Source organism: Parabacteroides chongii, assembly GCF_029581355.1.
GTDB lineage: Bacteria > Bacteroidota > Bacteroidia > Bacteroidales > Tannerellaceae > Parabacteroides > Parabacteroides chongii.
The window spans coordinates 491,193-548,863 of the sequence record NZ_CP120849.1 but is presented as its reverse complement, the minus strand read 5'-3'; the positions used below and the strand labels follow the sequence as shown (position 1 = coordinate 548,863).

40 protein-coding genes, 2 tRNA genes and 3 rRNA genes (2 of these 45 cut by a window edge) are annotated in these 57,671 nt (G+C 43.9%); 32 read left to right on the top strand and 13 right to left on the bottom strand.

Annotation, left to right across the window (positions count from 1 at the left end; genetic code table 11):
• Nucleotides 1-1,020, top strand: the 3' portion of a protein-coding gene (locus P3L47_RS02480; protein WP_122363773.1) for a peptide chain release factor 3. 561 nt of this gene lie to the left of the window's left edge; the window shows 1,020 of its 1,581 coding nt (coding positions 562-1,581); its start codon lies off the left edge, out of view; the stop codon is at nucleotides 1,018-1,020.
• A gap of 172 nt (nucleotides 1,021-1,192) precedes the next feature.
• On the opposite strand, the gene P3L47_RS02475 is transcribed toward P3L47_RS02480, so the two are convergent.
• The 5 genes from P3L47_RS02475 to P3L47_RS02455 form a co-directional block, all read right to left on the bottom strand.
• Complete coding sequence (locus P3L47_RS02475; protein WP_277782565.1) at nucleotides 1,193-1,885, bottom strand: YjjG family noncanonical pyrimidine nucleotidase; 693 nt, start codon at nucleotides 1,883-1,885, stop codon at nucleotides 1,193-1,195.
• Nucleotides 1,885-2,757: a Cbp1 family collagen-binding glycoprotein adhesin gene (locus P3L47_RS02470; protein ID WP_277782564.1), complete on the bottom strand. Its 873-nt coding sequence runs from the start codon at nucleotides 2,755-2,757 to the stop codon at nucleotides 1,885-1,887. The genes P3L47_RS02475 and P3L47_RS02470 overlap by 1 nt, the downstream gene beginning before the upstream one ends.
• Before the next feature lie 18 nt (nucleotides 2,758-2,775).
• Complete coding sequence (gene rsmI, locus P3L47_RS02465) at nucleotides 2,776-3,480, bottom strand: 16S rRNA (cytidine(1402)-2'-O)-methyltransferase (protein ID WP_122363776.1); 705 nt, start codon at nucleotides 3,478-3,480, stop codon at nucleotides 2,776-2,778.
• A 92-nt stretch (nucleotides 3,481-3,572) separates the two neighbouring features.
• On the bottom strand, nucleotides 3,573-4,244 hold the full coding sequence (locus P3L47_RS02460; RefSeq protein ID WP_277782563.1) for a hypothetical protein: 672 nt from the start codon (nucleotides 4,242-4,244) through the stop codon (nucleotides 3,573-3,575).
• A gap of 111 nt (nucleotides 4,245-4,355) precedes the next feature.
• The gene (locus P3L47_RS02455; RefSeq protein ID WP_277782562.1) at nucleotides 4,356-5,771 is read right to left on the bottom strand and encodes an ATP-dependent DNA helicase; all 1,416 of its coding nucleotides are present in this window, start codon (nucleotides 5,769-5,771) and stop codon (nucleotides 4,356-4,358) included.
• A gap of 94 nt (nucleotides 5,772-5,865) precedes the next feature.
• Between P3L47_RS02455 and P3L47_RS02450 the strand changes: the two genes are divergently transcribed.
• From P3L47_RS02450 to rsmD, 3 genes are read left to right on the top strand one after another with little or no spacing between them, the layout of a single operon-like run.
• Nucleotides 5,866-6,492, top strand: coding sequence for a hypothetical protein (locus P3L47_RS02450; protein ID WP_122363779.1), 627 nt, complete (start codon nucleotides 5,866-5,868; stop codon nucleotides 6,490-6,492).
• 10 nt (nucleotides 6,493-6,502) lie between these two features.
• Nucleotides 6,503-7,330 carry a DUF3822 family protein gene (locus tag P3L47_RS02445; protein ID WP_277782561.1) on the top strand — a complete coding sequence of 276 codons (828 nt, stop codon included), beginning with the start codon at nucleotides 6,503-6,505 and terminating at the stop codon, nucleotides 7,328-7,330.
• Entirely contained in the window at nucleotides 7,318-7,866 is a 549-nt protein-coding gene (gene rsmD, locus P3L47_RS02440) for a 16S rRNA (guanine(966)-N(2))-methyltransferase RsmD (RefSeq protein WP_122363781.1), read from the top strand. Before P3L47_RS02445 ends, rsmD begins: the two co-directional genes overlap by 13 nt.
• Here the strand turns inward: rsmD and cls are convergent.
• Nucleotides 7,863-9,302 carry a cardiolipin synthase gene (cls, locus tag P3L47_RS02435; RefSeq protein WP_277782560.1) on the bottom strand — a complete coding sequence of 480 codons (1,440 nt, stop codon included), beginning with the start codon at nucleotides 9,300-9,302 and terminating at the stop codon, nucleotides 7,863-7,865. The two genes, rsmD and cls, sit on opposite strands and share 4 nt — an antisense overlap.
• Before the next feature lie 95 nt (nucleotides 9,303-9,397).
• Between cls and P3L47_RS02430 the strand changes: the two genes are divergently transcribed.
• The gene (locus P3L47_RS02430) at nucleotides 9,398-9,991 is read left to right on the top strand and encodes a rhomboid family intramembrane serine protease (protein WP_122363783.1); all 594 of its coding nucleotides are present in this window, start codon (nucleotides 9,398-9,400) and stop codon (nucleotides 9,989-9,991) included.
• 107 nt (nucleotides 9,992-10,098) lie between these two features.
• Entirely contained in the window at nucleotides 10,099-11,385 is a 1,287-nt protein-coding gene (locus P3L47_RS02425) for a Gfo/Idh/MocA family protein (RefSeq protein WP_122363784.1), read from the top strand.
• Between the two features lie 128 nt (nucleotides 11,386-11,513).
• Here P3L47_RS02425 and P3L47_RS02420 read toward each other — a convergent pair whose 3' ends face one another.
• Nucleotides 11,514-14,321 carry a TonB-dependent receptor gene (locus P3L47_RS02420; protein ID WP_277782559.1) on the bottom strand — a complete coding sequence of 936 codons (2,808 nt, stop codon included), beginning with the start codon at nucleotides 14,319-14,321 and terminating at the stop codon, nucleotides 11,514-11,516.
• A gap of 329 nt (nucleotides 14,322-14,650) precedes the next feature.
• Nucleotides 14,651-15,205, bottom strand: coding sequence for an RNA polymerase sigma-70 factor (locus P3L47_RS02415; RefSeq protein WP_277782558.1), 555 nt, complete (start codon nucleotides 15,203-15,205; stop codon nucleotides 14,651-14,653).
• A 148-nt stretch (nucleotides 15,206-15,353) separates the two neighbouring features.
• On the opposite strand from P3L47_RS02415, the gene P3L47_RS02410 reads away from it, so the two are divergent.
• The 9 genes from P3L47_RS02410 (at nucleotide 15,354) to P3L47_RS02370 (ending at nucleotide 30,200) form a co-directional block, all read left to right on the top strand.
• Nucleotides 15,354-16,409: a FecR family protein gene (locus P3L47_RS02410; RefSeq protein ID WP_122363787.1), complete on the top strand. Its 1,056-nt coding sequence runs from the start codon at nucleotides 15,354-15,356 to the stop codon at nucleotides 16,407-16,409.
• Between the two features lie 263 nt (nucleotides 16,410-16,672).
• Entirely contained in the window at nucleotides 16,673-20,065 is a 3,393-nt protein-coding gene (locus P3L47_RS02405) for a TonB-dependent receptor (protein WP_158585927.1), read from the top strand.
• Between the two features lie 11 nt (nucleotides 20,066-20,076).
• Nucleotides 20,077-21,810 (top strand): RagB/SusD family nutrient uptake outer membrane protein, encoded by a 1,734-nt coding sequence (locus tag P3L47_RS02400; protein ID WP_277782557.1) that lies wholly within the window; start codon nucleotides 20,077-20,079, stop codon nucleotides 21,808-21,810.
• 89 nt (nucleotides 21,811-21,899) lie between these two features.
• Nucleotides 21,900-24,035 carry a hypothetical protein gene (locus P3L47_RS02395; protein ID WP_277782556.1) on the top strand — a complete coding sequence of 712 codons (2,136 nt, stop codon included), beginning with the start codon at nucleotides 21,900-21,902 and terminating at the stop codon, nucleotides 24,033-24,035.
• Nucleotides 24,036-24,045: 10 nt separating this feature from the next.
• A complete protein-coding gene (locus P3L47_RS02390; protein ID WP_277782555.1) occupies nucleotides 24,046-25,443 on the top strand; it encodes a sugar porter family MFS transporter in 1,398 nt (465 codons plus the stop codon).
• A 108-nt stretch (nucleotides 25,444-25,551) separates the two neighbouring features.
• Complete coding sequence (locus P3L47_RS02385; protein WP_122363800.1) at nucleotides 25,552-27,066, top strand: Gfo/Idh/MocA family oxidoreductase; 1,515 nt, start codon at nucleotides 25,552-25,554, stop codon at nucleotides 27,064-27,066.
• Between the two features lie 21 nt (nucleotides 27,067-27,087).
• A complete protein-coding gene (locus tag P3L47_RS02380) occupies nucleotides 27,088-27,942 on the top strand; it encodes a sugar phosphate isomerase/epimerase family protein (protein WP_122363790.1) in 855 nt (284 codons plus the stop codon).
• A gap of 184 nt (nucleotides 27,943-28,126) precedes the next feature.
• The gene (locus P3L47_RS02375; RefSeq protein WP_277782554.1) at nucleotides 28,127-29,722 is read left to right on the top strand and encodes a beta-N-acetylhexosaminidase; all 1,596 of its coding nucleotides are present in this window, start codon (nucleotides 28,127-28,129) and stop codon (nucleotides 29,720-29,722) included.
• Nucleotides 29,723-29,828: 106 nt separating this feature from the next.
• Nucleotides 29,829-30,200: a Spy/CpxP family protein refolding chaperone gene (locus P3L47_RS02370; protein ID WP_122363791.1), complete on the top strand. Its 372-nt coding sequence runs from the start codon at nucleotides 29,829-29,831 to the stop codon at nucleotides 30,198-30,200.
• Nucleotides 30,201-30,261: 61 nt separating this feature from the next.
• Here P3L47_RS02370 and P3L47_RS02365 read toward each other — a convergent pair whose 3' ends face one another.
• Nucleotides 30,262-31,551 carry a 3-keto-disaccharide hydrolase gene (locus P3L47_RS02365; RefSeq protein ID WP_122363792.1) on the bottom strand — a complete coding sequence of 430 codons (1,290 nt, stop codon included), beginning with the start codon at nucleotides 31,549-31,551 and terminating at the stop codon, nucleotides 30,262-30,264.
• 754 nt (nucleotides 31,552-32,305) lie between these two features.
• Here P3L47_RS02365 and P3L47_RS02360 point away from each other — a divergent pair.
• From P3L47_RS02360 to P3L47_RS02305, 12 genes are all read left to right on the top strand, one after another.
• Nucleotides 32,306-33,831 (top strand): 16S ribosomal RNA (locus P3L47_RS02360).
• 146 nt (nucleotides 33,832-33,977) lie between these two features.
• Nucleotides 33,978-34,051, top strand: a tRNA-Ile gene (locus tag P3L47_RS02355).
• Nucleotides 34,052-34,144: 93 nt separating this feature from the next.
• Nucleotides 34,145-34,218, top strand: a tRNA-Ala gene (locus P3L47_RS02350).
• A gap of 132 nt (nucleotides 34,219-34,350) precedes the next feature.
• Nucleotides 34,351-37,230: ribosomal RNA gene (locus P3L47_RS02345) — 23S ribosomal RNA — on the top strand.
• A gap of 123 nt (nucleotides 37,231-37,353) precedes the next feature.
• Nucleotides 37,354-37,464: ribosomal RNA gene (rrf, locus tag P3L47_RS02340) — 5S ribosomal RNA — on the top strand.
• Together the 16S, 23S and 5S rRNA genes with 2 tRNA genes alongside form the textbook arrangement of a ribosomal RNA operon.
• Nucleotides 37,465-37,595: 131 nt before the next feature.
• Complete coding sequence (locus tag P3L47_RS02335; protein WP_277782553.1) at nucleotides 37,596-38,753, top strand: sensor histidine kinase; 1,158 nt, start codon at nucleotides 37,596-37,598, stop codon at nucleotides 38,751-38,753.
• A gap of 88 nt (nucleotides 38,754-38,841) precedes the next feature.
• Nucleotides 38,842-39,423 (top strand): YceD family protein, encoded by a 582-nt coding sequence (locus tag P3L47_RS02330; RefSeq protein WP_122363870.1) that lies wholly within the window; start codon nucleotides 38,842-38,844, stop codon nucleotides 39,421-39,423.
• 12 nt (nucleotides 39,424-39,435) lie between these two features.
• The gene (rpmF, locus tag P3L47_RS02325; protein ID WP_081693462.1) at nucleotides 39,436-39,621 is read left to right on the top strand and encodes a 50S ribosomal protein L32; all 186 of its coding nucleotides are present in this window, start codon (nucleotides 39,436-39,438) and stop codon (nucleotides 39,619-39,621) included.
• A 104-nt stretch (nucleotides 39,622-39,725) separates the two neighbouring features.
• Nucleotides 39,726-40,730, top strand: coding sequence for a beta-ketoacyl-ACP synthase III (locus tag P3L47_RS02320; RefSeq protein WP_277782552.1), 1,005 nt, complete (start codon nucleotides 39,726-39,728; stop codon nucleotides 40,728-40,730).
• Nucleotides 40,714-41,604: a GTPase Era gene (era, locus tag P3L47_RS02315; RefSeq protein WP_122363872.1), complete on the top strand. Its 891-nt coding sequence runs from the start codon at nucleotides 40,714-40,716 to the stop codon at nucleotides 41,602-41,604. Before P3L47_RS02320 ends, era begins: the two co-directional genes overlap by 17 nt.
• 24 nt (nucleotides 41,605-41,628) lie before the next feature.
• Complete coding sequence (gene der, locus P3L47_RS02310) at nucleotides 41,629-42,942, top strand: ribosome biogenesis GTPase Der (protein ID WP_277782551.1); 1,314 nt, start codon at nucleotides 41,629-41,631, stop codon at nucleotides 42,940-42,942.
• A gap of 118 nt (nucleotides 42,943-43,060) precedes the next feature.
• Nucleotides 43,061-43,291 carry a hypothetical protein gene (locus P3L47_RS02305; RefSeq protein ID WP_075558921.1) on the top strand — a complete coding sequence of 77 codons (231 nt, stop codon included), beginning with the start codon at nucleotides 43,061-43,063 and terminating at the stop codon, nucleotides 43,289-43,291.
• A gap of 408 nt (nucleotides 43,292-43,699) precedes the next feature.
• On the opposite strand, the gene P3L47_RS02300 is transcribed toward P3L47_RS02305, so the two are convergent.
• The 3 genes from P3L47_RS02300 to P3L47_RS02290 form a co-directional block, all read right to left on the bottom strand.
• Nucleotides 43,700-45,463: a DUF4091 domain-containing protein gene (locus tag P3L47_RS02300; protein ID WP_277782550.1), complete on the bottom strand. Its 1,764-nt coding sequence runs from the start codon at nucleotides 45,461-45,463 to the stop codon at nucleotides 43,700-43,702.
• Nucleotides 45,464-45,524: 61 nt separating this feature from the next.
• Complete coding sequence (locus tag P3L47_RS02295) at nucleotides 45,525-46,595, bottom strand: TIGR04133 family radical SAM/SPASM protein (RefSeq protein ID WP_277782549.1); 1,071 nt, start codon at nucleotides 46,593-46,595, stop codon at nucleotides 45,525-45,527.
• An 18-nt stretch (nucleotides 46,596-46,613) separates the two neighbouring features.
• A complete protein-coding gene (locus P3L47_RS02290) occupies nucleotides 46,614-47,438 on the bottom strand; it encodes a radical SAM-associated putative lipoprotein (RefSeq protein ID WP_277782548.1) in 825 nt (274 codons plus the stop codon).
• A 120-nt stretch (nucleotides 47,439-47,558) separates the two neighbouring features.
• Here P3L47_RS02290 and P3L47_RS02285 point away from each other — a divergent pair, with 120 nt between their 5' ends.
• Nucleotides 47,559-49,388: an ABC transporter ATP-binding protein gene (locus P3L47_RS02285; protein WP_277782547.1), complete on the top strand. Its 1,830-nt coding sequence runs from the start codon at nucleotides 47,559-47,561 to the stop codon at nucleotides 49,386-49,388.
• A 117-nt stretch (nucleotides 49,389-49,505) separates the two neighbouring features.
• The gene (locus P3L47_RS02280; protein ID WP_427910563.1) at nucleotides 49,506-51,890 is read left to right on the top strand and encodes a glycoside hydrolase family 95 protein; all 2,385 of its coding nucleotides are present in this window, start codon (nucleotides 49,506-49,508) and stop codon (nucleotides 51,888-51,890) included.
• Nucleotides 51,891-51,939: 49 nt separating this feature from the next.
• On the opposite strand, the gene P3L47_RS02275 is transcribed toward P3L47_RS02280, so the two are convergent.
• Nucleotides 51,940-53,037 (bottom strand): porin, encoded by a 1,098-nt coding sequence (locus P3L47_RS02275; protein ID WP_277782545.1) that lies wholly within the window; start codon nucleotides 53,035-53,037, stop codon nucleotides 51,940-51,942.
• 220 nt (nucleotides 53,038-53,257) lie between these two features.
• Between P3L47_RS02275 and P3L47_RS02270 the strand changes: the two genes are divergently transcribed.
• The 3 genes in view from P3L47_RS02270 to P3L47_RS02260 are tightly spaced (at most 38 nt apart) and all read left to right on the top strand, a layout consistent with a single transcriptional unit that may run on beyond the window.
• Entirely contained in the window at nucleotides 53,258-54,355 is a 1,098-nt protein-coding gene (locus P3L47_RS02270) for a glycoside hydrolase family 88/105 protein (RefSeq protein WP_122363880.1), read from the top strand.
• A gap of 38 nt (nucleotides 54,356-54,393) precedes the next feature.
• Nucleotides 54,394-55,083 (top strand): DUF5018 domain-containing protein, encoded by a 690-nt coding sequence (locus tag P3L47_RS02265; RefSeq protein WP_233577297.1) that lies wholly within the window; start codon nucleotides 54,394-54,396, stop codon nucleotides 55,081-55,083.
• A 21-nt stretch (nucleotides 55,084-55,104) separates the two neighbouring features.
• Nucleotides 55,105-57,671, top strand: the 5' portion of a protein-coding gene (locus P3L47_RS02260) for a SusC/RagA family TonB-linked outer membrane protein (RefSeq protein ID WP_122363882.1). 511 nt of this gene lie beyond the right edge of the window; the window shows 2,567 of its 3,078 coding nt (coding positions 1-2,567); it begins with the start codon at nucleotides 55,105-55,107; its stop codon lies beyond the right edge, outside the window.

Genomic DNA, 57,671 nt, shown 5'->3' with positions numbered 1-57,671 from the left:
CTTGACCTTTACACACCGAGCAAACAGTATGTGACGGAGAAGATCGAGTTTAACGATATCAACAGTCCCGAACTGGAAAACCATATCGGCGATACGCTGGCTGAAAAGCTTCGTTCGGATATCGAACTGATCGAGGGTGTTTATCCGGAGTTCGATGTGGATACGTATCTGAGAGGGGATATTGCTCCTGTCTTTTTCGGTTCTGCCTTGAACAACTTCGGTGTAAAGGAATTGCTGGATTGCTTTGTCAAGATCGCGCCGTCTCCCCGTCCTATCCAGGCTGTGGAGCGTGTCGTTGAACCGGAAGAGGATAACTTTACCGGCTTTGTTTTTAAGATACATGCGAATATGGACCCGAACCACCGCAGTTGTATCGCTTTCGTAAAAATCTGTTCCGGTCGTTTCGAGCGGAATGCTCCTTATAAACATGTCCGTTTCGGTAAGCAACTGCGTTTCAGCAGTCCGACGGCATTCATGGCTCAGAAGAAAGAGACGGTGGATGAGGCTTTTGCCGGTGACATCATCGGTCTGCCGGATACCGGTAACTTCAAGATCGGTGATACGTTGACAGCTGGTGAAGAGCTTCACTTCAAGGGATTGCCGAGCTTCTCGCCGGAAATGTTCAAATACATTGAAAATGCGGATCCGATGAAGGCCAAGCAGTTGAACAAGGGTATCGAACAGTTGATGGACGAAGGGGTTGCACAGCTCTTTACCAACCAGTTCAATGGTCGCAAGATCATCGGTACGGTAGGACAATTGCAGTTTGAAGTAATTCAGTACCGTCTGCTACATGAATATGGTGCTCAATGTAAATGGGAACCGATCAGTCTTTATAAAGCCTGTTGGATCGAAAGTGACAATCAGGCTGCCCTGGATAATTTCAAAAAACGTAAATCGCAGTATATGGCGCTCGACAAAGAGGGGCGCGATGTCTACCTGGCTGATTCCGGCTACGTCTTGACAATGGCACAACAGGATTTCCCGGATATCAAGTTCCATTTTACGTCGGAATTTTGATACCCCCAGTTGCACGATACAGAAATAGCATTTCTGTATCGTGCAACTGGGTATGGGGAAATGAATTGTTCCCTTATAGGGTATCAGAGGATAGGTTATAGGGTATCCGATGATGGGGGGGAGGGCGTTTATATATACCCTATACCGTGTGAGATTCTTCTGAGAACGAGGTTTATAATATTCCTTTTATCTCTTCCAGGCTTTTAACCGTATAGGTTGGAGTAAACTCCTGGGGAGGTAATCCCTGTGGATTGAACCAAAGTTGGTCTATTTTGGATTGGTGGGCACCGAAAATATCGGCTTCGAAACAGTCGCCGATCATCAGTGTTTCACTACGGCGTGAATTGGTATTGATCAAAGCGAAGTCGAAAATACCCTTATGAGGTTTTTGTATGCCGGCATCTTCTGAAAGGATCATCCGGGTAAAGTAAGGTGCCAGTCCGGAATTGCGGAGTTTTTTGTCCTGTACTTCGCGGAAACCATTCGATAAAATATACATGCGGTAGGATGGGCGCAGGTATTCCAGCAACTCGATCGCTCCGGGAACCAGTCCGGTCTTGGTTGTCGTACGTTGCAGGAAATCGTTGTTGACGGCAAGCACCGATTTGGTATCTTCAATACCCAGTGGACGGAGCACGTAACGGAAACGGTCGACAATAAGCGTCTGACGGTCGATCTCGCCTGCCCGATATTGCTTCCAGAGCAACTCGTTGTGCGGCCAGTAGATATCGAAGAAAGCCTCGAAAGAGGCGTAATACCGATCCAAGTGGTGATCGGTATAAATCTCTTCGAGGCATTCTTTATTATTGTGGTACGTATCCCAAAGGGTATCGTCTAGATCTATAAAGAGGTTTTTGTATTTCATCATCCTACTTCAATAACCAGATATTTGCCCAGGCTCCAAAATGTTTTCGGGTCTGTGATGTTCAATGTCAGATTACCGTCTTCGTCTTTTACGAATTCGTAAGAACCTTCCGGGTGATTGGATTTCAGTTTGGCTTTACCGGCGAACAAAGGTATTTCCTTCACTTCGCGGATGTCGACGGAGATAAAGTAATCTTTGTTGAAGCCACTCTGTAATACTTTTGATTTAGAGAAAAGACCGCCGCCGGAAAGGATTTTCTGGTCCTTCAGTTCTTTGGCAGTACCGAAGCAATAGTAAGCCGTGTTGAGTGCCTTGTCCTGTTCACCTAACTTTTCCGATTGGGCGGCTGCGGTTGTTGCCAGGTTTTCCACATCTTCATTCAGGGAAGAAACCATTTCATCCAGTTCCTGGATACGGACATTTTTCTTTGCCAGGTCTTCCTGCAAAGCGACGATCATGGTTGCTTTCTGATCCAGTTCGGAAGAAAGACGGTTGATCGTTTTCTTTAAAGCAGCAGATTGTATACCGCTCTTTTTCAGTTTTTCTTCGAGCTGGCTGATCGTTTCTTTATTCTTTTTCAGTGTTTCGCTGATCAGCTGCATGTTCTGCTTGATCTGTTCGCGGTTACTTTTACTGAACTCTCCGCCGCTTTGCTGCTGGATATTCAGGTAGTTTTCTGCATCGCGGATAGACTGTATGTCTGCCTCTACATCATTTAATGTTGTGAGGATCTCGTTCATCTCGCTGGTCGCTTTCGTATTCTCGATTTTCAGAGAGTCGTTTTCGGCTTTCAGCTTTTTGTATTCGGCCGAATTTTGTCCGCAGGATACCAGTAATGTTGCGCAGGTACAAACTAATAATAACTTTTTCATTTTCTTCTTGTTTTTGAATTAAACATCTTTTTCTGTCTCTTTTTCCTTTTTATCTTTTAAGCCTGCTAATACTATAACAATCTCACCTCTCGGTTCGTTCACGGTAAAGTGTGCTATAACCTCTTCCAGGGTTCCGCGGACAGTCTCTTCGTGTAGCTTGGATATTTCGCGTGACACGGATACTTGTCGGTCGGTCCCGAAGAATTCGGCTAGTTGGGTTAGCGTCTTTACCAACCGGAAAGGGGATTCATAAAAAATGATGGTCCTGTATTCGACGGACAACTCCTTCAGGCGGGTCTGGCGACCTTTCTTCTGGGGTAAGAATCCTTCGAAACAGAATTTTTCGTTCGGTAACCCGGAGGCTACCAGTGCCGGAACAAATGCGGTTGCTCCCGGCAGACATTCCACGTCGACACCCTGGCGTACACATTCCCTTACAAGCATGAAGCCGGGATCGGAGATGGCCGGTGTCCCGGCATCCGACACAAGAGCGATGTTTTCACCGCCTTTAATACGGGAGGCGATCTGCTCTACGGTCTTGTGTTCGTTGAACTTGTGGTGTGATTGCATTTTGTTTTGTATCTCAAAATGTTTCAGCAGAATACCGGTCGTACGTGTGTCTTCGGCCAGGATGAGATCGGCTTCTTTCAACACACGGATGGCCCGGAAGGTCATATCTTCCAGGTTGCCTACGGGAGTCGGTACAACTGTTAACTTTGCCATAATTTTTTTTGGTTGACAGTTGACGGTTGACAAGTGACAGTTAAAATGCAGTCCTTAAAACTGTCAACTATCACTTGTCAACTGTCAACTAATTAAAGGAATCGTTTCTCCAACAGCTTGAGGAAGTCGGCTACAGCTTCATCCTCAATATTCCATTTCAGTTCGTTATTCAGATAGGTTACCGATTCTTCATACGAGTGGATATCGTTGAGGTCGGTAATCGCTTCGTTCATTTTATCTTCATTGCCTCCGAACAGCTCACGGCGGAAACGGAAACGATCGTTCAGGCTGAACGCCTTGCGGAAGTCGGACAGGTTCTTCTTTTCCAGTATATCGCTCAGGAAAACCCCTTGTTTATCTGCCACCACCGTTTTATGAGGTGTTTCCGGAATAATCTCCTGCTTTTCAACGATGATTTCCCTGGCCGGTTCTGCTTCGGGTTCTGCTTCCGATTCTGTTTTCGGTTCCGGAGTGCTCACGTTTTTTTCAGCCGGCTCTTCCTTCACTTCCGGTTCCGGCATCACTGTGGCGACCGGGTTGGGGAGCGACTGGATCAAAGCTTGATGGGCTTCCATTTGTTTACGTAACATCTCGATCTGCGCCGTTTCCAATGAATGAAGGTCATTCAGTATTTTATGTGTCAGATTGAATGTCTGGCTAAAGAAGGATACCGGATATACTTCTGCATCGCGCATACCGGCAATCAACGTTTCGAGTTCCTTGATGTCAAGTAACAGATAATCTATTTTTTCTTTATTTGCCATTTCTGAATTTATGCTTAATGGGAGGCGTAATAACAACGTCCCGATTTATATTGCAACAAAAATAACTATTTCTATCAATGTAACGTACTTAATATGTAAAAAAGTGTACTGTCACTCAACAAATTCATCCGGTAAATTAACTAAATACAGCCGGTGGGTGGCGCGGGTAAAGGCGGTATACAGCCACCGGTAAAAATCTTCTCCCAGCATTTCCTCCGTCATATAGCCGATATCGAGGAAGACGTTCATCCATTGTCCGCCCTGCGCTTTGTGGCAGGTAATGGCATAAGCATATTTTACTTGCACGACATTATAGTGAGGATTGGCTTTCATCTTTTTCATTTTGCCTGCCTTGGTGGGAATATCGTCGTAATCTTCCAAAATGGTATAGAAGAGCTTGTCGTTGAGCTCTTTGGGAAGAGCGGGTGAATCGGTCTGCAAGGTGTCGAGTAGGATCTTTATATCCAGTTCGAGGTCATAGTCCTGAAAACGGACGGTCACATCGGCAAAGCGAAAACCATAGAGTTCGCTTGTACGTTTCACGCGTAATATCTGGACAATCTCGCCGTTCGCTATAAAATCCATTTCCTTACAATCGTTGGTCCAGTAATAGTTGTTTTTGGCAACCATCAGCCGGTCACCCGATGACAACTCTTCTTCTCTGTATAGTATCCGGTTGCGTATTCCGTTATTGTAAATTGTTGCCCGTTTATTAGAACGTGTGATAATCATTGTTTCTTCGATTCCGTCACGGCTGTATGCCGATGATATTTCCTCGATCAGTTCGTCTCCGTTGACCTTCCTGAAGTCTGTAAAACCTTTCAGGTGGAGCTTGGGGTATATCTCGACCTCGTTGTTTCGCAGTGCATCCCGTAAGCGGGTGGCATTGAGTAATATCCCTGAATCTCCGCTTTGCCGGACAACCTGCGTCAGGGTGATTTCTTCTACCTGCAGATTATAGCCTCTGAGTATTTCCGGGTTCAGCGCCGGACTTTCCGTTTGCATGACCGGCGGTAGCTGTGCCACGTCGCCCATCAGGATCAGCCGACAGTTTTCACCCGAATAGACATATTGTATCAGATCATCCAGTAACCGTCCGGTCCCGAAAGAGATCGAATCGATCCCGTCATTCGAGATCATGGATGCTTCATCAACAATAAATAACGTATCTTTGTGTAAATTATCAGCAGGCATGAATCCAGTCGGTTCGTTGGAGAATGCTTTTTGACGATATATCTTTTTATGGATCGTAAAAGCTTTTTGGCCGGAATAGTTCGAAAAGACCTTAGCTGCCCTTCCGGTAGGAGCGAGCAAAACTGTTTTTTGTTTTAGCTCGTTCAGGGTTTTGACCAGGGCACCGACCAGCGACGTTTTTCCAGTTCCTGCGTATCCTTTCAGCAATAAAAGGGTGTCTGATTCGGTTGAAAGCAGAAAATTCGTGAGTGTTTTTAGGGCAGAAAATTGGTCTTCCGTCGGATTATGTGGAAAATTTTGTGTAATTTGGCGGCTTAAATAACTATTTATCATTTTGATTGCAATAATTTTGGTGATAAAGGTAGTGTATTAAATATTCTTTTTTAAATTTGCCGAACGAAATAAATTCAAAAAAACAATACAAACCATGAAAGTTACATTAAAGATTTTATTAGCTGCTGCAGTTATCCTGCTAGTTTACATGTGCTACAGAAGCATTATGACGCCGATCGAATTTAATAAGGAAAAAGATGTGCGTGAAAGTGCTATTAAGACTCGTTTGATCGACATCCGTAAAGCTCAGATCGAGTATAAGAATGTGTACAAAACGCATGCAGGTAGTTTTACCGACCTGGTTAAGTTCCTGAAGGAAGATAAACTTCCGTTCCTGATCAAGGAAGGTGTCTTGACTGACGAGCAGCTGGAAAAAGGTATGACTGAGAAAGAAGCTGTAAAGAAAGGTTTGATCAGACGTGATACTATCTGGGTGGTTGCAAAAGATACATTGTTCGGTGCAAACTACAATGTAGACGATTTGGCAAATGTTCCCGGAACAAGCGTTAAGTTCTCTATGGACACAGCTACACTGACTTCTGGTTCCGGTTATACTGTAAAAGTATTTGAAGCAGGCGTTAAGTATGACGATTATTTGGGTGACCTGGACAAACAGTTGGTTACAAACCTGAAGGACAAAGCTGATAAGCTGGAAAAATTCCCGGGTTTACGTGTTGGTTCACTGACTGAAATTAATAACAACGCAGGTAACTGGGAATAATCGATTGCTTATGGCTATCAGTATTCCTGATACGTTGACTGCAGATAATTCTGGAAAATACATAATGTCCATCCGGCTTAGGTCGGATGGACTTTCTTTTTCAGGATACAGTCCTTCGGAGAGCGAAAGTTTCTTTTATAGAAATATAGAGTTCGACCGGACGAAGCCTTATATCTCTTCACTGAAAGAGTTTTTCTTCGAGCACGAGTTTCTTACATATTCGTATAAACGGACGAACCTGGTCTATGTGTCGCCTCAATATACGGTAGTTCCTGAGGAAGTCTTTACGGAAAAGCAGAAAACGGATCTGTTATCGTTTACCTTTTCCGCTCCTGAGAATAAATGCCTGCATAATCCGCTGGCGCACGAAGCTGCGGAAGTCGTGTTCGGTATGGAAGAAGAGGTGTATGAGTTCTGTTCCCGTTCACTGATCAACCCCGCTTTTGTCCATCATATCACACCTCAGCTGGTTTTGTGGAAACAGCAGAGCCGTGCGTTGATCCCCCGCCAGATGTATGTGGTGATTCACCGGAAGATGATGGATGTGGTTTGTTTTGCCCAGGGAAAGCTGCTTTTTGTAAATACTTTCGGGTATGATAAGCCTGACGATATCCTCTACTATATATTATATGTATGGAAACAGGTCGGTATGGATCAGGAGAAGGACCAGCTTCATATCTATGGAGGTGTTTCTCTGCGTAACAGTATGACGACTACGTTACGAAATTATATACAATATATCAGTCCGGCTGAGATACCGTCGGATGCTTACTTGTTGGGAGCCGAAGTCGTTCAGGCTCCGTTGGATTTAATAGCTTTATCTGTATGCGAATTATAAGCGGAATATATGGGCGTAGACGTTTTGATGTGCCGTCTTCTTTCAGTGCACGACCAACGACCGATTTTGCCAAGGAGAATCTTTTTAATGTGATCAACAACCTGACCGATCTGGAAGGGGCTGATGCGCTGGACCTGTTTGCCGGAACGGGAAGTATCTCGTTCGAATTGCTTTCAAGGGAATGCAGAAGTGTTACAGCCGTGGAAAAAAATAATGCCCATGCTTCTTTCATCGCCAAGGTTGCAAAAGAGCTGAAGACGGAATCTCTTCACCTGATTCGTGGTGATGTGTTCCGTTATCTGCATTCGGCTCCGAAACAGGGGTTCGACTTTATTTTTGCTGATCCGCCTTATGCGCTGAAGGAACTGCCGGAAGTACCAGAGCTGGTTTTTGAACGTGACCTGTTGCGAGACGGAGGTATATTCGTGATGGAGCATCCGAAAACGAATGATTTCTCTCATCTTCCCTATTTTGACCAGCAACGTGTTTACGGCTCCGTCAACTTCAGTATCTTTATTAAAGAAGAAAAGGCTTAAAGGAGCGGGGAAAACAGACGCATGAATGACTCGGCAAGCCGTTGTTTGACGGGCCGTTTCAGCCAGCGTGACGGGATCAGCCGCTCGCAACTGTGCATGTCGTGCAGGAATACCCGCTTCATCTGCATGGCAAAAGAGGGTTCGTATACGAATGCGTTTATTTCGAAATTGTGCTCGAAGCTGCGGAAGTCCATGTTGGCTGAGCCGATGCAGGCAAGCGCATCATCAGTGATCATCAGCTTGGAATGCAGGAAGCCCGGCTCGTAAAAATAAACTTTCACTCCAGCCTTTACCATCTCGTCGATAAAAGAATGTGTAGCCATATTGGCGGTGCGGGTATCCGAACGTTTAGGCAGCATGAGCCGTACGTCGATACCTCCCAATGCCGCGATCAGCAGTGTCTGGTTCAACCCTTCGGTCGGAAGGAAATAAGGAGTTTGTATGTAAATGTATTTTTTGGCATTCGCGATGGCAAAGATATATGCCTGGAGCAATGTGCGCCATTGCCCGACCGGCCCGCTTGTCACTATCTGCATGATGTTGTCTTCATTATATATCTTTGCAGGCGGATAAAATATCTTGTCGTTCAACAGTTTCTTGCTGACAACATACCAGTCGATCAGGAAAGCGGACTGTAGTCCGTGTACTCCTTTTCCGATTATCCTGAAATGAGTGTCGCGCCAGATACCCCATTCCGTTCCTTTCTCATACCGGTCGGCAATGTTCATTCCTCCCATATAGCCGACCTGTCCGTCGATAACAACGATTTTCCGGTGATTTCGGTAATTGACTTTGCTGGTGAAGACCGGAAAAGCTACCTTCAGGAAGGCATGCACTTCGATACCTGCATCCTGCATCTCGTCGAAGAAACTGTTTTTTACGTTCCAGCAGCCGACATCGTCGTACAATAACCGCACCTTGACACCTTCTTTTGCTTTTGTGATCAGGGCATTTTTGAATTGTGTCCCTATTTCATCATCGCAAAAAATGTAATATTGGATATGGATATGGTGAGTCGCCTCCTGGATATCCTTCAGCAGGTCTTTGAATTTATCCGCTCCGTTCGTATAGATTTTGATCTCGCTTCCGTAAAGGAGGGAGGATTGATTGTTGTTATTCAATAGCGTGACCAAAGGTTGGTATGGACCGGGAACGGTACAGGCATCCTGCGGAAGTTTTCCCTCCTGCGGACGTTTCATAATACGTTTGTAAGTCCTGCGTGAGATGATACGCTGCTTCCTGTTGTCCTGCCCGAAGAAGAAATAAAAAAGCAGTCCGATACCGGGAGCCAGTAATAACACGATGACCCAGGGGATGGTTTTTAAAGGATTCCTGTTCTCTGCGATGATAACCAGAACCAACCCCAGTATGGTGATGGAGTACAATATGATGAATATTACTCCTGCAACCCATTGTATGTGTATGGCAGCCAGCATGAATTTTAACTTTGTTATAAGTTGATAAAGGTAGTAAGGTAATTTGTAAATAACAAATCTTTACTACATTTGCCGGATATATCAAAAGAAAGAAGATGATCACATATATTATTATCGGTATAACCGTTTTAGTTTCCTGGCTCTGTTTCAATAATGTGGAATTATTCCGTAAACTGGCGCTGATCCCTTACCGGACAGTAAAGAATAATGAGTGGTACCGGTTGATCACTCACGGATTCGTTCATGCCGATATGACACATCTGCTGGTCAATATGTTTACGTTCTGGTCGTTCGGAACTTATATAGAAAAGGTATTCGGTTATCTCGGGTTCGGAGCATGGGGATTCCTCGGACTGTATTTTGGTGGAATGATTTTTGCATCCTTGTATGACCTGATCAAACATCATAATGATCCTTATTATGTGTCCATAGGTGCGTCGGGTGCGGTATCGGCAGTACTGTTTTCTTATATATTGTTCGATCCCTGGAGTAAGATACTGTTATTTGCGATCATTCCTGTACCGGGAATTATTTTTGGAGTAGTTTATCTGGCTTATTGTCAATATATGGCTAAACGTGCAGGGGACAATATCAACCACAATGCCCATTTTTACGGGGCAGTCTATGGTTTTCTGTATCCGGCTTTACTTAATCCTTCCTTGTTAAAAGCCTTTCTGTCGCATTTCTAAATAGTCGTTTTTCTGTACATAATTGTATTCAAGTGTTTGTTTTGTAAGGTATTATTTATAGATTTGTAGAAATATCTCAATTTCTCTAATACCATAAGACAGACACAATGAAAAGAAGAAACTTCATCAGAAGCGGAGCTTTGGCAATTGCCGGCTTCACCATTTTGCCCCGTCACATTTTAGGTGGAACTAATTTTGTTGCTCCCAGCGACCAGATCAATCTCGGTATTATCGGTTGCGGAGCACAAGGACGTTGGACCCTTGGGCCGGAATTTGCCCGTAGGGCCAACCTGATCGCAGCATCCGATTGCGAATCCCGCCAACTGAATGCCATGCAGGCAATTGTTGAAAAAGAAACCGAAAAGGCTAAAGGGCAGGCATATAAAGGATTTAAACTGTATGCCGATTACCATGAATTGCTGAACCGCAGCGATATCGACGGGGTGATCATTGCCACGCCGGACCATTGGCACGCTGTCCAGACCATCGAAGCCTGCCGTGCCGGTAAAGATGTATATGTAGAAAAGCCTATGTCGCACAGTATCGAGGAAGGACGTGCCATGGCAGATGCCGTTGCGAAATATAACCGCGTATTGCAGGTCGGTAACATGCAGCGTTCCTGGCGTAACTTCCGCCATGCCTGCGAGTTGGTCCGTAATGGTTATATCGGTGAGATAAAAGAGGTGAAAGTCTCTATCGGACCTCCTCCTGTAAAATATGACTTGCCGGCACAACCGGTACCTAAGACGCTAAACTGGGATATGTGGATCGGTCCGGCTCCGATGAATGTCTATAATGAGGAACTGGCACCGCCTATGGAGCGGAATATGTTCCCGAACTGGCGTAATTACCGGGAATATGGCGGCGGTATGATCTGCGACTGGGGTGCTCATATGTTTGATATTGCACAATGGGCTTTGGGTATGGACGATTCCGGACCAATCGAATTTACTCCTCCCGATGAAGGCGAACTGAGACCGCTTAGTATGCGTTATGCCAATGGAACCATTATGACACACGAGCCTTTCCGTAAAGCAGACGGAAATGCAGTCCGTTTTATCGGCTCGGACGGTGTGATCGATATCAGCCGTAGCTTCCTGGATACGATTCCGGCAAAACTGCAGGATGAAGTTATTGGTGACGATAAGATCAAACTATATAAGAGCGACGATCATTATAATGATTTCCTGACGGCGATGAAGACCCGTAAGCAGCCGCTCAGTACAGTGGAAATAGGACATCGCACCGCTTCCCTATGCCATATCGTCAACCTCTGTTATGAATTTGACCGTAAACTGGTCTGGAATCCGGAAAAAGAGGAGTTCTTTTTTGACAACGAGGCTAATAAGCGGAGGGGAAATCCGATACGTGAACCGTATAGCCTGAAAGTATAGTATATATAATAATGTATAGGAAGAAGGCTAAAGACTGGTTCCAATATTTGTATTAAGGGACGCAGACTGCGTTTTCTGCGTCATCTGCGTCCCCTAATAGTTTGTGAGCATATCTGTTTTTACGAGTATTAGAATCGTGGAGGAGGTCCGCCCGGTCCGCCATGTCCTCTGCCTCCGGGTCCGCGCATATCGCTGGCAGAAGCTCCGCCTTTAAAGATGCTGAACCTGTAAATAAAGTGAACCATAAAGTAACTGCTCAGTGTGTTGTATTCCGAGTATTGGGTATAATTGGCGGTTACACTTTGGGAAATATTACTACGCTGTTGCAGGATGTCATATATCTTGAAACGCAATGTCGCCTGATTTCCTTTCAGGAAAGATTTGGATGCTGATGCGTTCCACAGCACTTCTTTCTGTTGGTATCCGGTAGCATAACCGGAGTTGGATGACCAGGTGATATCGCTTTCAATCTTGAAATCAAGCGGAAGGTAAATGGTCGTTGTCCCGCCGACTCCGTAGTTGAAAGTATTTTGATCATTCTGGTTTTGCAGGGAGTTATTCGTACTTCTGTAGCGTATGTTCCCATTTACTCCCAGGTCGATATAGTCGGAACGGAAATCGATGCCGGCACGCTCCATGGCTGTGAAATCCTTGTTTACATTCTTCTCATCGTTGATGAAACCGTTTGAATTGGCGAACGAAGCCATTGTCATGGAGTTGACCGAGAATTTCTTATTCTTCAACGGCGTATTGAACATGACACGTACATTGCCATTGTAGTTTCCGTTCACATTCTCATAAGTCGTCATCTTTTTACCTGTTTCACCGACATAGATGGATTTGGTAACGATATCGTTCACCACATAATTGGCATTCAACATCACCATGAAAGCTGTCTGTTTATCCGGTATAAACTTTTGGTAACGGGCAAACAAGTTATTGGAATAGGTCGGCTTCAGGTCCGGATTACCGGTAACTGTATTCAACGGGTCGGAAATGTCGGCTACCGGCTGCAATTGCGTCATGCTCGGCTGGCTGGTACGACCACGGTAATTGATACGCAGATTGGTTCGTTTATCAAACCGGTAGTTGAAACGGACCATCGGGGAAACATTGACCACATTACGGGTCAGCTTGGAAAGGGTAGAATCACCAACAAAGTTCTCACTTACGCTGTGCGAGGGCTCCAGGTTCATACCGATCGTATAGTCATAATTCTCACGTACAGCCTTGAACGCCAGGCTGGCTTGCTGGTTTATAAAGTTATTACGGTAGCTTTTGCTGTATGCCGTATCCAATACATTATACTCTTCGCTTCCCTCTTCTCTGGTATATGAGTTTTTCAGAGATTCCTGCTTGTTCTGACTGAAGCTGTAAGTCGCTTGAATGAAATTATTGCGACCGATCGGTTCGACCCAGGACAAGTAAACGCGGTAATTGAAGCCTTTGTTGTCATATCTGAATTGTTGGTCGATCAACTCGTTTTGTTCGTTTCCGAGGAAATATTCCGTATTAGAGTAGTTCAGTCCTTTGTTGTAAGAGTCGCTTAATCTTCCGTTTAATGAACCGCTGAAAACACGTCCTTCATCGTTCAGCTTCCGGCTAAATTCCAGGCGGGCGTTGATATTGTATCCTTCCCCGTCGGACAGGTAATCGGATTCCCCGAGATTGACGGTATCTCCCCGGTTGGTCAGCGTGTTGAATGAACCGGACTCCCGGTTGTGGCTATTGCTATAGCTGAAGCTGGGTTGGAAAATGATTTGGGTGGCTGTATCCGGTTTCCACTCCATGCGAAAGTCGGCACCCACATTGTCACTTTTCGTATTGTTATTGTTGATCTCATTATAAACAGTTGAGCTGTCGTTCGGCAGGATATTTGTACGGGTGGTTTTACTGTCTGCTTCATTGTCGGAATGAGAATAGCGTACGTTACCTCCCAAAGTCAGTTTCTTGCTGAACTCTTTGCTGAAGTTCATACCTACATTTCCGGAAGTCGTGATACCGTTTCCGGCTCCTCCGCTTCCCATACGTCCGCCCCGTCGTCCGCCCATACCGGAGAACATGTTGGAAGCAATATCGGAGAATCCCATATTATTCGTATTGTTCAGACCCCCCATCAATGTGAACTGATCATTGTTAATAAAGCGGTTGACCATGAAGTTTCCTTCATATCTGTCTTCACTGCCGTATCCGGCAAAGGCATTCCCGAACCACCCTTGTTTCATCCCGGGCTTTACGGTCAGATTGATCACGGTTTCTTCTTCCCCGTCATCAAATCCGGTCATCCGTGCCATATCACTCAGGCGGTCGAGCACCTGTACCTTCTCAACCATTTTGGATGGCAGGTTTTTAGAGGCCACTTTCGGGTCGTCGGAGAAGAACTCTTTCCCGTCGATCAGGACTTTCTTGATCTCTTTTCCGTTGACGGTGATTTTTCCTTCACTGTCCACTTCCACGCCGGGCATCTTTTTCAACAGGTCTTCCAGTACGGCACCTTCGGTCGTTTTATAAGAGTCGGCATTGTATTCGACGGTATCGTTTCGCATCACGACTTCGGGTGCCTTACCGATGACAACGGCTTCTCCCAGCTGAATCGCTCCGTCACTCAGTGCCAGCTTGCCCAATTTGACCGGATCTGTCTTTCCCGTGATACGTATGGGCTGGTATAAAGGATCGAAACCTACAAAGCTGACATGCAGTAAATAACTGCCGGCCTTGATCCCTTTTAATGTGAAGTTCCCGTTGCGCGAACTGGCCACACCTCCGATCATTGTACTGTCTTTAACATTCAATAAGCGGACTGTGGCCTGTTCGATCGGCTCGTTGTTCCCCTCTTCTATCACTGTACCAGTGACATCAACTCCTCCCCGCTGTGCAACTGCCGGCAACGAAAAAAGAATAAGAAATAAACATAGTAAGTATCTTCCCGATTTCATAACTAATATATTATCTGTCTATAACAAATGCTGCTCCGGACTGGTTTCCGGTACGAGAAGATAGACATCAGGAAAGTGATTAAGTTTAAAAAAATAAGTTGTGATTTCGATTTATTAACTAACCGTGTCTTTCCGAAATATTGTATACCTTTTTGTAAATTTCCTTAGCTGACTTGAATTTGTTGCCGGGATAATCTGTTGCCGACGCCCTCGACAGCTTTGCCGACGCTGTCGACAATTTTGCTGACGTCGTCGACAATATTGCCGACAGTGTCGGCAACAACTTTCCTGCAAAAGAAGATACAATTTTCCTGCTCGTATTAATGATATTATAGAGATAGGAACGAAAGAAGAGGTAGATAATCTTTCAGTTTGACACGAAGAATTTTCAGCGCCTGGCTGATCCTGTATTCAACGGTCTTGATAGAAACGCCAAGTTTATTGGCTATTTGACTATTAGTAAGTTCTCCGAAGCGGCTTAAGGCGAAAGTGTCGCGGTAGGTGTCAGGAAGTTCTTTAATTGCTTTGTTAATGCGTTCTGTCAGTTCATTTATAAAATAGTAATCAGGATCTTCAAACTGATTTTTAAGTTTGTCATAAAGTATTGAATGTATTTTCTCATGATACAAATTCTTTTGAATCGCATTCAGGCACCTGTTTTTAGCAGCAATGAACAAATATGATTTTAGGGATTGGGTAATAATGATATTCTTTCGATTCTCCCATATAAAAAGCATCAGGTCCTGTACGAGCTCTTCGGCATCTTCATCTGATACATATTGGGAAATGTATTCGCATAAAGGAGAATAATACTTGATAAATATTTGTTTATAAGTATCTGTGTTACCTTCTTGTAACTGTCTAACTAATAGGAAATCATTCATTTACTAATATTTATTATGAAGGTTCCGGACAAAGATAATTGATAATTCTAATTTTATTTAGAAAAAAAAGGAATATGTATAAAATTTTTTATGATATTGTTTAGGGTAGAAGAGGGGAGCTTTTGTCGTATATATAGAAAGAGATAAAATGGAAGAACAGAGAAAACATATAGAAGAACCGGATGCTTCATTATTGTTGGCATATATTCGGGAAAAAGCTTCGTCTGAAGAACAAGCTATTGTTGAAGCCTGGTTACAGGATAGAGAAGAGAATGAGCAAACGTTGTTGCAGATAGCTCGTATTTATCATGTGCAATATACACACAGGCGCATTGGGCAACGTGATTCTCTTAAAGCTTTTGAGTTGATGCAAGAGCGAATTAGACGGCGTGTATGGCAGAAAAATATTTATCGTTTTTCTACTGTTGCTGCTTGTATTGCTGTTGGATTCTTTTTGTCTACTCTTCTTTCATGGTGGAATATAACAAATGATGGGACGGGGGTACAAATGGTTACTGTCCGTTCAAATCCGGGTATGCGTACCAGTTGTAACTTGCCGGATGGGACAGTGGCTTATTTGAATTCCGGATCTACGCTAGTTTATCCGGTTCCGTATGATAAAGATAAAAGAGCAGTAACATTGGATGGAGAAGGTTATTTTAAAGTAACACATGATTCAGAAAAACCCTTTATCGTGAGTGTTGCCGATGGTAAAATGAAAGTGATAGTACTGGGTACTGAGTTTAACTTACAGGCATATCGGGAAGAAGGAGTAATAGAGACAACCTTGGTTTCTGGAAAAGTGAATATTGAAGCAAAAAAAGAAAATGGAACTGTGGTGAGACAAGAATTGTCTCCTTCAATAAAAGCTACATATAGTCTTTCTACCTGTAAGATGAATATGGAGTCTGTTAATACCGCATATGAAACAGCCTGGATAGAAGGAAAATTAATGTTTTATAATTCTCCTTTACCTGAGGTATTACGCGATTTATCTTATTTCTATAATGTGAAATTCGAAGTGAAGGATCCTATGATTAAATCTTATTATTTTACCGGGACATTCATCGATAAACAATTGTCACAAATATTGGATTACCTGAAAATCTCATCGGGAATAGATTATAAGATCAGGCAGATCACCGGAGATGACAGCCAAGGTGTTAATCATACAGTGGTGGAATTAACCAATAAGCGGAAGTAGAAGTGTAATATAATAATGTATAATCATAAAAAACAGAAAGCCTATGGAATAGAACGATTATTGCAGACCTTCTTATTGAAAAACATACGGAAACATGTTACCAGCATCTTCCCGTATGAAATATTCGATAGCCGGTCTATAAACAGACTAAGGAATTTATTTTTTAATCTTAAATCATTTACAAAAGTATGGTAAAGAATTATTATATCCAACAGGATAGGGAAATTTGTATCCTGAATTTAGTACCTAAAATAACAAGAACCATGAAGTTAACCTGTTTATTGTTATGCTTGTCTATTGGTATGGCACTTGCCTCACAGTCCTATGCGCAAACGACTAAAATATCCGTTCTGGGGACAGAAAGGACTGTTGCAGAGGTTTTGGAAGAGATTGAACAGCAAACCGATTTTCAATTTTTTTATAATAACAAAATCGTAGATGTCAACCGAAAAGTTTCTATCGATGTACGGAATGAAGATGTGTTTGTTATATTGAGCCGTTTGTTCAAAGAATCGAATGTTCGGTATAAAGTGATAGATAAGGATGTAATCCTTACAACTATCGATGTGGTCGGGGCTGACCAGGTAGGTAAAAAAGTTAGCGGTAAAGTGACCGATCATTTGGGAGATCCCGTTATAGGTGTGAATGTTGTTGAAAAAGGAACGACGAACGGGACAACTACTGATGTGAATGGCGCTTATTCTTTGATGCTGACCAGTGATAATGCAGTTCTTCAGTTTTCTTATATCGGATATACGACAAGGGAAATTGCGGTGGAAGGAAAATCGGATGTTTCTGTTTCGTTGCAGGAAGATAGCCAAGCATTGGAAGAGGTGGTAGTGGTTGGTTATGGAACCACCAAGAAGGTGAACCTGACCGGGGCTGTTGCTCAAATTGATAATAAAACAATGGAAAACCGCTCTGTAACGAACATAGGCAAAGCTTTGCAAGGAGTAGTCGGAAACTTGAATATGACAGTTTCCGGGAATGGTGGAGCTCCCGGCTCGACGATGGATTATAATGTTCGTGGTACAACGAGTCTTTCCGGAGGATCTCCTTTGTTTATCGTAGACGGAGTTCCGGCGGATAATATCAACAACATCAATCCTGCAGATGTGGAAACACTGACAGTTTTGAAAGATGCGGCTTCTGCAGCTATTTACGGTGCGCGCGCAGCTTATGGTGTTATTTTGGTAACAACTAAAAAGGGGGCTAAAAATGAAAAAGTGACAGTCTCCTATAATAATGTAATAGGCTATAATCATGCAACATGTATCCCCAATCAGGTCAACTCGCTCGATTTTGCCAATGCGTATAACATAGCATCACTAAATTCAGGTCAGTCTCCGATGTTCAGTGAAGAACATATTGGGCGCATTAAAGCTTATATGGCAGATCCGGAACATTATCCGTCAAACATACCGAATCCGAATAATACGGATTACTGGTCGTATGCTACGTTGGATAATGATAATGTAGATTGGTTTAGGGCATTCTTTAAACCGGGATCATGGAATCATAAACATGATTTGAGTGTAAGAGGTGGTACGGAGAAATCCAATTATTATGTAGGTGCTGGCTATTATAAGGAGAATGGATTGCTACGATATGGAAAGGATCGTTTCGAACGCTTTAACCTGACGAGTAATTTACATTTTGAACCCTATAAATGGTTGCGTGGAGATATCAGAGTTAAATTCAGCCGAGATAAAAACAATACAGTTTCAGAGGCTTATAACGGAGATATAGGTAACTGGGTACATTTGGCAACAACCAGATATCCGAACTGGTCTTTGAAAGATCCGAACGGGCATTGGGCTTCCACATCCCATATTTACAAACAAATAGATGGGGGGCGTACGTTAGACAATACCAATGTCTTTAGTGCAACAGGTGCTTTGGAAGCAGAACCAATTAAAGGGTGGAAGATAAATGTAGATTATACTTACCGGAATACAGCAAGGAAAGAGTCTACTCATGATAAAGCGGTAATTTGGGAATATACGGTTTCCGAACTTCCGGTAATGGCCCCAAACCATGATGCTTTTTCTACTTTGCAAGCTCAAACTGATTATAGTTCATTTAATGCTTATACTTCTTATGAACATTTGTTTGGCGATCATTTTATGTCGGTTATGGTTGGTCAACAATTGGAGTTAAGCAAATATGATTATTTGACTGCTATGCGTCGTAATTTGATAAATCAGGATATTCCTTCTTTATCGACAGCGATCGGTGAACAGACAAATTCCCAGACAATGACGCATTGGGCTAATATGGGTACTTTTATCCGGGCCAATTATAACTATAAGGAAAAATACCTGATCGAGTTTAATGCCCGTTATGATGGTTCCTCTAAATTCCAACGTGGCGACCGTTTTGGATTTTTTCCGTCGGTTTCCGTCGGTTATAATATAGCCAGGGAAAACTTTTGGACAATCGAACATATTGTGAACTCGTTGAAATTGCGAGCTTCTTATGGATCGTTAGGTAATCAGAATGTAGGTGATTATTTGTATCTGAGTACTGTGAATGTAGGTAATAATTATGGTTATCTGATAGACGGTGTACGTCCGAACTATCTGGATGCGCCGGGCTTGGTCAGCCGTAATCTGACTTGGGAAACAGTTTCTACCATTGATGTCGGCGTTGATGCATCCTTCTTATCGAATCAGCTAAATTTATCGTTTGACTGGTATCGTCGTACGACAACAGATATGTTTGGTCCTGCCAATGCTTTACCTGCAGTATTGGGTGCCAGTGTACCACAAGAAAATAATGCAGATTTACGTACTTCTGGTTTTGAATTGAATTTGGGCTGGAGAGATCAGATAGGAAGTGATTTTTCTTATAATGTGAATTTAGTTTTATCAGACTATATCTCCAAAGTTACAACTTACAATAATCCTACAAAGATTCTGTCAACCTATTATGAAGGGCAGACGATCGGAGAAATCTGGGGATATAAGACCGCTGGTATCATACAGACGGAAGAACAGTTGAAAAAGATACCCGATCAGTCGTATATCTATGGGAACTGGACGATTGGAGATGTGGAATACAAGGATTTGAATAATGATGGAAAAATAGATAAAGGTAAAAATACAAAGGATGACCATGGAGATCTGGCTGTTATAGGAAATACAACTCCTCGTTTTAGTTATGGTATTTCTTTAGGAGCGCAGTGGAAAGGTTTTGATTTGAACATTTTCCTGCAAGGGGTAGGAAAACGTGATTTTTGTCCTCCAACAGGTGGTAATAGTGGAGTTTTCTTTTGGGGATTCACAGGTGGATTTGGTTCAAATATGTATGAAGAAACATCTGATTTTTGGACTCCTGAAAATACAGGCGCTTATTATCCGAAGCCCTACAATTCTTCAGAAGTATATAAAAACCAACAGCCGCAAACTCGTTATTTGCAGAATGCAGCTTATTTACGCTTGAAGAACTTCCAGCTGGGTTATACAATTCCGCAAACGATTATGTCGAAGATCGGTTTGCAGCGTATCCGTATGTTTGTCAGTGGAGAGAATTTGTTTACGATCACTTCTTTACAGAAAAACTTTGATCCCGAACTTTTGAACGGAAGTTGGGGAGCCGGAAAGGTTTACCCTTTGACGAAAACATTCTCTTTTGGTTTTAATGTTGATTTTTAAATTGAATTGTTATGAAAAAATATAGCTTATTTATTGTACTGTTAGGACTGCTCATTACATCTTGTGAAGATTTTCTTGACCGGGACCCGCTGGACAAGATAACAGATCAGCAGATGACATTTTCGGCAAAGGAAATGGAACTTTATGCCAATAAGTATTATGGAAACTTTCCGGTATTAGGGGGCGCGGATTACGGACCCTATGAGAGAGATAATGCCTCAGATAACTTGGTTTCCGGGTCGTATATTTTTGATGCACAAATATCCGGAACGATTACAGTTCCTTCTTCCGGAGGCGGATGGGACTGGACAATGCTCAGAGGACTGAATTTCTTTATTGATAACTACCATAAATCGCAGGATCCTATTTCTGAAACGGCTCCTTATATTGGTGAGATTTATTTTTGGCGTGCCTGGTTTTATTATGATAAATTGAAACAGTTTGGTGATCTTCCCTGGATTGGAAAAGCTCTGTATGCAGATTCGGAAGAATTGTTCGATGCTAGAGTTTCGCGAACGGTAATAGCAGATTCTATTATTGCAGATCTGGATAAGGCAATCAGTCTTTTGCCGGAAAAGAGTGTGGCTACTTCCGGGCGAATTCATAAAGATGTGGCTTTGTTGTTTCAGAGTCGTGTAGCTTTATATGAAGGTACATGGGAAAAATATCATAACGGAACGGCTTTTGGCGTTGCAAATGCGGATCCGGATCGTTTTTTCCGGGTTGCGGCTAATGCTGCACGGGCTGTGATAGATAAGGATGTTTATGCAATAGAACCGGTAGGAGGAGATAAAAGTAAAGGTTATTGGAGCTTGTTTAACCAGACAGACTTATCTACTAATAAAGAGGTTTTACTTTGGAAAAAATATGATATGGGATTAGGAGTCTATAATAACAGTCAAAGTATTTGGGGCGTAAGTGATAATAATACTGGAGTTTCCAAGTACATGGTGGAAGCTTATCTCTGTTCAGATGGTAAGCCTATCAGTATCAGTCCTCTTTACCAAGGAGACGATCTGGTGGAGAAAGAGGTACAGGATAGAGATCCCCGTTTAAGACAAACGATTTATCAGAAGGGGGATCCTCGCGTGATAGTGAACGGACAGGTGAGTGGTTCTTTTACTGTACCGGATATGACCTATGATTCCCGTTTGAGAAATACCACCGGCTATCAGTTATATAAGGGATGTGATCCAGCAGCTGTACATGAAGGCGGGTATATTACCGCAAGTATTATTTTCCGATATGCGGAGGTTTTGTGTAATTATGCAGAAGCCAAGGCTGAGTTAGGTGAATGTAGTCAGAATGATTTGGATATTTCGGTGAACCAGTTGCGTGACCGGGTAGACATGCCTCATATGACAGTTAATGTCGGTTTTGTTGATCCGAAGTGGGATTTCCCGGAACTAAGCCCGCTATTGAATGAAATACGTCGTGAGAGGCGGGTTGAATTTGCTTGCGAAGGATATCGCTTCGATGATTTAATGAGATGGGCGGCTGCTGATTTGATTAAACGTCCTATGTTAGGAGCGAAGATGAAACAATTTGCAGATATTAAAGATCAGTTTAAACCGGTTCTCGATCCAAGTGCAATACCTGTGAATGATGCAGGTTACATTGCTCCTCATTGGAATAGTCCGGCAAAGAATGGCTGGCAGTTTGATGAAAAGAAAAATTGGTTGAAGCCGTTACCTTCAAATGAATTAGTTCTAAACTCAAATTTGGAACAAAATCCGGGATATTGATATTCAATAAAATATATAAAGGGGGATTTTTATATATATCCTCCTTTATATTCGTGACATTTTTTCTCAAATAGTAATATATGAAAAATATGAATTTAAAATTATTATGGTTTTGGGGGCTTTTTCTTTTGTTATGTGGCTGTGTAGAAAAGAAAACGGTATATTTTTGTGGTAGTGAGCAGAGTGAAGTATTTCAGTTGCTTAAAGACGAGGGATTCAAACTGGAAACGTTTGACTCTCCGGAGGCAATGATAGAAAAAGCGACCAATGGTTCAGCTGCTGTTATCATTTGTGATACTTATCCGGTGTCTCCTCTTAAAATAACACAAGAAACATACAAATTGGCACAACAGAAGAAGATCAGGGTTTATCTGGAATATCCGGATCTGTTGCCGGATATGCATATTGAAAAAGAAACTTTTCATGCATCTTTGGAACGTGGAGTGATTACCTGTGATAAACTGGAGAACCTGAAACCAATGGATATTATAGGGATTAATGATTGTTATACCCGTGTGGCAAAGGTGGATGATCCCTTGATTGTGCTGGCCCGTGTCGCAGGTTTTGATCAGGCTGAATATGGAATAGAAGATGTAGAGAGCTATCCATTATTATGTGAGAGAGAGAATATGTTGATCGCATTTACGAAACTCAGTAATTTTCGGACAGGTCGTTACGAACCTCTTGCCTCCTGGCAATCTATATGGAAATATATCATTTCATTTGTAACGGATGATTCAGATTTTACCTTTTTAACAGAGTGGCCTTCTGATGTAAAACCGACTTATAGTAAAGGGCTATCTCTTCCGACCGATGCAGGAAAGAATATGATAAGCAGAGGTCTGGAATGGTTTTTCAATGGTCGTTTCTTCATTGATTCGTCATGGAAAGAACTACAATTGGAACGGCAGGGAGATGGATTAATGCCTGTAGCCCGTGCACTTCCGACTGATAGTAAAGTCGGAAATGGTACAATGGGGATTCTTGAAGGTCATGCCTCCAATATCTATTATGATGGGGAACAAGATTTTCGGTATTGGCTCAGGGCTGATGTGCAGGGAGAAGTAGCGTTTGCTCTTGCTTCCGGTGGAAAGTTGTTGAATAATCCAACTTATGAAGAGGTTTCAAAAAATTTGATGGAGTATGTTTTGAAAAATTCAGCATTTAGAGCTGGGAAAAGGATAGACCCTTTTAGTCCGGTTTATGGATTGATTGGTTGGTCCGATACTCATCCTTATGTTTTTTATGCAGATGACAATGCCCGTTTGGTACTTGGATTGATCGGTGCTTCAGCTTTTATGGATTACGATCGGTGGAATAAGGAAATTGTAGAGAATATACTGGCTAATTTCCGCTTAAGTAATGTAAATGGTTTTTTCGGTAATGGTGGTCGCTTGGAGGAATCTCAGGTTATGGAAAAGGGATGGCGATATTATGCAAAACGTCCTGAACTCGTGAATCCTCATCCTCATTTTGAGTCTTGGATGTGGGCCTGTTATTTATGGCTTTATGACAAAACAGGCTATCAGCCGCTGTTAGAAAAAGCAGAAAAAGCTATCAGGCTTACAATGGAAAACTATCCGGATGGTTGGAAGTGGACAAATGGAATCCAGCAGGAACGAGCACGAATGATACTGCCGTTGGCCTGGTTAGTACGGGTAAAGGATACTCCGGAGCATAGGGAGTGGCTGGATCGGGTAGTAAGTCGTTTGCTGGAGAATCAACAGGCATCAGGTGCGATCAGGGAAGAGTTAGGAAATAGTAGTACAGGTACCTTTGGAAAAGCTAAATCTAATAAGGAGTATGGTGTAACAGAAGCTCCGCTTATATCACATAATGGTGATCCGGTGGCGGATATGTTATATACTTCAAATTTTGCTTTTTTTTCGTTGAATGAAGCTGCAAGAGCGACAGGTAATTCTCAATATAAAAAAGCTGTAGAAAAATTGTCGGATTTTTTGATCCGTATTCAGGTAAAGAGTGACAGGTATGCTCATTTAGATGGAGCCTGGTATCGTGCTTTCGATTATGACCGGTGGGATTATTGGGCCTCAAATGCTGATCATGGTTGGGGGGCATGGTCTACTTTGACCGGTTGGATTCAGAGTTGGATTATTGGTACGCAGGTATTGATTGAGGATGATACCAGTTTTTGGGATAAAACAAAAGATGTTGCAGTGAAATCTTATATGGATGAAGTGCTACAAACAATGTTCGAAAACTAATAAAGTGAGTATGAAAACGAAAATAAATTTTGGTTATCTTATTTTTCTTTCTGTGGTAGCAGCTTTGGGTGGTTTCCTGTTTGGATATGACACAGCTGTTATTTCCGGGACGATTGCTCAAGTCACCCACTTGTTTCAGTTGGACTCGCTGCAACAAGGATGGTATGTCGGATGCGCACTTGTTGGTTCGATTGTCGGAGTTCTTATGGCTGGTATATTGAGTGATATGACGGGAAGGAAACGAACAATGATTTTTTCTGCCATTTTGTTTTCAGCCTCTGCTATTGGTTGTGCGTTCAGCACAGATTTTAATCAACTGGTCGTTTATCGCATCATTGGCGGTGTTGGCATTGGCATAGTATCTGTTGTCTCTCCTCTTTATATTTCGGAAGTATCTGTCGCAGCATATCGTGGGCGGTTGGTATCACTTTATCAAGTTGCAATTACAGTCGGTTTTTTAGGTGCATATCTTACTAATTACATTTTATTACAGTTTGGGAAAGGTGATATTTCTTTAATGGCATCATGGTTAAACCGTCTGTTTATAACGGAAGTTTGGCGGGGAATGTTGGGTATGGAAACTTTTCCGGCTTTGTTTTTTCTTGTGATTATTTTCTTTATACCTGAAAGCCCTCGTTGGCTACTTTTGAAAAGGAGGGAAGCGGAAGCTTTTTCAGTTTTTTCTGAAATCTATCGTGATGGGGGAGATGTTAAGGCGCAGTTGAATGAAACATTATCTGTTATCCGGTGTGAATCAAAATCCGAATGGGCTCTGTTGTTTAAGCCGGAAATCCTAAAGATTGTGATGATAGGTATCTGTATTGCTATTTTGGGACAGTTTATGGGAGTGAATGCTGTTCTTTATTATGGACCATCGATTTTTGAAAGTGCGGGCCTTTCCAGTGGAGATTCTCTTTTTTCTCAGGTACTGGTCGGACTTGTTAATATGCTGACATCTATTCTCGCACTGATAATAATAGATCGGGTTGGGCGAAAAAAAATGGTGTATTATGGAGTGTCAGGAATGATTGTATCCTTGTTGCTTATCGGTGGTTATTTTATATTGAATAGATCAATCTCTATATCCAGCCTTTTTTTATTGGTATTTTTCTTGTGTTATATTTTTTGTTGTGCGATCTCTATTTGTGCTGTGGTATGGGTGCTTCTGTCGGAAATGTATCCTGCGAAAATCAGAGGACTAGGCATGTCTATCGCTGGTTTTGCCTTGTGGGTAGGAACTTATTTAATAGGGCAACTTACACCTTGGATGCTCTTGACTTTGACACCGGCGGGAACATTTTTCCTGTTTGCGGTCATGTGTGTTCCTTACATATTAATAATATGGAAATTAATTCCGGAAACAACCGGTAAATCATTGGAAGAAATAGAACAAAACTGGATAAAGTGAAAAAATATGCTACGTGGTAAGACGGGATAGTGATTATCGTAGTAGTTTGGCTAGTTTTAGAATTAACAAAATCGGTATTAGTTGCTGATTTATATTGTAGTAATAGTTATGAAAAATATTTCAAGAAGAAATTTTTTGAAGACAAGTGCTGTTATGGCAGCAGGTCTTACCATTATTCCAGGTTCTGTATTAGGCAGAACTTACGGACATATTGCCCCGAGTGATAAATTGAATATAGCTGGTATTGGTGTCGGTGGTATGGGACGCCGTAATCTGGCAAATATGAATACGGAAAATATTGTTGCACTCTGTGATGTTGATTGGCATTATGCCGATAAGACTTTTAAGGATTATCCAAATGCAAAACGCTTTAAAGATTGGCGTGTGATGTTTGACGAGATCGGAAAGTCGATTGATGCTATCATGGTTGCAACTCCAGATCATACGCACGCCGGTGTAACAGCTCATGCCATAACATTGGGTAAACATTGTTATACACAAAAACCGCTTACTCATTCTGTTTACGAGTCACGTTTACTTACCAAGCTGGCTAAGAAATATAAGGTGGCTACACAGATGGGAAACCAGGGTAATTCATTTGATTGGTGTCGTCAGATTACGGAGTGGATACAAGCAGGTGCTATCGGTGAAGTGTATGAAGTCCATTGCTGGACTGATCGTCCGATTTGGCCACAGGGATTGATACAACCCAAGGATGCTGCCAAATGTCCGAAGACTTTGGATTGGGATTTATTCATTGGGCCGGCACAGAAACGCCCATATAATCCGGTTTACACCCCTTGGAACTGGCGTGGCTGGTGGGACTTTGGAACAGGAGCGTTAGGAGATATGGCCTGTCATATCATGGATCCGTTGTATTGGGCACTTGAGCTTAAATATCCGACCAGCGTTATCGGTAGTTCTACATTGAGTAATTTGTACTCTCCTCCCCATGCTCAGGTTGTTACTTATACTTTCCCGGAGCGTCCGGCAAGAGGAAATGTAAAAATGCCGGAAGTAAAAGTTTACTGGTATGATGGAGGGTTGATGCCGCCTCGCCCGGAAGAGCTGAAAGACGGACAAATGATGGGTGATGAAAACGGAGGTATTATCTTTATCGGTACGAAAGGTAAAATCATGACAGGCTGTTACGGGATGAATCCGACTTTATTACCTGTCTCCGATATGGAACATTTTAATCAACCTAAACCTACTATTGCCAGGATTAAAGGTGGTAATGGAGATATTTGGTCGACAAATGCCCACGAACAGGATTGGATACGTGCATGTAAAGAATCTCCTGAAAACCGAACGGAAGCTTCTTCCAACTTTCAGTTTTCCGGTCCGTTCAATGAAATGGTTGTGATGGGAGTCCTGGCTGTACGGTTATCTGGATTGCAAGGATTACACCGTGGATTGCAATGGGACGGAGAGAATATGCGCTTTACCAATATCTCTTCTACAGACAAAATAAAGATCGTTACGGTAGATGATTTCAATGTAATAGACGGTGATCCTCGTTTCGACCGCCGCTTTGCTGAATTTAATGCAGCAGAAATGGCAAACGAATGGATCAGGCACACTTATAGCAATGGTTTTTCCTTACCGGATATGCCTAAATAATTCGAGAAAAATAAGTCAATCATGAAAAAGCGATTATTCAATATGTTATTGTTTCTAGTTTGTGGTTTATTCTTCATTTCCGTGCAAGCACAGACTAAAGCAGAAAAAAACGGCTGGCGTTTGGGGATGCAATCGTATAGTTTTCATCTGTTCTCATTGGCAGAAGCATTCGATAAAACACAGGAATTAGGTTTGAAATATATAGAAGTATATCCTGGGCACAAGTTGGGAGGTAAGTGGGGTGACCTGGTGTTCGACTTTGATTTGGATACCCAAACTCAAAGGGAGTTGAAAGAACTGGCCGCTTCTAAAGGAATAAAAATTGTTGGAACCGGCGTATATGTTGCTGAAAAATCCTCCGACTGGGAAAAAATGTTTCGTTTTGCTAGAGCGATGGAAATGGAGTTTATAACCTGTGAACCGGCACTCGACGACTGGGATTTGGTAGAAAAATTGTCGAAACAGTACGACATTAACATATCAGTACATAATCATCCTCAACCATCTGATTACTGGAAACCAGAGAATTTATTACAGGCTATCTCTTTCCGTAGCCGTTCACTCGGTTCGTGTGCCGATGTTGGACATTGGCGCAGGGAAGGACTTGATCAGACAGAATGTCTGAAAAAACTGAGTGGGCGCATTATATCCCTTCATTTTAAAGATATAGCAATAAAAAAGGTTGGAGAAGAGGGGCAGCACGATGTGATCTGGGGGACAGGTATACTTGATGTTAAAGGCATGTTGAAGGAACTGAAGGCGCAAGGTTTCAAAGGGATATTCTCGATTGAATATGAATATAACTGGGAAAATTCTATTTCTGATATAAGGGAATGCATAACTTATTTCAATAAGGTAACAAATGAGATATTTTAGTATTTAAGGAATTGTTTAATCGTTTGTACTTTATGATGAATTGTAAAAACTGGAATGTTTATTTGACATTCCGGTTTTTCGTTTTTGAGTATCTGTATTAATATTTTATCTTTGTAAAATTGTTGAATAAAGAATTTTATTCTGAAGGTGCGATTAATTATTATCCAGTATTAAATTTAATTCTATGAAAACAAACTTGTTAATCTCATTGTTTTTAGTGCTTCTTTGTGCCTGCCAGGCTCCACCCGTTGAAGAGTATGCGGTTATTCCGCAACCTCAGGAAATCAGTTACACACCGGGCTTTTTCAAGATGGGGGGAGATCCGGCTATTTCTTATTCCGGTGATTTGAACAATGAAGCTCAATTGTTACAAGCGGTTCTTTCCTCTGACTTTTCTGTGGAAGCAACCCTTAAAGATTCAGGGAAAGGAGACATTAACCTGATGCTCGATCCGACAGTTTTGCCGGATAAACCGGAAGGTTACCAGCTGGAAGTTACTTCCGGTAAAATAAATATCAAGGCTAATTCTTCTGCCGGTATACTGAATGGTGTACAAACACTGCGTCAAATTATTAAAGAGAAAGACGGAAAATATCTGGTTCAGAGAGCTGAAGTTACTGACTATCCGGCTTTTTCATGGCGTGCTTTTATGTTGGATGAAGGACGCTATTTTAAAGGGAAAGAAGTCGTGAAAGATCTGCTGGATGAAATGGCTGGGTTGAAAATGAATGTTTTCCATTGGCATCTTACCAACGATCAGGGATGGAGAATTGAAATTAAGAAATACCCGAAACTGACGGAGATCGGTGCTTTCCGCGATTCTTCGGAAATTAATCATTTTGGAAGTGATGTGTATGATGGAAAGCCGCATGGAGGCTTCTATACGCAGGAAGATATAAAGGAAATCGTTGATTATGCGACTAAACGGCATATCACGATTGTACCGGAAGTCAGCATGCCGGGACATGCCAGTGCCACTATTGCTTCTTATCCCTGGTTGGGTACAAGTGGTAAACAGATCAAAGTCCCAGGTAAGTTTGGTGTGCATTATGACGTTTTGAATGTTTCCGATCCCCGTGTGATGGAGTTTTTGGATGATGTGACGAATGAGGTTATCGCTTTGTTCCCTAGTCCGGTATTTCATATCGGTGGCGATGAAGTAAAATATAACCAATGGAAAGAATCTCCTGCTATACGTAGTTATATGGCTAAGAAAGGTTTGAAAACGCCTGCGGAACTACAGATCTATTTTACGAATGAAGTTTCAAATATGCTTGCGGCGAAAGGTAAGAAAATGATGGGATGGAACGAAATTACAGGAGATAAATTGCATGAATATCAGTCTGCCGAAGATACGAAAGATGTTGATCAACAGCTTGCTAAAGGTACTATCGTTCACTTCTGGAAAGGGGATCCCGAACTTATCAAGAAAGCGATCGACAAAGGATATGACATTGTAAATTCTTATCATATATATACTTATATCGATTATGATTATAAATCGATCCCATTATCCAAGGCTTATTCATTCAATCCGATCCCCGAAGGATTATCTCCAGAAGAACAGGGTAAGGTGTTGGGACTGGGTTGCCAGATGTGGGGTGAATTTATTCCGACAGTCGAAAGTATGAATCAGAAAATTTATCCGCGTATTGCTGCCTATGCTGAAACCGGATGGACGGGGACGGAGAAGAAAGATTTCAACCGATTCTTGAATTCTCTCAGTCATTTTGTCAATAAATGGACGGCCGAAGGACTGGTGATCGGACCGGTTGAATAAAAAAATATTTTTCAAAGTGATTAAACTATTTCCATGTAACAAAGTCTATTATATCGAAGCGCTTCACAAACAGTTAAATATTAATTTAAGTAATAAGTAGTAGTTTATGAAGAAGGTAATAGGATTGTTTTTGGTTATCCTGATTAGTACGGCAACAGTTTTTGCACAGGGCGGTGATCGCCAGGGAAAGAAGGGAGATCCTTCCAAACGTAGTGAGAAAATGATCGAAGAATTGAAACTCGATGATAAACAAGCAGCTGAATATCGTAAGGTGGAAGCTGACTTTAGAGAGCAGATGAAGAAAGAACGTGAATCTGTCAAAGAAGACCGTGAAAAGATGCGGGAAAAAATGACAGCTATGCGTACTGAAAAAGATGCTCAGATAAAGAAGATTCTGACAGACGAACAGTACAAACAATATCAGGAGAAACAGAAAAAAGCGGATAGCCCTCGTAAAAAGGGACATGGACGTAGATGATAAAAATAAAAAATCCCCGGCAGAATATTCTGTCGGGGATTTTTGTGTTTATTAGTATGGATTATAACGTTTTCAGTTTCAGGTTGCGCCATAGCACTTTGATGCCACCGCCATCATGGATTTGTAAAGCGATGCGACCTTGTCCGGCACCGATTTTCTCATCGTTGATGTTTACCATTTCTTCGCCGTTCAACCAGGTTTGTACGTTATCGCCCTGCACTTTGATGCGCATGGTATTCCAGTCACCTTCTTTCAGGATAGTTTCTTTTTCATCCGGAATTTGGACTAACCATCCGCGTCCGTATGATTCATAGATACCACCGGTATCGTGTCCTTTAGGAGCGACTTCAACTTGCCATCCGTTGACTTTTACATCTTCTTCAATGAAAGAACGGATAAATACACCGGAGTTACCGTCTGCTTCCTGTTTGAATTCAACAGTCAGGTCAAAATCATCATAATAATCGCGTGTTGCCAGGTAGCCATATTTCTTATCCGGACCGCTTTCGCAGATCAGCAAACCGTCTTTTACATACCATAATTCAGTTCCGTATGCTTCCCAACCTTTCAGGTCGACTCCATTGAAAAGGTTTACTTCTTTGCTTTTGCGCGGAAGTTCTTTGATCTTTATATTACGGAAAGAGGCAGGATAACCATGGTCCTGCAAACAAAGAACACCTTTTTTAGCTAAACCATATTCAGGAGCGTTTGCCCATTTTCCGCTGTTTTTCTTTTCATACCAATCGTCGGTCCATGCTTCGAATTCCAAAATCTTCTGACCATTCAGCCAATGTTCTACATGACCATTATCAAATACAATTTTAGAATTGTTCCATTCGCCCTGCGGATTAACTTTCATTTTAGATTTGTCTGGCAAATGCATAGCGTAGTCTACGCCCAGTTTTTGCCATTCTTCCAGTGGTTCCGGGAAATTAGGTTCGTCGATCAACTGATATTCCGGACCGGTGACATAAGGCACAGCGAACTGAGGACGTTCTACAACGTGGTAAAGCATACCGCTGTTACCTCCCTTTGATAGTTTCCAGTCCCATGACAATTCAAAGTTTTCATACTGTTTATCGGTTACAATATAACCGCTGGCATCGCTGCCGTCACCTTTTGCCTGGATACATCCGTCAACGACATGCCATGGCTGTGTGAGGGTTGTTCCATTGTAATCTTTCCACCCATCGAGTGTTTTTCCGTCGAAAAGGAGTTGCCATCCACCGGCCACTTCTTCGGGAGTAAGTGTGTTTTGTTCTGCACCTGCGCAAGAGGTAAACAGAGCTAATGATACTGCACAAGAGGCTAACAAACTTGTTGCAGCTACTCTTTTCACTACTGATTCCATTTTAGAATTAAGTTTTAATTGATAATGATATGGGACAAAGATAGGAAAACATCTTATGCAAAATCTTTAAAAAATGTATTGAAATCCGATTCACATCTCAAACAGTTTACCTTTCGATAGCTGTGGTAAGATATTTCGATAGCTGTCGAAAGGCTTTCCCATAGCTATCGAAAGGCCTTCCCACAGCTGTCGAAAGGCAAACCGTTTGGAATATAAATACACAATGAACGGCATCCTTGTTCTTCTTCCTGCCTATGGATTGTACCGATTTGGACTTAGCAACAGAATGAGCGAGGTTAATTTCAGCTGATTTATCCGTGTCGGTTTCGTTTATGCCCGTATTTCTTTTCTCTTTCGTACGTACATTATATAACAACGTCTTTGATGAAAAAATAAATACAAAATATTTGGTAAAATATTTGGAGCGTATGTTGTAAAGCACTACTTTTGCACCCGCATTCGAGAGAGAACGGCGCACCAACATGATGAAAGGGGTAACCTGTGGAAAGGGGATGAGGTTAGAGATTCTAAGCAAGATTCCAACCGCCGCAGCGACTCAAAAAAACTTTGAATTTTTCTTCTGAAAAATTTGGCGGTTAAAATAAAGTCCTTACCTTTGCAGCCGCAATCGAAAGAAAGCGAAAGTTCTTTGAAAGATTTACATATCAACAAGTAGTACAAGTATTAAAAATTAATACCGTCAAAAACTTGAGAATAAATAACGGATTCTGAGCAAGAAAATAAAACAATTTAAACAACGAAGAGTTTGATCCTGGCTCAGGATGAACGCTAGCGACAGGCTTAACACATGCAAGTCGAGGGGCAGCGGGGAGTAGCAATACTCCGCCGGCGACCGGCGCACGGGTGAGTAACGCGTATGCAACCTGCCTATCAGAGGGGAATAACCCGGCGAAAGTCGGACTAATACCGCATAAAACAGGGGTCCCGCATGGGAATATTTGTTAAAGAATTATCGCTGATAGATGGGCATGCGTTCCATTAGATAGTTGGTGAGGTAACGGCTCACCAAGTCCACGATGGATAGGGGTTCTGAGAGGAAGGTCCCCCACACTGGTACTGAGACACGGACCGGACTCTACGGGAGGCAGCAGTGAGGAATATTGGTCAATGGGCGAGAGCCTGAACCAGCCAAGTCGCGTGAAGGATGAAGGATCTATGGTTCGTAAACTTCTTTTATAGGGGAATAAAGTGCTGGACGTGTCCGGTTTTGTATGTACCCTGTGAATAAGGATCGGCTAACTCCGTGCCAGCAGCCGCGGTAATACGGAGGATCCGAGCGTTATCCGGATTTATTGGGTTTAAAGGGTGCGTAGGTGGTTTTTTAAGTCAGCGGTGAAAGTTTGTGGCTCAACCATAAAATTGCCGTTGAAACTGGAGGACTTGAGTATGTTTGAGGTAGGCGGAATGCGTGGTGTAGCGGTGAAATGCATAGATATCACGCAGAACTCCGATTGCGAAGGCAGCTTACTAAACCATAACTGACACTGAAGCACGAAAGCGTGGGGATCAAACAGGATTAGATACCCTGGTAGTCCACGCAGTAAACGATGATTACTAGCTGTTTGCGATACACGGTAAGCGGCACAGCGAAAGCGTTAAGTAATCCACCTGGGGAGTACGCCGGCAACGGTGAAACTCAAAGGAATTGACGGGGGCCCGCACAAGCGGAGGAACATGTGGTTTAATTCGATGATACGCGAGGAACCTTACCCGGGTTTGAACGCATTTGGACCGGAGTGGAAACACTTCTTCTAGTAATAGCCATTTGCGAGGTGCTGCATGGTTGTCGTCAGCTCGTGCCGTGAGGTGTCGGCTTAAGTGCCATAACGAGCGCAACCCTTATCTTTAGTTACTAACAGGTCGAGCTGAGGACTCTAAAGAGACTGCCGGCGTAAGCTGTGAGGAAGGTGGGGATGACGTCAAATCAGCACGGCCCTTACATCCGGGGCGACACACGTGTTACAATGGTGGGGACAAAGGGCAGCTACCTGGCGACAGGATGCTAATCTCCAAACCCCATCTCAGTTCGGATCGAAGTCTGCAACCCGACTTCGTGAAGCTGGATTCGCTAGTAATCGCGCATCAGCCATGGCGCGGTGAATACGTTCCCGGGCCTTGTACACACCGCCCGTCAAGCCATGGGAGTTGGGGGTACCTAAAGTCCGTAACCGCAAGGATCGGCCTAGGGTAAAACCGATGACTGGGGCTAAGTCGTAACAAGGTAGCCGTACCGGAAGGTGCGGCTGGAACACCTCCTTTCTGGAGCGAAGGATTCGTTATCAAGTTGACTAAAGGTATTAGTTAACTTGTACTACAGTTGAATATGTATACAATATAGATCTACCGCCGCAAAAACGTCGGCAAGAGAGAAAAATGATGCTGAGGGCAACCAAGGCAAAGTTGACAGTCCTATAGCTCAGTTGGTTAGAGCGCTACACTGATAATGTAGAGGTCGGCAGTTCAACTCTGCCTGGGACTACGAATATAATTGACAATTGACAATGCACAATTGATAATTATAGAACTCAAACTCTAATTGTCAATTGTTAATTATCAATTGTCAATTGAAACTGGGGGATTAGCTCAGCTGGCTAGAGCATCTGCCTTGCACGCAGAGGGTCAACGGTTCGAATCCGTTATTCTCCACACAAAAATTGTCAATTATCAATTGTTAATTGTCAATTTAAAAGATCTTTGACATGATGGACAACGTAAAATAAAGTAACAAGAGCAAGCTGAAGATATATCAATCCGATTTACCGTATGGTAACCGGAAAAAAGAAAGTAAGCAAGGGCAGACGGTGGATGCCTTGGCTCTCGGAGGCGATGAAGGACGTGATAAGCTGCGATAAGCCGGGGGGAGATGCAAATAATCCTTGATCCTCGGATTTCCGAATGGGGCAACCCGGCAGGTTGAAGGCCTGTCACCTCGTAAGAGGGGCGAACGTGGGGAACTGAAACATCTAAGTACCCATAGGAGGAGAAAATAAGAATGATTCCGCAAGTAGTGGCGAGCGAACGCGGAAGAGCCCAAACCGGTATTGTTTAGGCAATACCGGGGTTGTAGGACCACGCCGTGGCAAGAAATCAGGAAAGTGGAACGCTTTGGAAAAAGCGATCAGAGAGGGTGAAAATCCCGTACACGACTTTCTGAGGAAGCCTAGTGGTATCCTGAGTAGCGCGGAGCACGAGGAATTCTGTGTGAATTAGCGGGGCCCATCCCGTAAGGCTAAATACTCCCGAGAGACCGATAGCGAACCAGTACCGTGAGGGAAAGGTGAAAAGAACCTCGAACAGAGGAGTGAAATAGACCCTGAACCCGTCTGCCTACAAGCGGTCGGAGCAGCCTTAAGGTTGTGACGGCGTGCCTTTTGCATAATGAACCTACGAGTTACTTTCTCCGGCAAGGTTAAGTGATTCAGTCACGGAGCCGAAGCGAAAGCGAGTCTGAACAGGGCGCCATAGTCGGAGGGAGTAGACGCGAAACCAAGTGATCTACCCATGGTCAGGTTGAAGGTTAGGTAACACTAACTGGAGGACCGAACCGGTAAGCGTTGAAAAGCTTTCGGATGAACTGTGGGTAGGGGTGAAAGGCTAATCAAACTTGGAGATAGCTCGTACTCCCCGAAATGCATTTAGGTGCAGCCTTTATTTAGTATAGCATGAGGTAGAGCGACTGATTGGATGCGAGGGCTTCACCGCCTATCAAGTCCAGATAAACTCCGAATGCGTGCTATATATTGATAAGGAGTGAGGGCGCGGGTGCTAAGGTCCGCGTCCGAGAGGAGAAGAATCCGCACCATCAGCTAAGGTCCCCAAATAACAGTTAAGTTGAACTAACGAAGTCAGACTGCAGAGACAGCTAGGATGTTGGCTTGGAAGCAGCCATTCATTTAAAGAGTGCGTAACAGCTCACTAGTCGAGGAGTTTGGCGTGGATAATACTCGGGCATAAACTGTTTACCGAAGCTATGGATGTCGTAAGACATGGTAGGGGAGCATTCCAGCCGCGTAGAAGATAAGGGATAACCCTTGTTGGAGCAACTGGAAAAGCAAATGTAGGTATAAGTAACGATAAAGGAAGTGAGAAACTTCCTCGCCGAAAGACTAAGGTTTCCTGATCAACGTTAATCGGATCAGGGTAAGTCGGGACCTAAGGATAAGCCGAACGGCGATTCCGATGGAAGAATGGTTTAATATTCCCATACTACTTTATGGAGCGATGTGGAGACGGAGAAGTGACAGTCCTGCCATCTGACGGAATAGATGGTTAAAGGGTGTAGATGTCGATCGTGGTAGGCAAATCCGCCATGAGAGTCGAACCTGACAGTATACCGAGTACTTGTACAAGGTAATATGGATGTAAACAGGCTCCCTAGAAAATCCGCTAAGCATATTTATAAAGTACCCGTACCGTAAACGGACACACGTAGTTGGGTTGAGAATACTGAGGCGCTCGAGTGATTCACGGTTAAGGAACTAGGCAAATTGACCCTGTAACTTCGGGATAAAGGGTCCCTACTGAAAGGTAGGGCGCAGAGAATAGGTCCAGGCAACTGTTTAACAAAAACACATGGCTGTGCGAAATAGAAATATGAAGTATACAGCCTGACACCTGCCCGGTGCTGGAAGGTTAAGAGGAGAAGTCATCGCAAGAGAAGCTTTGAATTGAAGCCCCAGTAAACGGCGGCCGTAACTATAACGGTCCTAAGGTAGCGAAATTCCTTGTCGGGTAAGTTCCGACCTGCACGAATGGTGTAATGATCCGACACTGTCTCAACCGTGAGCTCGGTGAAATTGTAGTATCGGTGAAGATGCCGATTACCCGCGATGGGACGAAAAGACCCCGTGAACCTTTACTATAGCTTTACATTGAATTTGGGCAACTAATGTGTAGGATAGGCCGGAGACTATGAAGCAGGCACGCCAGTGTTTGTGGAGTCACCGTTGAAATACGGCCCTTTGGTTGTTTGAGTTCTAACTCGCGGTATGCGAGGACACTGTATGGTGGGTAGTTTGACTGGGGTGGTCGCCTCCAAAAGAGTAACGGAGGCTTCTAAAGGTACCCTCAGACCGATTGGTAACCGGTCGTAGAGTGTAATGGCATAAGGGTGCTTGACTGGGAGAGAGACAACTCGATCAGGTAGGAAACTAGAGCATAGTGATCCGGTGGTTCCGCATGGAAGGGCCATCGCTCAAAGGATAAAAGGTACTCCGGGGATAACAGGCTGATCGCTCCCAAGAGCTCATATCGACGGAGCGGTTTGGCACCTCGATGTCGGCTCGTCACATCCTGGGGCTGGAGAAGGTCCCAAGGGTTGGGCTGTTCGCCCATTAAAGTGGCACGCGAGCTGGGTTCAGAACGCGTGAGACAGTTCGGTCTCTATCTATCGTGGGCGTAGGATATTTGAGAGGCTCTGACACTAGTACGAGAGGACCGTGTTGGACAGACCCCTGGTTTACCGGTTGTACCGCCAGGTGCACCGCCGGGTAGCTAAGTCTGGATTGGATAAGTGCTGAAAGCATCTAAGTACGAAGCCAGCCTCAAGATAAGATATCCCTCAAGGGTCGTCGTAGACTACTACAGCGTTGATAGGCTACAGGTGTAAGGGCAGTAATGTCGAAGCCGAGTAGTACTAATAGCCCGAGACTTTCTTTTTCCGGAGAAAGGGTTGATATATCTGAAGAATTGACAATTGACAATTGAGAATTGACAATTATTGATTCGCTCTATGGTTACGTTAAAGTAACGTTGTCCAAAGTCAAACATCTTAAAAGGTATTAAGGTGGTTATAGCGTTGGGGATCCACCTCTTCCCATTCCGAACAGAGAAGTTAAGCCCAACCACGTCGATGGTACTGCGTAAAAGTGGGAGAGTAGATAGCCGCCGTTTTATTCAGGCGAAAGCTGAAAGACAGGAGGAGTTCATTCGAAAGAGTGGACTCCTTTTTTTATTCTTCTGGCTTTTTATAATAATGTATCTTTTTTCCCGTTCTAATATACGTTGAGCATGAATTTTAGATTATGAGCAGTATATATGATTCCCGACAACGGTTAAAGTATCTTTTCATTTTAATTGCCACATTGATTGCAATCGTTTCAGTGTTTGTTTCTGATAAACTTGTGAAGAGTTTGGCGCAGGAAGAACGACAGAAAGTCGAGATTTGGGCGGAAGCACAGCGTATGATCGCTTCTGAGACCAACGGATCGAATATGGCTCTTATCCTGAAAATTTTGGAGAGCAATACGACTATCCCTGTTCTGTGGTGTAATGAAAAGGACAGCGTCATCGCTGAGAAGAATATCGAACTTCCGGAAAAAGAGGTCGACCAGTTTCTGAAGAACAAAGTCCGTGAACTAAAGAGTAAGAATCCCCCTATATTGATCGATATGCAGGACGGAACTTTCCAGTACCTGTATTATGATGATTCAATTATTCTGAAAAGGCTTCTCATCTATCCTTATGCTCAGCTGACGGTTGTGTTTATATTTATCCTGATCGCTTTCCTGGCTCTTGCCAGCACGAAGAAAGCCGAACAGAATAAAGTATGGGTCGGATTATCCAAGGAAACGGCCCATCAGCTCGGAACCCCTATCTCTTCACTGATCGCTTGGGTGGAATATCTCCGTACCAAAGAAATAGATCCTTCCCTGCTTAGTGAGATGGAAAAAGACGTAAAGCGTTTGGAGATGATTGCAGAGCGTTTCTCGAAGATCGGATCCAATCCGGACCCGATACCTGTCAATATCAGCGATTCGATCCGTACGGCTTTAAATTATATGGAAACGCGTATCTCTTCCAAGGTAAAGATATATACTCATCTTCCTGAAAATCCGGTACTGGTCTTAATGAACGACTCCTTATTTGCCTGGGTGATTGAAAACCTGACAAAAAATGCTGTGGATGCGATGGAAGGGCAGGGTGAAATCACTTTTCAGGTAGAAGAGCGGGAAAAGACAGTCCGTATCGATATTACGGATTCAGGCAAAGGTATTCCTAAGTCAAAATACAAGACGGTTTTCAATCCGGGGTATACAACCAAGAAGCGCGGATGGGGACTCGGTTTGTCTTTGGTAAAGCGCATTATCGAGTCTTATCACGGCGGTAAGATATTCGTAAAGAGCTCAGAAGTCGGAAAAGGCACGACATTTCGCATAGAGCTTCGAAAATATAGAGGCTAAATCATTCAATAATAAAAAATAACTGTAAAGTTATTGCATTTGTGTTTAGTTTTTTCGTACCTTTGCAAGGTTTTTACACTAAAAGGCTTTGGGAAAATTTAAATTATATAATGTAGATTTGAAAAATCTCGCTCCAGGAGTGCACGAATTCGAGTATTTACTGGAGAACAAGTTTTTTGTGGACATTGACGGAGATGAAGTCCAGAAGGGCAAAGTCAAGGTTCACCTGACGGTGAAACGTACGTCAGTGGCTTATGAAATGAACTTTCAGATTGAAGGTGTAGCAATCGTTCCGTGCGACAGATGTTTGGACGACATGGAGATTCCGGTTGATACCCATAATCGCTTGGTAGTGAAATTCGGCAAAGAATATGCCGAAGAGAGCGACGAAGTGGTAGTAATACCCGAAGAGGAAGGTGCCATTAATCTGGCATGGTTCCTTTATGAGTTTATTGCATTGGCAGTACCGATGAAGCATGTACATGCTCCGGGCAAATGCAATAAGACCATGTCGACGAAGCTGAAGAAGCACACTGCTAAAAGTACAGATGACGGAGATGATGATTACGAAGAAGAAGTGGACGATATTTCCATGGATGATGACGTAAGCGGTAATTCTGATCCTCGCTGGGATGCCCTGAAAGGTTTGATGGAGAATGATAACAATTAAATAAATTAAAACATGGCACATCCTAAAAGAAGACAAGGTAAGACAAGAACAGCCAAGAGAAGAACTCATGACAAGGCTGTCACTCCAACAATGGCTATTTGCCCGAACTGCGGCGCATGGCATATTTATCACACTGTATGCGGCGAATGCGGCTATTACAGAGGTAAGTTAGCTATCGTAAAAGAAGCAGCTGTGTAAGTTTGTCATAATCACATAGATTTTGATAAACGAAAGAAATAGCCCTAAAAGTATTTTTAGGGCTAATTTTTTAATTGGGATATAGTCTCATTATTTTTAAAGTTATGGATAAATTGAACGCGGTTATAACAGGTGTAGGCGGATACGTTCCTGAAGATGTATTGACAAACGGGGACATCTCGAAACTGGTCGATACGACAGATGAATGGATCATGACACGTGTTGGTATCAAAGAACGCCGAATTTTGAAAGGAGAGGGCATGGGTACCTCTTACATGGGCATACGTGCTGTGAAGCAACTGCTCGAAAAAACGAATGTGAACCCGGAAGAGATAGAAGTGATCCTGACTGCTACGACGACAGCGGATCATCACTTCCCTACTACCTCTTCGATCATCGCTCACCATACTGGATGTAAGAATGCAATGACTTTCGATTTGCAGGGGGCTTGTGCAGGTTTCCTGTATGGGCTGGAAACAGGTGCAAACTATATTCGTTCGGGACGTTATAAGAAAGTAATTGTTGTTGCCGGTGATAAGATGACAGCCATTACCGATTATCAGGACCGTTCGACTTGTCCTCTGTTTGGCGATGCCTGTGGTGCAGTGTTACTGGAACCGACGACGGAAGATGTTGGTATTATCGATACGATCCTGCGTACGGAAGGTACCGGTTATTCTCACTTGATCATGAAATCTGGTGGTTCAGCCTATCCTCCCAGCCACGAGACTGTTGATAATCGCGAACATTTCGTTTTTCAGGATGGTAAATATGTATTTAAGTATGCTGTTTCTTATATGGCCGATGTGGCTGCAGAAATAGCAGAGAAAAATAATCTGACTCACGACGATATTACATGGATTGTTCCCCACCAGGCCAACCTGCGCATCATCGATGCAACAGCCAAACGTTTGGGTGTGGATATGGACAAAGTCATGATCAATATCCAGAAATACGGTAATACAAGTGCCGGAACAATTCCTATCTGTCTTTGGGAGTGGGAAGACAAGCTGAAGAAAGGGGATAACCTGATTTTGGCTGCATTCGGTGCCGGTTTTACCTGGGGTGCAATTTATCTTAAATGGGGTTATAATGGAAAACAAGCATAAGTCCGGCTTTGTTAATATTGTCGGTAATCCTAATGTAGGGAAGTCTACGCTGATGAACCGTTTGGTGGGAGAGCGCATCTCCATCATCACGTCGAAGGCGCAGACCACCCGTCATCGTATCATGGGGATTGTGAATACCGACGATATGCAGATCGTGTATTCAGACACGCCGGGAGTCCTGCATCCGAATTATAAGTTGCAGGAATCTATGCTGAATTTTTCGGAGTCGGCATTAGGCGATGCCGACGTGTTACTCTATGTGACCGATGTCGTTGAGACAATCGATAAAAATGAAGAATTTCTTCAGCGGGTTAAAACGGTAGAATGTCCCGTCCTGTTGCTGATCAACAAGATTGATACAAGCAACCAGGGGGAACTGGAAAAACTGGTTGCCCACTGGAACGAGATACTGCCGAAAGCGGAAATTATTCCGATCTCGGCACTTTCAAACTTCAATATTGATTATGTAAAGCAACGGGTGGAGACTTTGATGCCCGAATCTCCCCCTTATTTTGAAAAAGACGCGCTTACCGATAAACCGGCCCGCTTCTTTGTGACGGAGATCATTCGCGAGAAGATACTCCTGTACTACCAGAAGGAGATACCGTATGCGGTGGAAGTCGTTGTAGAGCTGTTTAAGGAAGAAGAAGAAATGATTCACATCAAGGCGCTCATCATTGTGGAACGGGATTCCCAAAAAGGGATTATCATCGGGCATAAGGGACAGGCACTGAAAAAAGTAGGAGCCATGGCCCGCAAGGATATTGAACGTTTCTTTGATAAGAAGGTATTCCTGGAAATGTTTGTCAAGGTAGAAAAAGACTGGCGTAACAGGGATAACATTCTGAAGAATTTTGGTTATCAGCTGGATTAATAACAGCGTACAGAAAGGAAATTTATGGGAAATATTGTAGCAATTGTTGGTAGGCCCAACGTAGGAAAGTCCACCCTGTTCAACCGTCTGACCCAATCGCGTCAGGCCATCGTGAACGATGAAGCAGGAACTACCCGCGACCGTCAATACGGTAAAGTGGACTGGACCGGTAAAGAGTTTTCGCTGATCGATACAGGCGGATGGGTAATTAATTCGGATGACGTTTTTGAAGAAGAGATAAACAAACAGGTACAGGTCGCGCTCGACGAGGCGGATGTGATCTTGTTTGTCGTAGATGTTTTGAACGGTATTACTGATTTGGATATCGAAGTGGCTAAGATCCTGCGCCGCAACAAGAAGCCGGTTATCGTAGTCGCCAATAAAGCCGATAACTTTGAAATGCACGCTGCTTCGGCGGAGTTCTATTCGTTCGGTTTGGGCGATCCTTTCTGCGTATCAGCCATCAACGGTTCCAACTCAGGTGACCTGCTGGATAAGATCGTTGAGACGCTTCCGGAGGATCAGTCTGAAACATTGGAAGAAGAGCTGCCCCGTATTGCCATCATCGGCCGTCCGAATGCCGGAAAATCTTCTCTGATCAATGCGTTTATCGGTGAAGAGCGTCATATCGTGACGGATATTGCCGGTACGACCCGCGATTCGATCTACACAAAATACAATAAATTCGGCCTGAATTTCTATCTAGTGGATACAGCCGGTATCCGTAAGAAAGGAAAGGTGAACGAAGACCTGGAATATTATTCCGTGATCCGTTCGATCCGTGCCATTGAAAACTCTGATGTCTGTATCCTGATGGTGGATGCCACCCGTGGTATCGAGAGCCAGGATCTGAATATATTCTCTTTGGTGCAGAAGAATAAAAAGGGTTTGGTGGTTTGTGTAAACAAATGGGATTTGGTGGAAGACAAGAGCCAGCAGGTGATTGACAGTTATACGAATGCCATTCGCGAACGTTTGGCACCGTTTACCGATTTCCCTATCCTGTTTATTTCGGCACTGACCAAGCAGCGTATCCTGAAAGTGCTGGAAACGGCCAAGGAAGTCTACGACAACCGTCAGAAACGTATCCCTACAGCGAAACTGAACGAGATCATGCTGCCGATCATCGAGAACTATCCGCCTCCAGCATGGAAAGGAAAGTATATCAAGATCAAATACATCACTCAGTTGCCAGCCGGACAGGTTCCGTCGTTCGTATTCTTTGCCAACCTGCCGCAATGGATCAAGGAGCCTTACAAACGCTTCCTGGAGAACAAGATCCGCGATAACTGGGATTTCACAGGGACACCGATCAATATTTTCATTCGCGAGAAATAAGAAACAAAAAAGAGATGCTGTTACAGTATCTCTTTTTTTATAGGTTTTCTTTTTCATAGATTTTATTCGGAAAAGAATATCTATCTTTATCACATTCTAATTAATAACAATTACAACTATGACAAAAATTAATCATTTTTCATCAGATTCGGACTTATCAACTCAAAAAGATAAGTCTTGTGCATGTCGGAATTCCGATAAATGGAATCCGAATGTTCCGCTTCAAACTTCCCAAGAAGAATTTTGGGAACATATCCATGAGATAGAACGGGGAAGGTTTACTCCTTTAGACGAAGGTTTCCAAAAATTTGAGCAATGGAAAACGGCGCTCCTAAAAAGCCGGTTGTAGTTAGTGACCGCTTTTGGGAAAGTTATAATTCCGTATACGAACAAGGCCTTGACTTATTTGGGTATTTTCAAGCAGAAGCATATGCTGCTTCAAGCATAAATCGAATCAAACAAACGCGGAAAATACAGATAGAATAGTTTCATTGTAAAAGAAAGAGAGTGTGCCATAGTGTGATTTTTGACACACTCTCTTTGTTCTTTATCCTTTTTACTGTCGGGCTTATCACATGATTGGGCGGTCGTCGTCCTTGTCGGAATCATTGATACATATATAATAAAAGGGAAGGAACTGTTTGGATAAGACGGTTTCTGTCGGGGGAAAGGATAATGCGCCGAAAAGATCTCGGTTTCCGTGTCGGAACGGGAAATATTTTTCGGCGCACTATTTATTTTTTGCGTTATCTTTTTATCAGAACGAATTTAGCACCTTATTCAGTTCATTGACCATCTCGTCAGCCGACTTCTGTGTCTCAGCCAACCCTTCCGGTGTAAACATGGCAACTGTTTTGTTCAATTTGGCCAGTTTGCTGCCTTTCAGTTCTTCGCGGAGGATACGGATCTTTTCGGCATCCTGAAGACCTTCCACCAGACGTTCGAAACGGATGGAGCTACGAGGACCCGGATAGATACTATACGTATCGCCGGCAGCCCAGGTACGGAAACGGGAGTCGCGCAACGGATCAGCCGTCCAGCTGTTGACAGCCCAACGCAGGTAACCGTCATAGCCACCGGCTACGGCATGAACGATTGTCCACGGAGCTTCTGCCGGATCGGAGAAGGTAAATGTGTTCGGGAAAGCTTCTGTACAGCAAGTGTAAACGGTGCTGATCTGACCTTTGCGGTCGCGTTCAGCCTTTACATCTTCCGGGAATTTGTTTCCGTACGGGATACTCAGGTAATATAGGTCGCTTTGTATCTCTTTGTGATAGTTACCCGCCAGCGTGATTTTAAATTCAGGATCGGCGGCTTTGATCACCTTGATGGCTTCCTGCATCGCTTCCATAGGACGTTCGTCCATGGAAATGGCAGTCTTTTCGAACCAGCCTTTTGTACGGAGGTGACGGGAGAAATCTTTCAGGAAAGAACCCCAGTAATCTGCATAGGCTGCATCACCCGGTTTAGCTTCGATAAACTGAACGCGGTTGGTTGCCTGGTCGAAATAGTCGAAGCTGAGTGCCCACGGGATCATTGTGTAGCAACTGATCAGGTCGTTGATGCCCACATCGTTCATCATGAAATCCACCCATTTGTCGAAGACGGTATAATCGAACGCCCATGTGCCGTCGATCTTCTTCATGCGGAATACCATGCTGTCGAAATGATCTTCCGTCTGTCCTGCCCAGGGTTTGTGCATGATACTGGTGGTGATGGCACGTTGTCCGGCATTCGCCAACATCTTCATGATCGGGCGCATAGCGTCGAAATGTTCCTTGCTCCAAAGCGGCACATCGTAATAGCGGGCCACGGAGTACGGGTTCTGCCATAAATCCAGATGGAATTTCCAGTCTTTCGGTTCCGGCAGGGTACGGTTCAGGACATCTATCTCCACCTGCAGGTTCATCGGCTGGAAGTTTTTGCCTGAAACAGTCAGTGTTCCCTTGTATTTTCCGGCACGTGCATCCGACGGCACCCATACATTCATCCAGATTGGCTGGGTGGTACGTGCCTTGACGTCATGCATCTTTACGATATCCAATACGTCGGCAACAACGGAAGAATCCCATTCCGCCTTGTTTTCACGATGTCCGCAACCGCCTTTACGGTCTTTGTTCAGTTCGTCTGTCATGACGTAACGAACGAAGTTGGTGGTGATGGCAGAAGAAGGGATAACGGATGAGCCGTTTTTCAAATCGGTCACTGTGATAGTGGCATCCGACAAATCGGCGGTAGTCCACAATACAGCCTGCGCGTTGACACGTTCCCCTTTCCAGGCTTTTGCCTGCCAGCGGGAGTTTTTGGTTATTTTAGGAATACTGAGTTTCGGATAACGAACGTCCGTGCTTGCCCAGCTCAGTTGGGTCGGCGTTGTTATTTTATTCCAGATAGCCTCACTGTCGTGTGGCTTGGTGTCGGTCAGTTCGGTGTAATCGGTACAGATTTTGGAATCCGATTGCTGTGCGTAACAAACCGGGCCTAGCGTTAGCAGGGCACAAAGGATAAGCGAGTTTTTCATGTATAAATGCTTTAGAAGTTTATTCGGGGGATAAAGATAGAAAAAAGATGGAATATATAATTCATTTGATCCTGTTATAATGACAGAACAGCAGATTGCCGTCGTCGTCATACAGGTGCATGCCGTTCCCCTCGCAGTACCGGTACATTTTACAGTCGGCACATTGTCCTTTGCGGGTCCACTCCCGGTTGCGATAGGGTTTGAACTCATTATTCCATACGTCGATGAATTTATCTTTATAGATATTCCCCTGATGGAAGTTGGCACGGATACTCGGACAACCGGAGATGGAGCCGTCGGCTAATACCGAAGCCGTATTGACCCCGGCATTACACTGGAAGATCGAGTCTCGTACTTCGGCTTCATAGTTACCCAGGAATCCTTCACATCCATAGCTGACATGTATAAGTCCCTCCTTCCGGCAATAACGGATGAAGTTGAGCATCCAGGTGAACTGTTCGTTACTGAGTTGCAGTTCCGGAACTTCGGCAGCGCGTCCGACGGGAAAGATGGTGAACAGACGCCACCGTTTTACACCCATCTCCACAAGAAATTCCTTGAATAGTTTCAGGTCCTTGAAATTTTGCTGATTCACGCAAGTGACGACATCCCAGACGATCTCTTTCTCTTCCGCCAGCATACAGATGGCATTGACTGCGTTCTCGAAACTCTTCGGATGGCGGCGCAACCAATTGTGTGCTTCCTCGAAGCCGTCGAGACTGATCGTTGCCGAGTGCAGCCCGGAAGCCAATAGGGAGTCCAGTCGTTCGCGGGTAAGTAACAGGCCGTTCGAGACAATCCCCCAGGGATAGCCCCGGTTGTATAATTCCAGTCCGCAGGTTTCAATATCTTTGCGAACGAGGGCTTCTCCGCCGGTAAATATAACCAGTACTTTATTGGGGTCGACATGAGGAGTAATATCGTCTATTACTTTCAGAAAATCTTCCATCGGCATGTCCTTCATGCCGGCCGATACGTGGCAATCGCTGCCGCAATGACGGCAGGAAGCGTTGCAACGAAGCGTACATTCCCAAAAGAGTGTGCGTAGTTCGTGTAGCTTGGCTTTGTTTCTCCTGATACTTCGGGCGAGTTCCAAAGCGATACGCTTACGAAATCCGGGGCGTTTATCCATCCTTGTCTTTTTTAGTTTTTATTTCCTTTTCAGAGTGAAGTTTACTTCTTTCGATCCTTTTCCGATCAGCATCCCTTTTCCTCCTGATAGTTCTATCTCTGCAAAGTTAATCATTTCTGATTTCATTTCATAGGGATTGGAATTCCAGTATCCTTTTAAAAGTTCAGTTTCGATTGTATATTCTTCTATTGTCTCCAGGTCGCACGTGAAACTGTACATTCCATTCCCGTTCGTAATGGCAAGGTAATCGGATATCTTGTCCGGAACATTCGACAGCAGGGAAGGGCTACTGCTGATGACTATACCCGCTATCGGATAGCCGTCGTCGCCTGTAACTTGTCCGTGAATCGTATAAAGGGCGTGGGGAACTTTGTGGGTATCGACGTATGGCGTGAGTGTTATTTTGGTTTCCATCGTGGCTGCTCCTTCATACCAGGTGCCTCCTCCTTTAAAGTCTGCATTCCTGAATGAGACATATGAGTTGTTGGTAGCGAATTTCCCGCCATTTTCTTCTTCATCGATATCCTTGGATATCAACTGGTAAGTCATTCCCGGAAAATCTCCTTTTTTCCACAGAAATTCTCCGTTGGAATCGCTGTAGACCGTATCACTGTGCGCCCAGGCACTTTCCGGAATAGAATCTCTGATCTCTATCTGTATGTCAGGGATCGGGTCGCCCTGGTTATTCACCACCTTTCCTTTGATCGTGTAATCGGCATGGGGGCATCCGTATTCTACTGTTCCTATTTTGTCACAAGCAGCCAACGAGAAACCCAGGAGGCTCAATAATCCGGCCAACATTTTGTTTGTGAAGGTCAGAAAGAAATGATTTGTTTTATTCATATCCGTATGGTTTTATTTGTATTAACATCCATATCTAATAGATGCAAAGATAACTATAAACGTTGCACCACCTGTTTTTTATGAGTAACTTGCGCGCCAAATCCAATCGACTAAATAAACATGAAAGATTTTCTACTGGTACTGAAACGGTTCGTACCCCCTTACAAGAAATATCTGGTTCTGACAATCCTGTTGAATATCTTGTCAGCGATCCTGAATGTATTTTCTTTTACTTTGCTGATACCTATTCTTCAGATATTGTTCAAGCTGGATAACAAGGTATACGAGTATATCCCCTGGGGAGCGGAAGGTGTAAGTCTGAAAGATATAGCCATCAATAATTTCTATTATTTCGTTACGGACCTGATCTCTTACTACGGGGCGAGCCTGACATTGCTTATACTGGGACTGTTCCTGGCGTTTATGACGATGCTGAAGACCGGCTCTTATTTTCTATCGTCGGCAACGATGATTCCGATCCGTACCGGTGTGGTTCGTGATATCCGGAACCAGCTTTATAAAAAGATATTAGACCTTCCGCTGGGATTCTTTTCGGAAGAGCGTAAAGGGGATATCCTGGCGCGTATAAGCGGCGATGTGCAGGAAATCGAAAGTTCGATCATGAGTTCGTTGGATATGTTGTTCAAGAACCCGATCCTGATCCTTATTTATTTCGGAACGCTGATTGCCGTGAGTTGGCAGTTGACACTTTTCACGTTGATCGTCCTACCGTTGATGGGCTGGGTGATGGGTACGGTCGGTAAAAAGCTGAAACGGAAATCGATGGAAGCCCAGAACCAATGGAGCGACCTAATGTCGCAGGTGGAAGAAACACTGGGTGGTCTGCGCATCATCAAGGCTTTTAATGCAGAGAAGAAGATGGACGAGCGTTTTATCAATGCCGACAATATCTACCGGAATACGATCAGCCGCGTGAACACCCGCCAGCAGCTGGCACACCCGATGAGTGAATTTTTGGGAACGATCCTGATCGTGATCGTCCTTTGGTTCGGCGGAACGTTGATCCTGAATAACAACTCCAGTATCGATGCCCCTTCCTTTATCTTTTATTTGGTGATGCTGTACAGTCTGATCAATCCGCTGAAAGAATTTTCAAAAGCCAGTTATAATATCCCTAAAGGATTGGCATCCATGGAACGTGTGGATAAGATATTGCAGACGGTGAGTACAATACAGAACCCTGCCACTCCGAAACCGATCAGTCTGAATAAATCGATCCGTTATAACGATGTCTGGTTTAAATATCAGAATGAGTGGGTATTGAAAAACGTGAACCTGGAAATCCCCAAAGGGAAGACTGTTGCCCTGGTCGGCCAGTCCGGTTCCGGTAAAAGCACGCTGGTGGACCTGTTACCCCGTTTTTATGATGTGGAAAAAGGCAGAATAATGATTGACGATACGGATGTCCGTGATGCCTCCCTCTACGACTTGCGGGGATTGATGGGAAATGTGAACCAAGAAGCGATCCTCTTCAACGATACTTTCTTCAATAACATCTCTTTCGGTGTGGAAGGTGCGACACTGGAGCAGGTACAGGAAGCTGCCCGTATCGCAAATGCCCATGAGTTTATTATGGCTAGCGAAGAAGGGTATGATACGAATATCGGTGACCGTGGCGGTAAACTGTCCGGCGGACAGCGGCAGCGTATCAGTATTGCCCGTGCAATCTTGAAGAACCCGCCGATCCTGATCCTCGACGAAGCCACTTCTGCATTGGATACGGAGTCGGAACGTCTGGTTCAGGAAGCGTTGGAAAACCTGATGCGTAACCGTACGACCATCGTTATTGCCCATCGTCTTTCCACGATCCGCAATGCGGATGAGATATGCGTAATGCATGAAGGAGAGATCGTGGAACGGGGCCGCCATGAAGAACTGCTCGAACTGAATGGCTATTACAAGCGGTTGTGCGATATGCAGAGTTTCTGATACTGATTATTATTTTTTATTTATAATACTATGAACTCAATTCGATTAAAGGAGATAGGGCGGAAAATCATTCGTCCTTCTGTTGCCGTCTTATTAGTTATTTTGACAGCCTGCGATATGCCGGAAATGAAAACAACTAACAAGATCGCTTATCATTTTGATGAACCTGCCCGTATGTGGGAGGAGACATTACCCTTGGGAAACGGCCGTTTGGGAATGATGCCTGACGGAGGAATCGACCGGGAGAACATTCTGCTGAATGAAATATCCATGTGGTCGGGAAGTAAACAGGATACGGATAACCCGCAGGCTGTTTGGTCGCTGGCGAATATACGCCGTCTGCTTTTCGAAGGAAAGAACGACGAAGCACAGGATCTGATGTACGGAACTTTTGTTTGTAAAGGAGCCGGCAGTGGTCAGGGGCAAGGTGCTAATGTACCGTATGGAAGTTATCAGCTGCTGGGAAATCTCGTGCTGGATTATATCTATGCAGGAAATGCAGATTCTGTGTCAGCTTACCGGCGGGAACTGAATCTGAACGATGCGATCGCCTCAACCTCTTTCCGCAAAGGGAAAGTGAATTACAGCCGTGAATCTTTTACCTCTTTCTCCGGTGACCTGGGCGTGGTACATCTGGTGGCAGACGCTGATAAAGCGTTAAACTTCAACATAGGAATGAATCGCCCCGAACATTATGCCTTATCCGTCGATGGCAAAGACCTGCTGATGAAAGGTCAGTTGCCTGACGGTGTGGATACTTTGGAGATGAAAGGAACCAAATATGCGGCACGTGTACGCGTTCTCCTGCCGAAAGGGGGCTCTCTGATTCCGGGGGACAGTTCGCTGACCGTCCAAAATGCTTCCGAAGCTATTCTCCTGGTGAGCATGGCTACCAGCTATAAGAATGAAGGATTCGAAGATCAGTTGTTTTCTTTGCTGGCTGAATCGGAACGGAAAGATTATCCTACTCTGAGAAGAGAGCATGTGAATGCTTACCGGTCTCTGTTTGACCGTGTCGATCTGGACCTGGGCCGTACCGAGCGGGATGAACTGCCGATCGACGAACGTTTGGCTGCATTCCAGCAGGATAAGAACGACCCGTCACTGGGAGCTCTCTACTTCCAGTTCGGACGTTATTTGCTGATCTCATCGACCCGTGTCGGTTCATTGCCTCCCAATCTTCAGGGATTGTGGTGTAACACGATCAATACGCCCTGGAATGGTGATTATCATTTGAATATCAATTTTCAGATGAATCATTGGCCGGCTGAAGTGACCAACCTGTCTGAGTTGCATTTGCCGATGACGGAATGGATCAAACAGCAGGTGGAGAGCGGCGAACGTACGGCGAAAGTCTTTTATAATGCCCGTGGCTGGGTGACCCATATCCTGGGAAATGTCTGGGAGTTTACTGCTCCGGGAGAGCATCCTTCGTGGGGAGCTACCAATACTTCTGCCGCGTGGCTTTGCGAACATCTGTTTACTCATTATCAATATACGCAGGATAAGGAATATCTGAAAGAGGTCTATCCGGTGATGAAAGGCGCAGCCCTGTTCTTTACGGATATGCTGGTGCGCGACCCACGGAATAATTACCTGGTAACGGCTCCCACGACTTCTCCTGAGAATGCTTTCCGTATGCCGAATGGCAAGGTGATACATATCTGTGCCGGTTCGACTATGGATAACCAGATCGTCCGTGAACTGTTTACCAATACGATAGCGGCAGCCAATATTCTCGGTGTGGATTCGGCTTTTAGCCGCGAACTGGCTGATAAGCGTTCCCGCCTGATGCCGACAACGATCGGTAAAGACGGACGTATCATGGAATGGCTCGAACAATACGAAGAAGTGGAACCGCATCATCGCCATGTCTCTCATCTGTATGGTCTTTATCCGGGAAATGAGATCTCGATGGAGCATACTCCTGAGCTGGCAGAAGCGGCCCGTAAGACTTTGGAAGCACGTGGCGATAAGAGTACCGGCTGGTCGATGGCATGGAAGATCAATTTTTGGGCACGCCTGCATGATGGCGACCATGCTTATCAGTTATTGGCGGACCTGCTTCGTCCTTGTGTGGAGAAAGGAACGAATATGGTGAACGGCGGCGGTTCTTATCCGAACCTGTTCTGTGCGCATCCTCCTTTCCAAATCGATGGCAATTATGGCGGTTGTGCCGGTATTGCAGAAATGCTGGTACAGAGCCAGACCGGAAATATCGAGTTGCTTCCGGCTTTGCCTTCAGCTTGGAAAACCGGTAGTTTTAAAGGTTTGAAAGTGCAGGGTGGAGGTGAGGTCTCAGCCAAATGGACGGAAGGTCAGCTGACTGAAGCCGGACTGAAAGCTACAGTCCCTGGTACGTTCCGAATCAAGCTGCCGGCACAGTCTGCCAATCTGAGTATCAAAATGAACCAGAATCCGGCATCCCTCCCTGTTATCGGTGGAATGCTTACGGTAGATATGAAAGCTGGTGATGTATTACAGTTGACAATTGACAGATGACAGTTGACAGTTAGGAATAGCCTCCCATCTGTCAACTGTCATCTGTCAACTAAAATAGCGGTATCTTATAAACAAACCCTACGGAAAGGCGTCCGGTGTTCTCGACAGAGGCATCGAGCGCCTTTGCTCTTTCCGTCAGGCTGTAAGCCCGTCCGGTGCCGGTAATGAAAAGATGGAGATTGTCGTCCGCCAGCGGATAGAACTCGACACCTCCCTGGTATCCCCAGGAGGTACGGTATTTGCCGGACTCATACGGGTTGTTTGTTTTGTAGACAGAGGCTGTTTCGTACATTCCCTTTACAAATAGATTCCATTTCGGATGAATCTGATAGTTCAGGCGAGCCACCAGAGAGAGATAGCTGGTATTTGCAATCGGGCTTCCCGATTCTTCATCCTCCGGTTCAAACTGCTCCGCCAACAACCCCAGCGGGTCCATTTTGCCCCTTGTATACATGACATCGAAATAACCGAGGAATTTGCCGGCTTCCACCTGCTGGCCTCCCCAGATCATCCACATCCAGTTGCCTTTTGCCTGTTGTCCGGCGGTGACCGAATAGCGAAGTGACAACAGCTCATCCAGGTAACTGCTATTCCAGCCTAGATTATAGAAAGAAGGGGATTTGCTGCGGTTATCATTACCGTTGGTCACTTGCAGGCAGAGTTCCTGTGTTTCTGCAGGTTCGTAGCTGATACCGACTCCGGTGAAATAACAATCCATCCAGTCGTTCATATCGCTGTAATCGTATATCTTATAGGTATATTCGTCGTATTCGAAGCCTCCCCATGCAGCATCCTGTTTACCGGCTGTCACAGAGAATTTATCCGATAACCGAACGTTTACCCAGGCATTTTCGATGTAGGAGCCGAAGCCGTTGGCCCGTACCCATTCATTCCGGTAACAAAGAACCTGCCGGTAGGCATAGGAAAGCCAGGGAGTGACAATCCCCGTTGCTTCCACCTTCAAATCATTCAGCAGAAAACGATCCCTTTCCGCTTCACCGGAAAGCGCTTCGTTATAAGATCCATGTGTCTCAAGGTATAATTTGAAAACTTCCGTATTGTTCGGGATCAATGGCTTTTGTGAAGAAGCGGTAAAAGTAGTTCCAGCCCAAAAAGCGGCCAGACAAAGTACCAGTAGTCGTTTCATGAATCTTTTTCTGTTTGTTGATTTGGGGCAAAGATAATTATAAATGGGTAATATGACAATAAGAACTCTTTTGCTCGTTTGTCTTCAAATTTAGTACAAATCGTTTTTTTTGCTTTTTCCTGTGTAAAAGGCAAATAGAGACAAAAGGATGCTTATTCGGACAAAAGACCTTCCCCTTATTCCTATACTTTTGGACTAAAAATCACCTAAATTGCAAATCATGAAATTGAAATTTGTTTTTGTCAGTATACTAACAATCCAGCTTTGTTCCTGCTCTTTTTCGGGAGAAAAGAAATCGGCTGAAGAAGATATTTATTCAAAAGCATTTATTAAAGAAAAAATGCTCGATGTTTTCCGATGGCAGGTTAACCATCCAGTAGATATAAATGCAGAACAGGAACAGTGGGCCCGTTCTGTCTTTTATTCCGGTATAATGTACGCGTATCAGACAACTGCTGATCTGGCTTATTTGGAACAGACGAAGAAATGGGCTAATGGTTGGAACTGGAAAAGAGGACGTCGGTACCGCCATGCAGACGATTTGGCCTGTGGGCAGGCTTATTTGGATGTCTATAAAGTAGAGAAGGACCCGAAGATGCTTCATGGGATACAGGAAGCGATAGATAGTCTGATCGCTGACCCTCAACCCGGTCGTGTCGATTGGTGGTGGTGTGATGCCTTATATATGGAACCACCGGTGTTGGCCCGTCTGGCTACTATAACAGGTGATGGTAAATATTACGATTATCTGCAAGAAATGTATTGGGATTCAACTGATTTTCTGTATAGTAAAGACGATAGTCTTTTCTTTAGGGACAAGCGCTATTTTAATGCATTGACAACCAATGGAAAGAAAGTATTCTGGGGACGAGGAAATGCCTGGGTGGTAGGCGGATTGGCTCAACTCCTTTCGCTGATTCCGGAAAAGAGTCTGATTTATAAGGATTATAAGGAACTGTATATGCAAATGATAACAAAAATAGCATCTGTCCAGCAACCGGACGGACTCTGGCGTGCGAGTCTCCTGGATCCGGAAGAAGTACCCGTAAAAGAAACCAGCAGTAGCACTTTTTTTGCTTATGCTATGATTTGGGGAATTAATAACGGATTATTGTGTCCGGATATTTATATGCCTAAAGTATGCCGGGCATGGACTGCCTTGCTGGAGTGTATAGATGAAAACGGGAAATTGGGATATGTACAGGCTATCGGCGCTAGCCCTGAAAATGTACAGGCTGCGGATAACCAGGAATATGGCAGCGGTGCTTTTCTGATGGTCGCATCCGAGATGTATAAATTCGCAGAGAGAGAAAAATAAAACAATAGATGTTTAACCTTTTTAGTTGTATTCGACACATGAAAAAACTAAGTATTTATTTAAGCACGTTTCTGTGCCTTATCTTTATCGGTTTTGGTTGTGGCAGTGAAGATCTTAGTGATTACCCTCCATCCAACATGCGTAGTATTGTTCGCTTTACATTGAACCCTGCCCAGAACGGAGGCAATGTATTTATACAGCACATTGCTACTATAGACCAGAGTAAAAAAACAATTACGTTGAAACTACCTTCACATTTGGACCTGAAAGAGATCCGTCCGGAGATTGTGGCGGCTCCCTGGACGAGTGTTACTCCAAAAAGCTTGGAGGCTGTTGATTTTTCTACTGGTCTCATAGAATATACAGTTATAGCGGAAAGCGGAAAAAAAGCCGTTTATGAAGTGATACTGGATATGACATATAAGTATGCGGCCTGTCAACTGTATTCTGTTGCTATCCCTGCTGTTATTGACCCGGAGACGGGAGAACCAGTGAAAGCGGTTTGTAATGAGAATAACAAAACTGTGACTCTTGTAGTGCCCGCAAACACAGATCTGACAAAGTTGGTTCCGAAATTTGAACTTTCTCCAGAGTCCTTTAATGCTTCGTTTGATAAACCGGATGGAAAGGCCTATGATTTTACGGAGCCTATTCAATTCACAGTCACTTCGGAAGATGGCAAGAAGACTGCCACTTATATGGTCTCTGTAACAACGAAACAAGAATAATCACTTTAAATTCAGTATACAATGAACCACATTAATAAATACAGACAGTTTTTGTTCCTTCTGCTCTTTGTTAGCATTGGGACTGTCCTTTCTGCTCAGAATATACAAGTTACCGGTACAGTGAACGACAAACTAGGTCCGATGGCCGGCGTCAATATCGTATTGAAAGGAACACAAACCGGTACTATGACTGATATGGATGGAAAGTATTCGATTCAGGTGCCGGCTACCGGTGTTTTAGAGTTTACATTTCTAGGATATAATACACAAACGGTCAATGTTAATAGCCGGAAGATCATTCATGTAAGTATGGAAGAATCTTCCCAGGCTTTGGATGAAGTAATCGTTGTCGGTTACGGCTCGATGAAGAAAAGGGATATTACCGGTTCTATCGTTTCTGTAAGTGATAAGGATATACAGTCCAATGAGCCTGTAAACATTGCGTCTGCCCTGCAAGGGAAAGTCTCAGGTCTGGATATTATGAGTACTTCCGAACCGGGTACTGCCGCAACATTCCGTATTCGGGGTACCTCTACATTGAGTGACGGCGGCTCCAATCCGTTGTTTATTGTTGACGGAATGGAAGTTTCGAATATCGATAATATCAACCCGCGTGACATAGCATCCGTGGAGGTTTTGAAGGATGCCGCTTCTGCTGCAATCTACGGTTCCCGCTCTGCCAATGGTGTTGTCATTATTTCTACCAAACAGGGACAGGAAGGAAAAGCAAAAGTTTCTGCCAATTATTCATTGAAACAGTCACGGATAGGTAAAAAACTGGCCCAGATGAGCCGCTTGCAAGGTATCCAATATGAAACTTTACGTAATTTCCTGAACGGCAATTATACGACGATCGCCAACCGCGACTCTTTGAACCCGTCCATGACTGCTGACAATTTCTATCAGGATTTGTTATTCAGACATGCGTGGACAAACCAGGTGGATGTCAGTGTTTCCGGTGCGGAAAAGAAATTGAAATATTTTGTCAGTGCTGGTTATTTGGGAGAGCAGGGTATTCAGATCAACACCTTTAATAAGCGTTTGACAACTCGTATCAATGCCGATTACAACGCGACTCCCCGTCTGACTATCGGTAATCGTTTGGCACTGACTATTTCCAACCAGCGCAGGTCGACTAGTGAATCCCGGTCACGTATCCTTCAGCGTCCCGCTAACTATAATGTGATAGAGCCCGACGGCAGTTATACCCCGATTCTGGCAAGTCGTAGTAATCCTTTGGCTGAAAGTATGGTAGGAAAAAACAATTATAAGATATATAATCTGGACCTATATGAATTTCTAGAGTATAAGATACTGGACGAACTGAAGTTTAAAGCCAGCATTGCCGGTAGTTTCAATTTACAGAAGTATCAGAGTTTCCGTCCGGCTATCCTAGATGTGAACGGACGTCGTAAATCGACCAACCAAGACGATACGAAAACCAGCTGGACACATGAAGATGTGCTGACTTATAATAAAACCTTCAATAAAGACCATGCATTAACGGTATTGGGCGGTTTCAGTCTCCAGGAGTTTAAAACAGAAATGACGAAACTAGCTGTTGTCGATAATATCAGTGATGCCATTGAAATTTCAAATGCTTATGGTGGTGTGGATATGACCAATACGAAAGCGACCTGGACTGCGAACCGGCTGGCTTCTTTCTTCGGACGTATCTCTTACAGTTATAAAGGTAAGTACCTGTTTAATTCTAACTTGCGTTACGACGGTTCTTCCCGTTTCGGAACAGATAAACGCTGGGGTTTTTTCCCGTCAGCCTCATTGGGATGGAGATTTTCGGATGAAGTTTTTATGAAATGGATGAAACCGGTAGTTAATGATTCCAAATTACGACTGAGTTATGGTGTGACTGGTAACCAAGTTGCCGGAAACTTCTCTTCTTTGGGATTGTATACTACAAACTTTTATGCGGATATGCCGGGTATTTACCCGAATCAGTTAGAGAACAGGAATTTGGGATGGGAACAGACGCAGCAGTATAATATCGGTCTAGATGTCTCTGTCTTGGACGGAAGAATCGGATTGATAGTGGATTATTATAACAAAAAGACTTCAGATGTTCTTTATCAGGTTAAATTACCGCAAACATCCGGTTTCAGTAGTTCTTATCAGAATATTGGCGATGTAAAAAATACAGGATGGGAAATAACGGTGAATTCAACCAATATTAAAACGAAAGATTTCCAGTGGAATACCTCATTGAACCTTTCGTTCAATAAGAATACGATCGTTTCCATTCCGGAGGGCGGACAACAGTTTATCAATACGGTATATATCCTGGATAAGGGATATGCGGTAGGAACTATGTATGGATGGAAAGCTAATGCTATTTTCCCGTACGATGAATCGAATGCCTTTACCCCCGACTGGAAACAGCTTACTCCGATATTTGATGAAAAAGACCGCTTTACCGGCTATGAACTGGATGGCAAGGCTTATGACGGCGAGATCAAACAGTATCGTTATAATACGGCAACCGGTGATGTTTTCAAAGGCGGTGATGTTATGTGGGACGATGTCAATAAGGACGGTATCATCGATGCCAAAGACCGTCAGGTACTGGGTTG

Coding starts and splice junctions, on each gene's coding strand:
- P3L47_RS02475 (WP_277782565.1), bottom strand. CDS start 1,885: ATGAAATACAAAAACCTCTTTATAGATCTAGACGATACCCTTTGGGAT.
- P3L47_RS02470 (WP_277782564.1), bottom strand. CDS start 2,757: ATGAAAAAGTTATTATTAGTTTGTACCTGCGCAACATTACTGGTATCC.
- rsmI (WP_122363776.1), bottom strand. CDS start 3,480: ATGGCAAAGTTAACAGTTGTACCGACTCCCGTAGGCAACCTGGAAGAT.
- P3L47_RS02460 (WP_277782563.1), bottom strand. CDS start 4,244: ATGGCAAATAAAGAAAAAATAGATTATCTGTTACTTGACATCAAGGAA.
- P3L47_RS02455 (WP_277782562.1), bottom strand. CDS start 5,771: ATGATAAATAGTTATTTAAGCCGCCAAATTACACAAAATTTTCCACAT.
- P3L47_RS02450 (WP_122363779.1), top strand. CDS start 5,866: ATGAAAGTTACATTAAAGATTTTATTAGCTGCTGCAGTTATCCTGCTA.
- P3L47_RS02445 (WP_277782561.1), top strand. CDS start 6,503: ATGGCTATCAGTATTCCTGATACGTTGACTGCAGATAATTCTGGAAAA.
- rsmD (WP_122363781.1), top strand. CDS start 7,318: ATGCGAATTATAAGCGGAATATATGGGCGTAGACGTTTTGATGTGCCG.
- cls (WP_277782560.1), bottom strand. CDS start 9,302: ATGCTGGCTGCCATACACATACAATGGGTTGCAGGAGTAATATTCATC.
- P3L47_RS02430 (WP_122363783.1), top strand. CDS start 9,398: ATGATCACATATATTATTATCGGTATAACCGTTTTAGTTTCCTGGCTC.
- P3L47_RS02425 (WP_122363784.1), top strand. CDS start 10,099: ATGAAAAGAAGAAACTTCATCAGAAGCGGAGCTTTGGCAATTGCCGGC.
- P3L47_RS02420 (WP_277782559.1), bottom strand. CDS start 14,321: ATGAAATCGGGAAGATACTTACTATGTTTATTTCTTATTCTTTTTTCG.
- P3L47_RS02415 (WP_277782558.1), bottom strand. CDS start 15,205: ATGAATGATTTCCTATTAGTTAGACAGTTACAAGAAGGTAACACAGAT.
- P3L47_RS02410 (WP_122363787.1), top strand. CDS start 15,354: ATGGAAGAACAGAGAAAACATATAGAAGAACCGGATGCTTCATTATTG.
- P3L47_RS02405 (WP_158585927.1), top strand. CDS start 16,673: ATGAAGTTAACCTGTTTATTGTTATGCTTGTCTATTGGTATGGCACTT.
- P3L47_RS02400 (WP_277782557.1), top strand. CDS start 20,077: ATGAAAAAATATAGCTTATTTATTGTACTGTTAGGACTGCTCATTACA.
- P3L47_RS02395 (WP_277782556.1), top strand. CDS start 21,900: ATGAATTTAAAATTATTATGGTTTTGGGGGCTTTTTCTTTTGTTATGT.
- P3L47_RS02390 (WP_277782555.1), top strand. CDS start 24,046: ATGAAAACGAAAATAAATTTTGGTTATCTTATTTTTCTTTCTGTGGTA.
- P3L47_RS02385 (WP_122363800.1), top strand. CDS start 25,552: ATGAAAAATATTTCAAGAAGAAATTTTTTGAAGACAAGTGCTGTTATG.
- P3L47_RS02380 (WP_122363790.1), top strand. CDS start 27,088: ATGAAAAAGCGATTATTCAATATGTTATTGTTTCTAGTTTGTGGTTTA.
- P3L47_RS02375 (WP_277782554.1), top strand. CDS start 28,127: ATGAAAACAAACTTGTTAATCTCATTGTTTTTAGTGCTTCTTTGTGCC.
- P3L47_RS02370 (WP_122363791.1), top strand. CDS start 29,829: ATGAAGAAGGTAATAGGATTGTTTTTGGTTATCCTGATTAGTACGGCA.
- P3L47_RS02365 (WP_122363792.1), bottom strand. CDS start 31,551: ATGGAATCAGTAGTGAAAAGAGTAGCTGCAACAAGTTTGTTAGCCTCT.
- P3L47_RS02335 (WP_277782553.1), top strand. CDS start 37,596: ATGAGCAGTATATATGATTCCCGACAACGGTTAAAGTATCTTTTCATT.
- rpmF (WP_081693462.1), top strand. CDS start 39,436: ATGGCACATCCTAAAAGAAGACAAGGTAAGACAAGAACAGCCAAGAGA.
- P3L47_RS02320 (WP_277782552.1), top strand. CDS start 39,726: ATGGATAAATTGAACGCGGTTATAACAGGTGTAGGCGGATACGTTCCT.
- era (WP_122363872.1), top strand. CDS start 40,714: ATGGAAAACAAGCATAAGTCCGGCTTTGTTAATATTGTCGGTAATCCT.
- der (WP_277782551.1), top strand. CDS start 41,629: ATGGGAAATATTGTAGCAATTGTTGGTAGGCCCAACGTAGGAAAGTCC.
- P3L47_RS02305 (WP_075558921.1), top strand. CDS start 43,061: ATGACAAAAATTAATCATTTTTCATCAGATTCGGACTTATCAACTCAA.
- P3L47_RS02300 (WP_277782550.1), bottom strand. CDS start 45,463: ATGAAAAACTCGCTTATCCTTTGTGCCCTGCTAACGCTAGGCCCGGTT.
- P3L47_RS02295 (WP_277782549.1), bottom strand. CDS start 46,595: ATGGATAAACGCCCCGGATTTCGTAAGCGTATCGCTTTGGAACTCGCC.
- P3L47_RS02290 (WP_277782548.1), bottom strand. CDS start 47,438: ATGAATAAAACAAATCATTTCTTTCTGACCTTCACAAACAAAATGTTG.
- P3L47_RS02285 (WP_277782547.1), top strand. CDS start 47,559: ATGAAAGATTTTCTACTGGTACTGAAACGGTTCGTACCCCCTTACAAG.
- P3L47_RS02280 (WP_427910563.1), top strand. CDS start 49,506: ATGCCGGAAATGAAAACAACTAACAAGATCGCTTATCATTTTGATGAA.
- P3L47_RS02275 (WP_277782545.1), bottom strand. CDS start 53,037: ATGAAACGACTACTGGTACTTTGTCTGGCCGCTTTTTGGGCTGGAACT.
- P3L47_RS02270 (WP_122363880.1), top strand. CDS start 53,258: ATGAAATTGAAATTTGTTTTTGTCAGTATACTAACAATCCAGCTTTGT.
- P3L47_RS02265 (WP_233577297.1), top strand. CDS start 54,394: ATGAAAAAACTAAGTATTTATTTAAGCACGTTTCTGTGCCTTATCTTT.